We start from the raw sequence: 49,877 nt of genomic DNA, 5'->3' as shown, positions 1-49,877 counted from the left end.
GGAAAGTTAAGGTCTATAGCGCCGATGGTACTGCATGGGAGACTGTGTGGCAGAGTAGGACGTTGCGAGGTAATCTTGTAGATTACAAGAGTTAAGTTAAAGAAATTTAACTTACGGATCTTTAGCTCAGTTGGTTAGAGCAACCGGCTCATAACCGGTAGGTCTAGGGTTCGAGTCCCTGAAGGTCCACCATGGGGGTATAGCTCAGTTGGGAGAGCACCTGCCTTGCACGCAGGGGGTCAAGAGTTCGAATCTCTTTATCTCCACCATTAAGAAGTTATGAATTAATTCATAACTTCTTTTATTATACAATTATTTAATTATGTTTAGTATGAATAAGCATAGGAGATAGGAATGTTTTTATATAGAATAAAACAATTTTATTGGGCAATAGAATCTATATTCGTTAAGGAAGATATGGAAATACTAAAGATGTATCTTAGTATTTCTGAGTTGAATTTATTTATGAAACTTACTAAATCAGAGCGGCAACATTCAATAAGAGTCTGTAGAACGGCTATAAAATATATAGAGGATAATAATATAGTTGATATCGATAAAAAAAGGATGGCTAGGTGTGCATTATTGCATGACATAGGAAAATTAGAATCTAAATTAAATATATTTTATAAAGGCATTATTGTTTTTTTAAATAGTATTACTCGCGGAAAATTTTTGAAGTATAATAAAAATAAGAAAATAATAAGTTATTATAATCATCCGGAAGTTGGAGCAAGAATGATTGAGAGTATTAATAATAATGAATGCTTAGACGTAATAAATTCTATCAAGTATCATCATAATAAAAGTGATATTGACTCGAAAAATATATATTTAAAAGTATTAAGTATATCTGATGATTGCAATTAAAATAGGAGGGAAATATGAATTCTATTGAGAGAAGAGAGGATATAATTAAATTACTTCTAGAAAGTAATGAGCCTTTGAAAGGCAGCTTTATAGCAAAAAGATATTCTGTAACTAGACAGGTTATAGTAAAAGATATAGCAATTCTTAGAGCTAAAGGTAAAAATATAATAGCAACTCCAGATGGATATATAATTAATGCAAATAATAATAAAGCTAAAGCAATTATTGCAGTAATTCATACTGAAGATGAGATGATTGAGGAATTAAGTATAGTAATCAAATATGGTGGAATGATTGAAGATGTAGTAGTGGAGCATCCATTGTATGGAGAAATAAAAGGCATGCTTATGATTAAGAATTATAATGAGTTAAATAAATTTATTGAAAAATATAAGGAACAAAAAGCAAAATTACTATCTGCATTAACTAATGGAGTTCATCTTCACACAATAGCAGCTGAAACTCAAGATGATATTGATTTAATTATATTGGAATTGAAAAAGAACAACTTTATAGTTTCAGATTTGGAGGACTAGTAATGGATTATGATGTACTAATTTTAGGCGGTGGGATAATTGGATGTGCAGTCGCCTATGAACTTTCAAAATATAATATAAATATAGCGTTAATTGAAAAGGGATATGATGTTGCAAACGATATTTCATTTGCAAATACAGCTGTAGTTTATGATGGTTCAGAATCAAGTAGTAGTAAGATGGCTCTCTTGGAGAAAAGAGGTATTGATATAATAAGGAAGCATTGTAAAAAGTTCAATGTTAGATATAATAAGATTGGTTCATTAAGGCTTTTCTTAGATGAGAGTGGCGAACTATTAAATAAAGTGTACAGTGATTCTATGGATCGAGGAATAGATGGATTTCGTATAATAGATAGTGATGAACTTTATAATGTGGAACCAAGTTTAAATTTAAAAGCAAATAAAGCTATCTATTCTGAGAATACTTCAATAATATCACCATATAACCTAGCTGTTTCATATGCAGAAATAGCTGTAGATAATGGAGTGAATTTTAGATTAGAAGAAGAGGTTATAGATATTAAGACTATTTCTAAGGGATTCAGAGTAACTACGAATAAAAATAAGTTTACTTGTAAACTAGTTATTAATACAATTCCAAATGAATCCTTTAATGATATGTGTAGTAATGTAACAAGCGAAATGAAAAATAAAAAAGTTAGGTGTATAATAGTTAAGAAAAGTATAGGTGATAACTTAAAGAATATTATTATTGAAGATATAGATGAAGAAAATTCTATGATAAAGGTGCCAATATCGGAAAATGAAAATTTAATTGGAATTAAGATTAGTGATAATTTTAGCGCTAAATTAGAATTACCAGAAAGAATATTGAAAAATATAAAAAAAGAGTCAATAGTTAATATATTTACAGAAGTATATAGCGAAAATGATATGTTAATAGATGACAGTAATTTAGAGGCCGGTTATATAAAGGTTGTAGGAAATCACTATGCTAAAATATCAGTTGCACCAGCAATTGCTCAGGATATTGAAAAGAAAGTTAAAGTAAGTATGAATATAACGAAGAAAAAGGATTATATTGATAAAAAGAGAGAGACATATATATTTAGAGAGATGACTAAAGATCAAATAAATAGAATAATTTCTCTTGATAAGCGTTATGGCAATATTATTTGTAATTGTAATAATATTTCTGAGGGAGAAATTATTGATTCAATAAGAAGACCTTTAGGTGCAAGAACAGTAGAAGGAGTGAAAAGGCGTACAGGGATAGGTCTTGGAAACTGCAATGGTTCAAGTTGCAATATAAAGATAATAAAGATATTGGCAAGAGAGATGGATAAAAGTGTTTTAGATATAGTAGATGATTCTATGGATTCACAAATTTTAGTTGGAAGAATTAAGGAGTTTAATGAAATTTAGATTGGAGTAATTAGTAATGCCTAATAAAGATGTTTTTACCAGTTTAGTTAGAGTAAAAGGTAATATCAATTACAAAGTTGTATCAGTAAAAAGTAATAAAAGCGTTGAGAAGCACTTATGGAAAGAATTTTCAAAGGTTCTTAGTAGGATTTATGTTAGTACTCCTACTAATATTGGCGATAATATTTGTAAGAATATACTTAATACTGGCGTAGATATAATATGTACACGGAAGATAAAATAATAGCTAAACATTAAATCTATAAGCTAATATTTTATAATAATTTATTTTAATAAAATATTATAAAATAGTTGACATAAGTATAAGTAATTGATATAATGATACATGTCACTAGATGTGGAAAGATGGTCGAGTTGGTTTAAGGCACCGGTCTTGAAAACCGGCGTGCGTGTAAGCGTACCTAGGGTTCGAATCCCTATCTTTCCGCCATTTTTTTGTCTAAAAATATAAAATTTATTTGGAGGATTACTCAAGTGGCTGAAGAGGCGCCCCTGCTAAGGGCGTAGGTCGGGTAACTGGCGCCCGGGTTCAAATCCCGGATCCTCCGCCAAGCATCTAACATTTGTTAGGTGCTTTTTTAGTATAATTAGTTAGTCTTAGTGAAACATATAGTTTTGTTTATTTAGAATTTATATAAATTCTAAATAAACAAAACTTACTATTCTAAATTATTTGACGTTCTGTAAATCATAGCTAAAATTAAGTTTAGATAAGTGAAAAATTTAAATTTATTGCAATAAATATGTTGACATGAATAAAATTAGTTGATATAATCATATTTGTTGTGAGACATGGAAAGATGGTCGAGTTGGTTTAAGGCACCGGTCTTGAAAACCGGCGTGCGTGTAAGCGTACCTAGGGTTCGAATCCCTATCTTTCCGCCATTAAAATAGAAGGCACATGGAGGATTACTCAAGTGGCTGAAGAGGCGCCCCTGCTAAGGGCGTAGGTCGGGTAACTGGCGCCCGGGTTCAAATCCCGGATCCTCCGCCAAACATCTAACGAATTGTTAGATGTTTTTTTTGTTTTGAATTAATTTTATGGAGAAAATAAACTTGAAATATTATAATTAATATGTCTGCTTATAAAATAAATTAATTATTATAAGAAGGTGAATTATGCTAAGCGGCAGCAAAGTACATTTAAGAGTACTAAAAAAGGAAGATGTAAGTATATTATTCAAGTTACATAGTGAAGAGAAAGTTAAAAAGTATAATATAATAATTGATAGCATGGATAATAAAGTAGATTTAAGAAAAGCTTTAAGTATAGTGAATGAGGATGATAATTTAATTGGTTTTGTAACGTACAAGGAGAAAGGATATTATAGTCGGATATACTGCATTGGTATAACGATAGGTAGCGAGTATTGGGGAAGAAGTTATGGGGGAGATTCTATAAAAACTCTTCTAAGATATTTATTTAAAAAGCTTAATGCTATGAAAGTAGAATTATACGTCGCTAGTTATAATATACGAGCTATAAATTGCTATAAAAAATGTGGGTTTATAGAGGAGCATATTAAAAGATATTCTAGTTATATAGATAGAGAATATATAGATATTATAATTATGGGGATAATTAGAGAAAGATATAATTCATATTTAAAATGTGAGGATGGAAAATACGTATGAGTATAAGATTTGTTTATGGAAGATCTGGAACAGGCAAGAGTAAATTTTGCATTGACGAGATAAAAAATAATATTGATAAGAAATTAGATTTAAATAAGTTAATTCTATTAGTTCCAGAACAATATACATTTACGACCGAAAATAAAATATTACATGAAATAGGAGAACATGCTTTTTTTAGGACAGAGGTGCTGAGTTTTAAGAAAATGGCTCATAATATTTTTGAAGAATATGGTGGAAGAGTTAAAGAGATTATTAAGGAATCTGGAAGGAATATGCTAATTCATAGAGTTATAAATGAAAATATTGAGTCTTTGAATTATTTTAATAGGATGTCTAGAGAACAAGGATTTAATGAAATTATATCAGAAGTGATTTCGGAATTTAAAAAGTATAATATTAGCATTGATAGTATAAGAGCAATAGATGAGAAAATAAATGATAATGAATTATATCAAAAAATTAAAGAGTTGATGATAATTTATGAAGCATTTAACTTAAAAATGCATGAAAATTACATTGATGGAGATGATCAGTTAACATTACTAAATAAAAAGTTATTAGAAAGTAGCGCGTATGTAGATTCTGAAGTCTGGATAGATGAATTTACTAGCTTTACACCCCAACAACTAGATATTATAAAGGTATTAGCCAAGAGATGCAGAAGAGTTAATATAACTTTTTGTATTGATAATAAATCTCTAAACAACAACTCTGAAGATATAACTGATGTATTCAATATTATAAAGAGTACTGAAAATAAAATATTAAAGATAATGAAAGAGAACAATATAGCTTATGATAATCCAGTCAACTTAAATAATGCAATTCCTTATAGGTTTAAAGATAATCTGGAACTTGATCATATAGAAAAGTATTTTTTTTCTTACCCATTTAATGAATATGATAAGACCCCTGAGAGAATAACACTTTACAAAGCAAGTAATATTTATGACGAGATAGAAAGAGTATCAAAAAGTATTACAAGTTTGGTGAGAGAAAACGGTTATAGATATAGAGATATATCTGTAGTTTGTAGAAATATAGACGATTATGAAAAAATAATATCAGTAATATTTAAAGATTATAATATTCCATACTTTTTAGATAAAAAGATTCAATTACTAAGTAATCCATTGATTGTACTTATAAGTTCTGCTTTTGAAATTTTGCTTAAGAATTGGTCTTATGAAAGTGTATTTAAATATTTAAAGAGTGGTTTAACTGGCATAGATAATTCATATATAGATAGGTTAGAGAACTTTATATTAGAGTATGGGGTAAAGGGTTATAAATGGACATCAAGAGAAATAGTAAATGAGAAATGGTTTATAGGAAATAGTGAATTGACGGATGATAAAGTTTTAATAGCTGAAATTATGGAAGAGATAAGATATCCATTGATGATTTTTCATAATAAAATAAATGGAAAACATAAAGTTAAAGATATATGTTCAGCTATTTATGAGTTTTTAGTGGATGTAAAAGTTTTTGACAGAATTAATGAATGGATCAAAAATTTTGAAGAATTAGGATTAGAAGATAAGGTTAAGGAATATAGTCAGGTTGAAAGTATAGTTATAGACATTCTAGATCAAGCGGTCGATGTTATAGGCGAAGAGAGATTAGAGTATTCTGAGTTTTTTAGAATATTGAGTTCTGGCTTCGCCAATGAAGAGATAGGAATTATACCTGTAGCATTAGATCAGGTTAATATTGGAGATATAGCAAGAATAAAGGGCAGAGATGTTAAAGTTCTTTACATAGTAGGAATTAATGATGGAGTTCTACCGGCATCCAAGAAAAAGGAAGGTTTATTATCTGATAGAGATAGAACAACATTAGGTGAGGTTGGAATAAATTTATCATCAACAACTAGAAATAAAGTTTTTGAAGAACAGTATCTACTATATATGGCATTAACAATTAGTAGTGAATATTTAATGCTTTTATATCCAATGGCTGATTTTGAAGGTAAATCATTAAGACCATCTATAGTAATATCTAGAATTAAAAAGATATTTCCTAATTTAATTGAAGAAAGTGCAATTTATGATTTGAAAATTCTTGAAAATAAATTTGGCAAAATTATTGCACCAATTCCAACATTTAATGAACTTATAATTTCTATGAGAAAAGATTTTGATAATGAATATATAGAGCCTTACTGGTCTGAGGTATATGAATGGTTTAAAAACAATGATGAGTTTAGGGATAAAGTTAAAAATATATTTAAGGGGCTTAGTTACTCAAACATTGGAGATAAAGTTTCAAAAAACAAACTTAGAAAACTTTATCAGAATGACTTAGAAAAGTTAGTATTTAGTGTTTCAAAGTTAGAAAAGTATGCAGAATGCCCTTTTTCTTATTTTGTTCAATATGGACTAAAAGCTAAAAATAGAAAGGTATATGAATTTACACCACCAGACTTAGGATCATTTGTACACGAAATGCTTGATTCATTCACTAATAAAGTTAGAGAAGATGGAGTACTATGGTCTGATTTAAGCAATGAAAAATGTAAGGAGATAATATCTAACCTTATTGATAAGAAGTTAATGGATGAAAGTAATTCTATATTAAATAGCACTAAGAAATTTAAATATTTAGCGCAAAGATTTAAAAGAGTAATATCTAAATCTGTTTCAGTTATTGCAAGTCAAATAGGAAAAGGTGAATTTGAAGTATTTAAAACTGAATTTGATTTTGGAAGTTATAGCTCTGGAGAAGCTATAACATTAGATTTGAATGATAATGAAAAGGTGTATCTTCAAGGAAGAATTGATAGAATAGATAAGTTAGATTTAGATGGCGAAACTTATATAAGAATTATAGATTATAAAACTGGAGCTAAAAAATTTGATTTAAATGAAATATATTATGGATTACAAATGCAATTATTAGTCTATTTAGATGCACTTATAAAGAATTCAAAATATATACTTGATAAACAAGTAAAGCCAGGAGCAATATTATACTTTAAAATAGATGATCCTATAATAAAAAGCAAGAAAGAAATGACTGACGAAGAAGTAGAGAAGGAAGTATTAAGTGCTTTAAAGATGAAAGGATTAGTCTTAAAAGATGCGAGGGTTGTAAAAGCTATGGATAAGGATATAGAAGGATATTCATTGGTTATACCAGCATCATTTAAGGCTGATGGAAGTTTTAAGGCAACCAGTGATGTTGTAACAGAAGAGGAGTTTAGAATACTTAGAGAATATGTAAATAGGAAGATGATAGAGATATGTGAAGAAATGCTAAGTGGAGATATTAAAATTCAGCCGACTAAGAATTCTAACATTGCTCATTGTGAATACTGTGATTTTTCATCAATATGCCAATTTGATACAGAAATAAAAGACAATAAATACAAAATTATAATAAACAAATCTACAAATGATATATGGAATAATATAAAAAAAGAAATTGATAATTCTAATAAATTAATTAAGGTTGAAAATGAGGAAGTATAGTGCTATAAAAGAATCTAATATATTTTTTATTAAAATTAATTAGGTTTTCTTACAGTTAAAGCGATTTTAATTAGTACAGGAGAGATTTATATATGGGTAATACAAAATGGACTGATGAACAGTTAAGTGCAATTGAAACGAGAAATTGTAATTTACTAGTTGCAGCTGCAGCGGGCTCAGGTAAAACTGCTGTTTTAGTAGAGAGGATCATAAGAATAATTACTAATGAAGAGAATCCAGTTGATATAGATAAGTTATTGGTTGTAACTTTTACTAATGCAGCAGCTGCTGAGATGAGGGAAAGGATAGCAGATGCGATATCAAAGGAATTAGAGAATAATCCTAGGTCTAAAAATCTACAGAGGCAATTAACGCTGTTAAATAGAGCTAATATCACTACAATGCATTCGTTTTGCTTAGATGTAATTAAAAATAATTACCATAGGATTGATCTAGATCCATCATTTAGAATAGGTGATCAGACTGAAGGAATACTAATTAAATCGGAAGTTATTGAAGAACTTTTCGAAGATAAATACGAGGAAGAAGATACTGAGTTTACTAATTTGGTTGAGATATTTAGTAGCTACAAAAATGATAATAATTTAAAAAATTTAGTATTAGATTTATATAGCTTTACAATGTCAGGTCCATGGCCTGAAAAATGGCTTGCTAATAGTGCTGAGTCTTTTAATATTAAACAATTAGATGAATTGGATAGAACTAATTGGGTGAGAGTTTTAGCTCAAAGCGTAAAAATTGAGTTAGATGGGTATGTTAAAATGTTAGAAAAGGCCATTGAGGTTACGAGCAAAACTGATGGATTAGAACCTTATATGGATAACTTATTAATGGAATTAAGTTATATAAAGAAGGCTTATGAATCTACTGATAATGGACTTGAGGCAATGTTTAATTCATTATCATCAGTACAATTCAGTAGATTAAAATCTATAAAAAAAGATAAGGTTTCAGATGAGCTGTCTCAAAATACTGTAAAAAAAATTAGAGATGATGTTAAAAAAGGAATATCTGAATTATTAAATAATGCATATTCAGTAAATCCACAGCAAATGTTAAGGAATATTCAAGGGTCATATCCCTACATAAAAAAATTGATAGAATTAGTTCTAGAATTTAGTGCTAGGTTTAGTAAACGAAAACGTGAAAGAAATATATTAGATTTTAATGATTTAGAACATTTATGTTTAAAAATATTAAGTGATTATGATGATGAGAATAATATAATTCCATCAAGTATTGCAATGAATTTTAAAGAATATTTCGATGAGGTACTTGTTGATGAGTATCAAGATTCAAATAACGTTCAAGAAACAATAATAAACCTAGTATCCAGAAAAAATGATGATAATCCAAATGTATTTATGGTTGGGGATGTTAAGCAAAGTATATATAGATTTAGACAAGCAAAACCTGAATTATTCATTGAAAAATATAATACATATGATTCAAGTAATGGAGTAAATAGAAAAATTCAATTATATAAAAATTTTAGAAGCCGAAGAGAAATTATAGATGGAGTAAATTACATCTTTAAAGAAGTAATGTCTGAAGTTGTTGGAGAGTTAGAATATACAGATGAGGAAGCTTTAAATTTAGGTGCAGACTTTAAGGAAAATAAATTCAAAGATACAACTGTTGGAGGACCTATTGAAGTTAATATAATTGATAAAAGCTATAATGAAACGGTTGTAGAAGATAATGAGGAACAGGAAGAAATAAATAATGTTATTTTAGAAGGCAGAATCGTTGCTAAAAGAATTAAAGAACTAATGTCAAAAAATGAAGATGAACAAATCTTTAAAGTTTTAGATAAGGAATCTGGTGAATATAGGCCATTAAAATATAAGGATATAGTTATTCTGCTTAGAGCTACTAAAAACTGGTCAGAGTCATTATTAGATGAATTAAGTGCAGAAGGAATTCCAGTGTATGCAGATACAGGATCTGGTTATTTTGAATCAATTGAGATTAGAACAATAATTTCTCTTTTAAAGGTTGTTGATAATCCAATGCAGGACATTCCAGTAATATCAGTAATGAGATCACCAATTATGGGATTTTCAGCAGAAGAAATAAGTGATATTAGACTTGTAAATAAAGATTATTATTTTTATGAAAATATAAAATATATAAGTGAAGAAGCTTATAATTCAATTAATGAGTCTTACTCGGATGTATTGATAGCTAAATGTAAGTATTTTATTAATTCCGTTGACAAGTGGAGAAATAAATCAATTTATATGGCAATTGATGAATTTATATGGTATTTATATATGGATACTGCTTATTATGGATATGTTGGAGCTATGCCAAATGGAGTACTTAGGCAAGCAAACTTAAAAATACTTTTTCAAAGAGCAAGGCAATTTGAGAAAACGAGTTTTAAGGGATTATTTAATTTTATAAATTTTATAAATAAGCTTATAAAATCTTCAGGTGATATGGGAAGTGCTCAAGTATTAGGTGAAAATGAGGATGTAGTAAGAATTATGAGTATCCATAAAAGTAAGGGGCTAGAGTTTCCGGTGGTATTCTTATGCGGGTTAGGAAAGAATTTTAACCTTATGGATTTAAATAAAAACATATTGTACCACGATGAATTAGGACTTGGCCCAGACTTTATAGATATAGTAAAAAGGTTCAGCACAGGAACTTTAGCTAAAGAATCAATAAAGAAAAAGATGAAATTTGAAACATTGTCGGAGGAAATGAGAATACTGTATGTAGCATGTACTAGGGCAAAGGAAAAGTTGATTATGACAGGGACAGTAGGAAATCTTGAAAAATCAGCTGAAAGGTGGTTAGGATCAGCATCTTTAGAGTATAATCGTATATCACCTTCGGAAGTTTTAAAAGGAAAGTCATATTTAGATTGGATTTGTATGTCACTATGTCAACATAGAGATGGTAGCGTTTTATCAGAAATTTTTGGAATTGAAAATCTAATATTAAGGGATGATAATTCTAGATGGAAGGTTAGTTTTTGGAATAAGGGTGACTTGATTGATAAGACAAAGACAGAGGTGTTAGAACAAGGAGAAGGATATGAGTTAACAACAATAAATAATAAACCATATGATAATTCTCTATATGAAGAAGTAGATAAAATATTATCATATAAATATCCATTTAAAGCTTCGACAACAATTAAAAGTAATATTTCAGTTTCAGATTTAAAGAGAAGGCATGCAGAAGAAGATTATGATACTGAACAATTATACAGAGAAAAAGTAAAAGTTGTCCCTAAGTTTCTTCAAGAAAAGAAAGGTCTTACTCCTTCCGAAAAAGGTACTGCAGTTCATTTTGCAATGAAAAAAATAGATTTTAATAGAGTATCGTCTACGGAGGAAATTAAAGAACAATTACATGAATTATTTGAAAAGGAGCTTTTGCTTAGCGAAGAATTAAAGGTAATTAATCCTACTAAAATACTGAGTTTTTTTAGGTCGGATTTAGGGAAAAAAGTTCTTGAGTTAAATCGTAGTGGAGAAAAGATTTATAGAGAAATACCTTTTTATACAGAGATAAGCAGTTTAGAAGTAGATAAAACACTTGATAATATATATAAGGATGAAAAGGTAAGATTACAAGGAATAATTGACTGTTTCTTTGAATATAATGGGGATACTATACTTATAGATTACAAAACGGATTATATCATGGAAGGTCATGAAGATGAATTTAAAGATAAGTATAGGAAACAATTAGATTATTATAGTGATGCAATATTTAAGTTAACAGGTAAAAAGGTTAAATATAAGTACTTATATTCATTTTACTTAGAAAAGGAAATTCAAATAATATAAATATGTTTAAGTAAAATCATAATAAAAGCAAGAAGACAAAGATAAATTTATATGTGTCTTCTTGCTTTTTTTAATAGTTATTTTATTATAACTTTACTTTCCCTAGGTATGTTAGTAAAGATCCATTTGGCATCATCTATAGAGAGTCTAATACAACCATGAGAAGAAGGTTTATTCATGGTATAATCTAGAACTGTAGTTTTGTCTTTAGCAAATGGAACTGAATGAAATAAAATATCTCCAGTAATTTGAGTCCAATATTTACCACCCTCTTGATATTCTTCTGAAAAGAACCAATCCCCTCTCTCTTTAGTAGTAAATGATCCAGAAGGTGTATCCTCTCCACTTATTCCAGTAGAACAAGGGAATGTTTTAACCAATTGCCATTTGTCAGCTTTTCCCTTATAAACATAAGTCTTTTGATCTTGGATGTTTACGTTTATAAGATAAGGTGTTGTACTCTCTATATTTAATGTATTAATATTTTTCGATGTAATATTGGTTGTCAAGGCACGCGATGAAGCTTCAGCAATAGCTGAATTTTTATCTAAGTATTCTTGTTGTTTTTCTTTTATGTCTGCTATCTTTTCTTTTACATCTATGTCATCACCTAAAAGATCATTATTGTCTGAAATTTTAGACATAGCTTCGCTATAGTAATCATTGCTAATTAAATTATCGCAGTAAGCAAATAAATCCTCCTTTAGTTTACTTTTTGATTCATCTAGGTATATAAGTGAATCTGTATAGTTAAGATCTAAAGCAGAAACTTTTTTAAAGAATGAAATGGCCTCTGAATATTGTTCATTATTAAAAGAATTAATACCAGAGTTATAATTTTTAATAGAATCTTGAATTAAGTCTATTGAATCAGAAGCATTATGTAGATCATCATCATTCACTAGATTATAACGTTTTATTTCCTTAAACTGAATTAAGGCATCTTCAGAAGAAATTTTCTTATCTTGGATTTCATCTGATAAAGTATTAATTTTAGTTCTAAGATATTTGGATACATCATGACTAATCATAGATAATTTAAATGGATTAAAGTTTTGTTTAGTTATTAATAAGTTATTAGCTTCAGAAAATTTATAATTATCAAAATCTGATTTGAAGTTATTTAAAAGTTTATTATAACTGTATAACTCATAAAAGCAGCTAGAAGATAATGTTATTAACAAAGCTAGTACATATATAATTCTTTTAGGTAATTTTTTAGTTTTTAACTTTTTATAATAAAATGTATTTATGCTCAAATAAATGCCTCCTAATGAAGTAACTAATATATTTAGAGTGAATTTGAATAAGATATTGCCGATTAATTTTTTATTTAATTACAAAGTCCTCTTTTATTTATATAATATTGACAATAAAAGTAAATAATAAACCTTGAAGTTTAAACTAATTTTAATATGTGTTAATATACTTAATAGGCCTTATGAAAGTAGACAATATTTATCTGGAGGGGAAAATGACTAATAAAACTAATTTTTTTATAAAGCTTATAACTTCTATATATGACATAAAGGTTTTTTCTAAATATGCGAAAGAAGGAATATTACGATCAATCTCATATGCAATATTCCTTAGTTTCTTATTAGGAGGCTTAAAGAGTGCATTTGTTCAATATAAGAATTATAATTTAGATATAATATCTTTAGTAGATCAAACGGTAGCATATTTTTCAATAATACTTTTTAATTTACTATTAAATTCCTTAATTGTATCAATTGTTGCAGCGCTTTTTACAGTATTTTTAAGAATGGTAGTCAAATATATAGCTTTATATTCTTTAACCTTATATGCGGCTACATTGCCATTAATAATACAAATAATACTAGAAATAGCTAATCCTAATATAAGCTTTGATACTATGTTTATTGTTGGAACATTAACCTATGTAATATTGATATTAAAGTATATAAAGGATGAAATAATAAGAAACTATACTTAGTAATATAAGAATATATATGTAAATTTTTCAAATTATTATCTAAATTTGTAATATTCAATTATTAAACTTAAATGAACAATTATATAATCTTTTGGAATTAGAAATATCATATCAAATTTATTTAATATGGTTGTTAGCCGGGAAGTTATGTGATATTATATATTAAGGGTATATGGTAAAAAAAGTAAAAAAAATTACAAAAGGGGATTTAAAAATGGTTGAGGTTAATATTTTGAAAGATAATCAGATTGATAGGGAAAATATATTGAATAGAAATGACCTTATTAAGTTATCGAAAGATGAATTAGTTAGCAAACTTATTAATTTATCAGAATCTAAGAAAAATCAAGAAGATTTTATTTTGAATATTTCACATGATTTGAGATCACCATTAAATATAATTTTAAGTGTTTTACAATGTTACAAGGATGATTATAAAGATATTAAAAGGTATGGTAAATGCCAGGATCACATGGATGTTATAAAAAGAAATTCATATAAAATATTAAAACTTGTAAACAATCTAATAGATACAACAAAATTAGAAAAAAATCATTATAGTATTAAAAGAGAGAATTTAGATGTAATTAATTTAATAGAGTGGAATATATCTTCAATAGATAAATATGCTAAGCAGAAGGAGATCTCTTTAGTTTTTGATACAAATGTTGAAGAGTGCATAATGGCAGTAGACCCAGAAGCAATAGATAGAATAATAATGAATTTAATTTCTAATGCAATAAAGTTCTCGCCAAAGGGAAGTAATATATATATAAATGCGTGGAAAAGTATAAATCAATTAACTATTTCGGTAAGGGATGAAGGAATTGGGATACCAAAGGAAGAACAAAATACAATTTTTAATAGATTTGTTCAATCTTCAAGAAATAAAAAATCTGAGAATTCGGGAAGTGGGATAGGTCTTGATCTAGTTAGATACTTAACTCAAGCTCATAATGGTAGTATCGAATTGAAAAGTGAAGAGAATTCTGGTTGTGAATTTATAATTAAGCTACCAATAGAAAGATTACAGGATGATGAAAATAATAGAGATAAATGTTTAAATATTAAAAGTAAAGTGGAAGTACTTGAGGTAGAGTTTTCTGATATATATTTGTAAAAGTCATCATGAACAAGGATAGTTATCTAAAAATTAAACCTAATTTTTAGATAACTTATTCCAAATTGTATATGGGACTAAGTTGAATAATAGTATTAAATTTATAAAATTATGAGAATAATCAAATTATAAACTTGATTATTATAACCGCTTGTGATAAGATAAACTTGTTGTAAAAATTGAATATGGAGCGTTAGTTAAACGGATATAACATACCGCTACGGACGGTACATTGAGGGTTCGATTCCTTCACGCTCTGCCAAAATAAAAAGAATGGGTAACCCATTCTTTTTATTTTATAAAACTTTAGTACCAATATTTTCACCAAATATAACTTTACATTCAAAGCCTAATTTAGATTGTTCTATAATATCAGCATCTATTTCTATAGATCCTTGTTCAAAGAATAATATAGTTGTAGATCCTCCAAATTTAAAATAGCCTTTTTCGTCACCTTTATTTACTCTAACTCTAGGGGAATAAGTTTGAATTATTGAACCTACACATGTAGCACCAACCTCTATATGAAGTACATCTTTAAAGTTATCTGATTTAAATAAAGACCATTCTCTTTTATTTTCACAAAAAAGTTTAGGAACAGATTTTAAAGCTATTGGATTTACAGAATAATAGTGCCCTTTTATAGGATGATTTTCATATGGAATACCAGAATCTATAAAGTGAAATCTATGATAGTCAGTAGGGCATAAGCGTAATACAACGCATATTCCATTTTTATATTTACTAGCTACATTATCATCATTAATTAACTCTTTTAAACTATAAGTTAATCCCTTAATTTGAATTATATTATCTAAGTCAATGTCTTCATAGGCAGTTATTCTTCCATCTCCTGGAGAGATTAATATATTATTATCTGAATTTATTGGTCTAGCATCAAAATTTAATTCTCTTGTAAAGAAATCATTAAAAGATTTAAATTCATTAATTTTCTTCTTCGACATAGCCATATCAATATTAAAGCTATCTACAAATGGTGAAATTTTGGATTTGCTTAGCTTTGTATCACAATACTTCCCATATAACTTAGAAAATAATTTTTTCTTTGCAATAAGTTCAGTAATTGTTTTACCAACTGGCGATTCATAGGTCCATTCTATATATTTCTTTCCAGCGATAAGTTCTTCTTCATAAGATTTTGTAGTTCTATTATATACTTGAATCATAAATACAAATGTCAAAACTTTATTAAATAATTTAGAGATAACAGCTCTAAAGATTTATAATGTTACAGTTATGACAAGTATCCTCCATTTCTTATTTTAATTAGATATATCTAGTTAAATCTATAGAATAATCATTTAGTAAATAATATAGAAAAACTGATATATTGAATAAATTATGTGTAACATACATAGTTTATTTTTTACCTTAATATTAATTTTATCACAGATAATCAAAATTTCAAAAGTAAGATTATATGTACTGAAAGTTTCATTTTTAATATAAATAGTAATATGTAGAATTGTGGTTTAATAATGAACTAAATGATATAATATATTGATAATATTAACATAAGTAATTATTGAAAAATGAGGAGAAATGTTATGAACAAAACAAAGAACTTGATTTTTAAATCGGCAATAAAAATATTTTCTGAATCTGGATATAGAGGTGCTACTATGGATGATATAGCTGCCAATGCTGGACTTGTAAAGGGGACATTATACTATCATTTCAAGAGTAAAGAGGAAATATTTAATTTCATTGTTGAGGAGGGATTGCAAATATTACAAAATCAAGTTATTGAAGTTCAGAATATCAATATAGGTCCTATTGAAAAATTAATAAAAATATGTAGAATACAATTAACATTTTTATATGGGTATACAGATTTTTTTGAAATAGTAATGAGCCAGTTGTGGGGGACTGAGCATAGACAAAATGAATTGCGTCATAAGATACGAAAGTATATAAATGAAATTGAAATTAATATAAGAACTGCAATGGAAATTGGGGAAATTAAAAAAGGAGATGTAGAACTTATTGCATTCCAATTTTTTGGATCACTATGTTCATCTGCAATATATGAATCTATACATATAGAGAAGATAAATTTAGAAGATATTATAGAGAGTACTATTAAGTTTACATTGAATGGATTAGGAATAGATATAAATAGATATATTTAAAATATGAAGTTTATATTTTAGATTCTAGATAAATGTAATTAGTTTTAGTTTACACTTATAATTAAATATAAATAGGGAGTGTATAGAGAGACATTTTTTATGAGCAGTATATATAATCATTACCAAATTGAATAAAATAACGAGGGAACTGGGGGATACTAATGAAATTTTTAGCGAGTGATTTAGATGGAACGCTATTTAGAGATAACAAAATTTCAGAAAAGGATTTAAATGCATTGAGGCGACTAAAAGCGTTTGGAAATAAGATAATAATCTCAACAGGAAGAAGTTTAAAAGGAGTAAATAGTATTTTAAAGGAATATCCATTTGAGTATGATTACTTGGTTATGTGTAATGGTGGAGTGATAATGGATAACAGAAACAATATTATACATGAGAAATCAATACCGAATAAAATACAAAATAGAATAATAGCTGATTTTTATGATATAGGAGATTCCTTAATATATTATGATGATGGAAATGATACTTATATGATAGAAAATAAATTAGTTGATGTTTCAGCTGTAGATGCTGATTTTTTTAATCATTTTTCTAATAGGGTAACATTAGAAGAAGCATTGAGTAGCGTATCAGATTCACAAATTATGAGTGTATTTAATGTATCTCAATCTATAGAAAAATCAGAATTGGTAAGAAAAAAGTTGATAAATGAATATGATGAGTATATAGAAGCTTTTAGAAATCAAGTATTTGTAGATATAGTTGCAAAGAATTGTTCAAAGGGAAATGCAATTATGATGATTTTGGAAGATGAAAATAAAGGCGTTGATAGCTTATATACGGTCGGCGATTCAATGAATGATATTTCCATGTTTAAGATTACCAATAATAGTTATACATTTAATTCAGTAGAAGAACTAATTAAACCATATGCTGATAATCTTGTAGATCATGTTTTTGAAGTAATAGAAGATATGCTAAGATAAAAGATTAATTTAGAGATTATAACTTATTCAGCAAATTAAATGGAAAATAATTTATTAAAGAAATATAAAAGTTCAGCAATTTATAGAAATGCTGAACTTTTTATTATAAGTATATTACATATAATCTTAATTTATATGGTTAAATTATTATTTATTAGAATTAGAAAATTCTAAGTATTCATCAAATGTCATAGTTCTATCAACTATAGAACCATCATCTTTAATATCTATGATTCTATTTGCTATAGTTTGAACGAACTGATGGTCATGAGAAGCAAATAATATATTACTATTATAATCTTTCAAACCATTATTTACAGCTGTAATTGATTCAAGGTCAAGGTGATTCGTAGGTTGATCTAACATTAATACATTAGCATTAGAAAGCATCATTTTAGACAACATACATCTAACTTTTTCTCCTCCTGATAATACATTGGCTTCTTTTAATGCTTCCTCACCAGAGAATAACATTCTGCCTAGGAATCCTCTGATATAGCTTTCAGATTTTTCCTCTGAATATTGTCTAAGCCAATCTACTAAAGAAAGATTGCAATCGTCAAAGTATTTTGAGTTATCAGCTGGGAAGTAAGCATTAGTTATAGTTATTCCCCATTTATATTCACCGTTATCTGGTTCCATTTCTCCAGATAATATTTTGAATAATGTAGTTACGGCTATTTCATTACCAATAAGAGCAATTTTATCACCTTTATTTACTATGAAATTTACGTTATCTAATACTTTAACACCATCTACTGTTTTTGATAAATCTTTAACCATTAAGATATCATTACCAACTTCTCTTTCAGGTTTAAAACCTACAAATGGATATTTTCTACTTGATGGTTGAATATCATCTAAAGTAATTTTATCCAAAAGTTTTTTACGAGAAGTAGCCTGCTTAGATTTAGAAGCATTAGCACTAAATCTTGCAATAAAGTCCTGTAATTCCTTAATCTTTTCTTCCTTTTTCTTGTTTTGATCTTTTGACATTTGAAGAGCTAATTGACTTGATTCATACCAGAAGTCATAGTTACCTACATAAATTTTTATCTTTCCAAAGTCAACGTCAGCCATTTGAGTACAAACTGAATTTAAGAAGTGTCTATCATGCGATACAACTATAACAGTTCCATCAAAGTTACCTAAAAAGTCTTCTAACCAGTTTACAGCCTTTAAATCAAGACCGTTAGTAGGTTCGTCTAGAATTAGTATTCCAGGATTACCAAATAAGGCTTGAGCTAAAAGAACTTTAATTTTTTCTCCACCAGTCAATTCTGATACATTTTTAAAGTGAAGATCAGTTCCTATGCCTAATCCTTGTAAAAGTGAAGATGCTTCGGATTCTGCTTCCCAACCATTAAGTTCAGCAAATTCACCTTCTAATTCAGATGCTTTAATTCCATCTTCATCAGAAAAGTCAGGTTTAGCATAAATTTCATCTTTTTCCTTCATTATTTGGTATAGTCTTTCATTTCCCATTATTACAGTTTCTAGGACTTGAAAATTATCATACTTATAATGTTCTTGTTTTAAAACGGACATTCTTAAATTAGGAGCAATTGTAACTTCTCCAGTATTAGGTTCTATTTCACCTGATAATATTTTTAAGAATGTACTCTTTCCAGCTCCATTAGCACCAATAACTCCATAACAATTTCCTGGAGTGAATTTAAGGTTGACATCTTCAAAAAGCTTACGTCCACCAAATCTCAAACTAACATTTGATACGTTTATCAATATATTTCGACCTCATTTCTTCTTAATTGTAATAATGCACAATTAGGGAAAAAATCCTTTCTATCGTTAAAATATGTTATCATAAATTAATTTGGAATTTCATCCTTAATTGTGCATCGTATAAATAGTTTAACTACATGTTGCTTATTATATCATATAATTAATGATTTTTGCATTTTTAAGTATTTCTATAATTTTAAATTTTTGTATTATTACTTAATTAAAATTAATATTATTTATAATTTTTGGCACGCCCAAAACATTCATCTATTATTTTTTCACTCATACGTCTATAAAGATTACTCATGCTAACATATGCGCATATAAGTAGAAGTTTCTCTTCATAGTCTCCTAAAGAATTATCTTCATTACTTATTAGATTTGTAATATTATCATAAATTTTAGTTGAGGAAGATTTTAAATCATCTAAGTTTGAATCATATATATCAAGAAAGGATTGGTATATATCATGTAATGGATATTCTTCTTCTTTTTCAAAAGCATTAATTATGGGGCTCAAGATAGTTTTTATATCTGTAAGGGACAGTGCACCTTTTAAATTATAAATTAACCCCATTAAAATAAGATGACTTTTAGTATACTTCTTATTTTTAATTTTCATTAAAAGATTACCTTTGGCGTAGTTATTAATCATAGTTTTAGTAAGAACTTTGTCATCATCATTTCTTTTAGTGTAGCTTAATTTACTTTCAAATAGCTGCATTACTTGATCCATATATAAATCAATTTCAGGAAAATCATTTAAGTTAATGTTATTAGATGATTTTTGTGAATTTATATATGCATCAATATTAAAGTCATTCATATAATTTCACTCCTCACATAGTAATAGAAACTATGTCATTATTATAATTTTAATATTATCGAAAAGAAGTAGATAATTCAAGCATTTATGGGTAAAATACTATTTAATAAATAGAAAATAAACAAAAATAGGGTTGCAATATAAAAAAAAATATGAAATAATTCTAATATAGCAACACGTAGTTATTAAAACTACGTGGGAATAAATGGGAGGGTAAAAGAATGGAGAAATATTTAAGAGAACCTATTAATGGATTAACTCATTTTATTGGAGCAGTTCTATCATTATTTGCATTAATAGCAATGCTAGTAAAGGTATATACAAGGGGAAGTTCTACAATAACGTTTGTATCAGTTTTATTTTTCGGGATAAGTATGATTTTATTATATAGCGCATCAGCAACATATCATTCAGTAATAGCAAATGATAAAGTAATAAAAATTCTAAAACGATTGGATCATTCTATGATATTTATATTAATAGCAGGGTCATATGCACCATTTTGCCTAGTGGCGTTAAATGGAAAGGTAGGAATAAATCTATTTCTAGCAGTAACAATATGTGCAGTAATCGGAATTGCATTTAAATTATGTTGGGTAACTTGTCCTAGATGGCTCAGCAGTAGCATGTATATAGGAATTGGGTGGTTTGCAATATTTGCCATATATCCAATGTCTCAAGTTTTATCTTCATTTGGACTATCATGGTTAGTTCTTGGAGGAATAATGTATACAATAGGTGGAATAATATACGCATTAAAATCAGATAAAATAAAAGTATGGCTCTTTGGAAGACATGAAATATTTCATATATTTATTATGTTGGGAACCCTTTGTCATTTTATTTGTGTATTTGTATATATAATTTAAATTAGAATTTTAAGTTGCATTAATCTAGTAGATTATATAGTGGATAAAAGAAATACTTATTTTAAATAAATTTAGTATTCCTTTTATCCTTATTTTTTTATAAAAATATAATTACATTCATATGGAACTAGATTGTTTTATTATAAAACATCTTTTAAAACTTGATAAGATATATTAGGTATAGTAAGATAAATTATAAAGAATAAATAGACTTTAAGGGGATGGAAAAATGGGCTTTCGTCAAAGGTTAAAAGATGCTAGTAGAATAGTAGTAAAGGTTGGATCATCAACATTAACTTATGATAATGGAAATATTAATTTAAGTAGAATTGAAAAGCTAACGCGCGTATTATCTGATGTAGTTAATTCAGGTAAGCAGGTTACGCTTGTTACATCAGGTGCAGTTGCTGTTGGTGTTAATAAATTAAAATTGAAAGAAAAGCCCGAAAGTATAAGAGAAAAGCAAGCAGTAGCAGCAGTTGGACAATGCGAACTAATGCATATATATAGTAAATTTTTTGGAGAATATAGCCATGTGGTTGGGCAAGTGTTACTCACAAGAGATGTAGTAGAAGATGATCATATTAGGGAAAATGTATGCAATACATTTGAAACTTTATTAGATAATAAGATAATTCCTATAGTAAATGAGAATGATACAGTTTCAATAGATGAAATTGAGAATATAGTTAGATTTGGTGATAATGATAATTTATCGGCAATAGTTGCATCATTAATTAACGCAGATTTGTTAATAATTTTATCTGATATAGATGGGTTCTATGATTCAGACCCAAGGAATAATGAGAGTGCAAAATTACTAAATGAAGTTAGAGAAATAACTCCTGAGTTAGAAGAGTGCGCTGGAGGTGCAGGATCAAATCTAGGAACTGGTGGAATGATCACAAAATTATCAGCAGCTAAGACATCCACAAAAGCAGGAGTAGATATGATTTTAGCGAATGGAAGTGAACCAGATATAATAATAGATATTTTGAAGGGTGAAGAAATAGGAACTTTATTTGTATCGTAGGTAAAATAAGAAATGGGGGCTAAAAATGAGTGAGTTAATAATTAAAGGACAAAATGCTAAAAATGCTTCTTATGATCTTGGTATTGCATCAACAAAGCAAAAAGATGATGCACTTATGATTATGGCAGAAGAGTTGATAAAGGCAAAAGGAGATATAATATCAGCTAATAAGATAGATTTGGATGCGGCAGTATTGAAAGGTACTTCAAAAGCTATGCTAGATAGATTAGCACTTACAGATGAAAGAATAGAAAGTATGGCAGCAGGGATTAAAGATGTTATAAAACTTCAAGATCCAATAGGTGAGGTAATATCTATGTGGCAAAGACCTAATGGATTACAAATAGGTCAGAAGAGAGTACCGTTAGGAGTTATTGGAATAATTTATGAAGCAAGGCCTAATGTAACTTGTGATGCAGCAGGACTTTGTATAAAGACTGGAAATGCTGTTATTCTAAGAGGCGGAAGTGAAGCTATTAATTCTAATAAAGCTATAGTTAAGGCATTAACAAAAGGAATTGAAAGATCTGGTTTGCCTAAGGCTTCAGTACAGTTAGTAGAAGATACAAGTAGAGAAGTTGCAACTGAAATGATGAGATTAAATGAATTTATAGATGTTCTTATTCCAAGAGGTGGAGCAGGATTAATTCAAGCTGTTCTTAAAAATGCTACTGTTCCAGTTATAGAAACAGGAACAGGCAATTGTCATATATATGTAGATAGAGACTGCGATTTTGAAATGGCAAAAAACATTGTTATTAATGCAAAAGCATCAAGACCTTCTGTTTGTAATGCAGCTGAAAAGTTACTTATAAATGAAAAGATAGTGGAGGACTTTTTGCCGATAGTAGTTAAGGCCTTAAGAGAAAACGGCGTTGCTGTTAAAGGTGATGAAGTATCACAATCTATAATTAACGACATTGAGAAGGCTGCTGAAGAGGATTGGGGAAAAGAATATTTAGATTATATAATTGCCGTAAAAGTAGTTAAAGATGTAGATGAAGCAATTTCGCATATAAATAAATATGGAACAGGGCATTCGGAAGCAATTATTACAGAGAGCTATAAAAATTCACAAAAGTTTTTACAAAGAGTTGATGCAGCAGCTGTATATGTTAACGCATCAACAAGATTTACAGATGGTTCAGAGTTTGGTTTTGGTGCAGAAATAGGAATAAGCACTCAAAAGTTACATGCCAGAGGTCCAATGGGACTTAAAGAATTAACAACAATCAAATATATAATTTATGGAAATGGCCAAATAAGATAATACAGAGAATATAAAGAATATTATTTCATGATATTCTTTATATTCTTATATATTATAATAATTAAAGATAATAAATTAATATTTTCATGAATAAATCAACATAATTAGGTATTGCCAAGGAAATAATCTTAAAATATATAAAGTGTGTTGTAATAACATATAAATATTTATATGATAAAATAATAATATTAAATAGACTTTATAACTGTAAAAAAGTATAGTATAATCCAATGTGAAAACGTATCAAATGGATCTAAAAAGGGGGATGATAATCGTGAAAATAGCATTAATAGCACATGACAAAAAGAAGGAAGATATTATTGAATTTTCAAAGAAGTATAAGGATGTACTAGCTAAATATGAGCTAGTTGCTACAGGAACAACTGGAACGAAGATATCAGAAGCAACAGGTCTTGAAGTTAAGAGATATTTATCTGGTCCATATGGAGGAGATCAACAATTAGGTGGTCGTATTGCAGAAGGAAAGATTGATCTAGTAATATTTTTTACAGATCCATTGACAGCGCAACCTCATGAACCAGATGTATCAGCATTGCTTAGAGTTTGTAATGTACATAATGTAGCTGTTGTTACTAATATAAAAACAGCAGAACTTATAATTAAACAATTTTAAATTATGGACAAACCAGTTAAAATCATATATACAAAAACAAAATGTACTTATCAAATGATAAGTACATTTTTAGAAAAAGTAGTGTTAAATTTGAGATAGGTCAATTCAGAATTAACTGTAACTGCCTAAATTTTCTGAATATTTTATTAATTATATAATAACATAAATTATATAAATTTGCAATTAGCAATCATTTGTGTATAAATGGAGTATGAACATGATTATAATTCTAAGGTAATAGCAAGGAAATATAGCTTGTAAACTAATAGAATATCTTAAAAGGAAGGATTATAATGACTGATTTAAACAGATATACATTAATAACTGGTGGTAGTGACGGAATTGGATTTGAGTTAGCAAAGATCTATGCCAAAAATAAAGATAATTTAATTATTATAGCAAAAGACGAAATTAAGCTAAGGAATGCTAAAAGTAGGATTGAAGATCAATATGGAGTAATTGTAGAAATAATTCAATGTGACCTATCTGTGGATAAAGGTTATAAAAAGATAATAGAAGTTGTGGAAGAAAAGAATTTAATTGTGGATAATTTAATAAATAATGCAGGCATAGGTTGCTTTGGTTTTTTTCATGATTTAGAAGATGGACTTGAAGAAAAGATAATAAATATAAATATTACAGCATTGACTATGCTTACAAAGTACTTTTCTAAAAAGATGGTTGAGAGAAGACATGGAGGCATCTTAAATGTGGCATCAACAGCAGCATTTATTGGTGGTCCTAAAATGTCTATATATTATTCAAGCAAGGCATATGTTTTATCATTAACAGAAGCAATCCATGATGAGTTGAAAGATTTGGGAATCAGGGTAAGTTGCCTTTGTCCTGGGCCTGTAAGGACATCATTTCAAGAGAAGGCTGGTATAAAAAAGTCACAAAGATCTAAAAGATATTTAATGAATGCTAGTGATATAGCAAAATATGCTTACAGAGAATTTTCAATGGGCAAGACAATAATTATTCCAGGATATAAAAATAAGCTGTTGATTTTAGGAAATAAATTAATCCCTAGAGCGTTAGGAAGAAGAATTATATTAAAGAATAATAGTTAGTATTTATATTAGCTATTATTCTTTTTTTATATAAATATGCATGTATTATATCGATTTAAATATGGCATTATTATAATAAATATTTAGTTACTTAATTAGGATACATATTTTAATTCACATATAATTAAGGATTAATATACAAAAGTAATTATTTGAATTAATGGTATATTTATATCTAAAATAAAAAAAAAATGAATAAAAATTCAAATAAGTGTATTTTTATGCTTTATATAATCTTATTTTTATGATAAGATTTATATATTGAATAAATTAAAAATAAATAAGCAATAGACAATAAGTAATAAATAAAAATAATTATATTAAATATTAAACTATCCTTAAATTATCTTGACACAGGATTATCTATCAACTAGAATAGTTAGAAAGAGAAATTTTAAAAGTTAAGATACACTTTAACTTGGTCCTGTGAGGCCAAAAAGGGAAGCATAACTATGATATTTGAAAGCTGAATGAAAAATTTCATAGCTTATTTTTTGAATTCAAATATTTGTATGGTATATCACAGGATAGTGAAGAGATCAGGTTTTCTGAAATCTCTTTATTATCCTTTTGTTTTATATTAAACAAAGATTCATAAGGTGTAGTTTTAGCAAAAATATATTTGTAGGAGGCTTAAGTATGAAAGCAAAGCTTATATTAGAAAACGGCATGATTTTTGAAGGAAAAGCTTTTGGATATCTAAAAGAAAGCGTTGGGGAAGTAGTATTTACAACTGGAATGACAGGTTATCAAGAAGTACTTACTGATCCATCTTATTACGGACAAATAGTAACGATGACTTACCCTTTAATAGGGAATTATGGGATAAACCTTGAAGATATGGAGTCTGATTCAATAAAAGTAAGGGGTTTTATTGTTAGAGAAAAATGTAATATGCCAAGTAACTTTAGATGTGAATTAGAACTTGAAGATTTTTTAAAACAAGGAAAAGTTATTGGCCTGGAAGGAATAGATACAAGAGCTTTAACTAAGGTTTTAAGAAATAGTGGTACTATGAGAGGCATTATAGCACTAGAAGATGTTGACGATGAATATGTGAAAGAAAAAATAGCAGGATTTTCTACTAAGGAAGCTGTAAAGACTGTTACAACAAGTAAGTCTTATGTGGTTGAAGGAACAGGAAAACATATTGCGGTTATGGATTTCGGTATAAAGACTAATATAATAAGAAATTTCAAAAAGAGAGGCTGCAAATTAACTATATTCCCAGCAACAGCAACAGCAGAAGAAGTTTTAAATATTAACCCGGACTTAATATTTTTATCTAATGGACCTGGGGATCCAGAAGATTTAGATTTTGCCATAGAAAATATTAAAAAATTAGTTGGAAAGAAACCAATAACAGGTATTTGCTTAGGGCATCAATTATTGGGATTAGCGTTAGGTGGTAAAACTACTAAATTGAAGTTTGGACATAGGGGATGCAACCATCCTGTTAAAGATTTAGAAGCTAATATTGTGCATATAACTTCGCAAAATCACGGGTATGTAGTAGAGAAGTTACCAGATGACATGGAAGTTACTCACGTTAATATAAATGATGGAACTGTAGAAGGAATGAAACATAAGACTTTACCAATATACTCAGTTCAATTTCATCCAGAAGCATCAGCAGGTCCAAAAGACAGTGAATATATATTTGATAAGTTCTTAGAATATGCACTATAGGAGGTTTTAGTAAAATGCCATTAAATAAAGATATAAAAAAAGTTTTAGTTATAGGATCAGGTCCGATAGTCATAGGTCAAGCAGCAGAGTTCGATTACTCTGGAACTCAAGCTTGTGAAGCATTAAAATCAGAAGGTATAGAAGTTGTACTTGTAAATTCAAACCCTGCAACAATAATGACTGATAAAGAAGTTGCAGATAAAGTTTATTTAGAGCCATTAACATTAGAATTTGTTGAAAAAGTAATAGCTAAGGAAAGACCAGACAGCTTACTTGCAGGAATGGGTGGTCAAACAGGACTTAACCTTGCAGTAGAATTACATGATTCTGGTATATTAGAAAAATACAATGTAAAAGTAATCGGAACCTCTATTGCATCAATTAAAGAAGGTGAAGATAGAGAGTTATTTAGAGATATGATGAATAGGATTGGAGAACCAGTTATAAAGAGTGAAATTGTAACTGACTTAACTGCAGGTTTGGAGTTCGCTAATAAGATTGGTTATCCAGTTATAGTTAGACCAGCTTATACATTAGGAGGATCTGGCGGTGGTATCGCTGATGACGAGGAACAACTTAGAACCATATTAGAATCGGGACTTCAACTAAGCACAATTGGTCAAGTTCTACTTGAAAAGAGCGTTAAGGGGTGGAAAGAAGTAGAGTACGAAGTAATGAGAGACTCTTATGGAAACTGTATTACTGTATGTAATATGGAAAATATAGATCCTGTTGGTATACACACTGGAGATAGTATAGTTGTAGCTCCATCACAAACTCTTTCAGATAAAGAATATCAAATGCTTAGAACAGCATCAATAAATATAATAAATGCAGTTGGAATTGAAGGTGGATGTAATGTACAGTTCTCACTAAATCCAAATAGTTTTGAATATGCAGTTATAGAAATAAATCCGAGAGTTTCAAGAAGTTCAGCACTAGCATCAAAAGCAACAGGATATCCCATTGCAAAACTTGCTGCTAAAATAGCTCTTGGATATGGATTAGACGAAATAAAAAATGCTGTTACACAAAAAACATATGCGTGTTTCGAACCAACACTTGATTATGTTGTAGTAAAAATACCAAAATGGCCTTTCGATAAATTCTTTGGTGCTGACAGAGAACTTGGAACAAAAATGATGGCAACTGGAGAAATTATGGCTATTGGAGCCAATTTTGAGCAAGCGTTTTTAAAAGGAATTAGAAGCTTAGAAATAGGAAAATATTCATTAGATCATAATAAATTTAAAGAATATAGTATTTCAAAATTAAAGAGCATAGTAATGAAGCCTGATGATGAAAGAATCTTTGCATTAGCTGAGATGATAAGAAGAGATTACATGATAGATAGAATAAATAAAATTACTGGAATCGATATGTTTTTCTTAGAAAAAATAAAGTGGATAGTTGAAGAAGAACAAAGATTAAAATTAAGTAAAATAGAAGATTTAGATAAGGAATGGTTACATCATTTAAAGAAAAAAGGATTTTCTGATAAAGCTATAGCTGATATGCTAAAGGTTAGTCCAGACGATGTATATAGATTAAGAGACATATGGAGTATAAAGCCTTCATATAAAATGGTTGATACTTGTGGAGGAGAATTTGAAGCATTATCTCCATACTATTACTCAACTTATGAGCAATATGATGAAGTAGAAGTATCAAATAATAAAAAAGTTATAGTTATAGGTTCAGGTCCAATAAGAATAGGGCAAGGTATTGAATTTGACTACGCTTCAGTACATTGCATAAAAGCACTAAAGAAACTTGGAATTGAAACTATTATAGTTAATAACAACCCAGAAACAGTAAGTACTGATTTTGATGTATCAGATAAGTTATATTTTGAGCCATTAACAGAAGAAGATGTTTTAAATATAATAGAAAAAGAAAAACCAGATGGTGTAATACTTCAATTTGGTGGGCAAACAGCTATTAAGCTTGCAAACTTCTTAAAGGAACAAAATATTGTAACGCTTGGAACTACAGCAGATCAAATAGATATGGCTGAAGATAGAGAAAAGTTTGATGAATTACTAGAAAGATTAGGAATATCAAGACCAAAAGGTAAAGGAATATGGTCTTTAGAAGAAGGATTAGAAGAAGCTAAGAGATTAAAGTTCCCAGTACTTGTTAGACCTTCATATGTAATTGGTGGGCAAGGAATGGAAATAACTCATGACGAAGAAGAGTTAACATACTACTTAGAAAATGCTTTCGCTAAAGACAGTAAAAATCCAATACTTATAGATAAATATCTAATGGGCAGAGAAATAGAAGTAGATGCCATATCAGATGGAGAGAATATTTTAATACCGGGTATAATGGAACACTTAGAAAGAGCTGGAGTTCATTCAGGGGATAGTGTAACTATGTATCCAAGCCAAAATATATCTGACAAAATTAAAGCTGATGTATTAGAGTATACTAAAAAATTAGCATTAGCAATTGGGATAAAGGGTATGATAAATATTCAATTCATAGAATTTGAAGGAGAATTATATGTAATTGAAGTTAATCCAAGAGCATCAAGAACAGTACCATATATAAGCAAAGTAAGTGGAGTTCCAATAGTAGATTTAGCTACACAAGTAATGCTTGGCGCTAAATTAAAGGAATTGGGATATGGAATAGATGTATATAAAGAACCTGAACTAGTTTCAGTTAAAGTTCCAGTATTCTCAACTCAAAAATTACCTAATGTTGAAGTAAGCTTAGGACCTGAAATGAGATCAACAGGAGAAGTTTTAGGAGTTGGTAGAAATATAAAGGAAGCACTTTACAAAGGATTTGTTGGAGCGTATATGTATCCTTCAAAGGAAAAAGGAAAAATACTTGCTACAATAAATAAGCATGATAAGGCAGAATTCCTACCAATAGCAAAAGATTTAGCATCAGTAGGATACAAATTTATTGCAACATCAGGAACTTGCGCTTTATTGAAGGAAGCAGGTATAGAAGTAGAAGAAATAAGAAAGATAGATGAAGAAGAACCAAATATTTTAGATATAGTTAAAAACAGAGAAGTAGACTTAGTTGTAAATACTCCAACAAAAGGAAATGATTCGAAAAGAGATGGTTTCTTAATAAGAAGAGCAGCAGTTGAGAGAAACTTAGGAGTGATTACAGCATTAGATACATTAAGGGCAATTGCAGATGTGGAACTTGAGAAGTTTGATGAGAATAAGGATTTGGAAGTATTCAATATAGCAAAATAAAAATTAATGAGTTAAAGCAGTATTAAAAAGACTACTCAAGTTACTGCACTTATTTAAAAATTAAAACTAGGATATGGCAGATGATATCCTAGTTTTTTTCATGAAATATATTATTAAAAGGAAATATTGACAAGTGAACATATGTTCTGTATAATACAATTAATGAACATATGTTTGCTAAGGAGATGTGTATTATGAACGAATCGGGAAATTTTTTTGTTAAGTTAAACTGTAAAAGCATTGATAATATTAGAAGCTTAATTATAGATAAACAGGGTAATTACATAAAACAACAAGAAAAATACATAATGTGTGCTGGAAAGTATGATAAAAATGGTTGGACGTTAGTTTTTAGAGCTAAAAGTTTTAAAGAAGCTGAAGCATTAGCAAATTTGAATCCATTTCTAAATAGAAGAAGCATAAATTAAAGTACATAAAATCTAGATGAATTTTCATACTATATATCTAAACTTTCATTCATTAACTAGTGAAAAATTAAAGAATATATAAAAAATAAGCTACAAAAATTTTATAATTTAGTAGCTTATTTTATATTTCATATTTTATATCAGAAATGACAATTGAAAGATTTTCTATTAAATTGACTTTAGAACCAATTTTATTAGGATAATCGCTTTTAAGTATTTTTATAGTTGGTCTTAATGGAAAGTTAGGCATAGTCTCTTCAACTACTCCTACATCACCATTGCTAAGGCTTACAATTGTCCCCTGAGGGAATGGAATAACAATTTTACAGAATACGTTAAGCATATCATGATCAAAGAGTGTTCCGGCATTTGACATTAAGTATTCGAGTGCATCACTAGGACACATAGCTCTTTTATAAGGCCTGTCAGAAGTTAATGCATCATAAACATCTGCAATACTTACAATTCTAGCGAGATAGCTAATTTTATTACCAGATATACTATTAGGGTAACCTAGTCCATCAAATCTCTCATGATGTTGCAGAACTATAAGTTTGATATGAGAGCTTAAGCTAAAAAAGTTATTCAAAAATTTATATCCATATAGAGAATGATTTTTTATTACTTCAAATTCTTCAGGTGTTAATTTACCTGGCTTTTGAAGAATTTCACTTGGAATAAATGATTTTCCTATATCATGAATTAGCGCACCAATGCAGAGATAAGTTAGATTGCGCTTAGATAAATTTAAGCTGATTCCAAGTATAAGTGATATTACAGCAACATTTACACAATGAGCATAAGTATAATTATCCATGCTCTTTATATCAACTAAAGAAATCAGTATATTTTTATTAGATAAAACATTATCTAATAACTCTTCTGCTATATTAGTAATTGAATTGAAATATTGTTGTTCCTGCTTTGTATACTCACTAATACTCCTCTTTTCAAATTTATGAACAGAAGCTATTCTTTCTATATCAGAGAATGTTTCTTTAATTACAGATATAGATTTTTGCCTTAATTCTGGCTTTATAACATCTTCAATTTCAGCAGAACTATAGTCATCAATTATATATAAAGAGAATATTTTATATTCCTTAATTTTTTGCAAAATAATATCGTTTAACAGAATACCAGCTCTAAGTAGACATCTACCATCAGGGGTATATATGTCTTTGCCTAGCAATGAATTTTCTCTTACACATTCAATTGGAATTAATCGCATGATTATACCTCACCAAATTAATAATAATCATTATATCATAAATAACATGTAAATTTATACAATGATAATGCAAAAATCTTAAAATAATATCTAAAATTCGCATATATATGAAAATATTTTTATATAAAAAGACGTTTATTTTGAATGACATAGAGTTTTTTGATAAAATTATATTTAATAATGTAATTAAAAAGGTTATGTAAATAAGTTAATATTTGATAATTCATTTAATTATCAAGTTTAGTAGATGGAAAGCAGAAATTATAGACATTGGATAAATAAAGTAATAAAATATTTGTAGATAAAATATATTAAAGAATAATAAATCGGATTTATGTTTACTTTTTTATCATTGTAATTTTAAATATTAGTTAATACTTAAGATTCAACCAAAATTATTTTTAGATTTGAAATGTGGTTTCATATATCTGATTAGTTATTTGTGCATACCTAAATATTTGAAAAAATGGAGTGAGGACGTTTTGAATATAAAAACTGACCCCATAGGATTTTTTGATTCAGGGGTAGGAGGTTTAAGCGTGATGAGAGAAGCAATATCTATCATGCCTAATGAAAACTTTATATATTTCGGAGATTCAAAGAATGCACCCTATGGAACTAAGAAAGTAAGTGAGGTAAGAGATCTTACAATTGATGCTGTTGAGTTTTTACTAAGTAAAAATGTTAAAGCGGTTGTAATAGCCTGCAACACTGCAACTAGTGCAGCAATAGAAGAGATTAGAAGTAAATATAAACAGATATCCATAATAGGAATAGAGCCAGCATTAAAGCCAGCTGTTAAGTTAAATAGAAAAGGTCAAATAATAATAATGGCAACGCCTATGACATTGAGGGAAAAGAAATTTAAATTATTAATGGATAAATATAAAAATGAGGCTGATATAATATCATTACCATGTGCAGGGCTAGTAGAATTTATAGAACAGGGAATAGTAGAGGGCGAAGATCTAGAGTATTACTTAAAGGAAAAATTCAAAGATTACTTAGATAATGATATAAGCTCCATAGTTCTTGGCTGTACTCATTATCCATTTATAAAAAAGGTTTTATCAAACGTTATTGGAAAGGAAATACCTCTTATTGATGGTGGATTTGGTACTGTTCAAGAATTGAAGAGGAAGTTAATTGAAAGTGGTTTACTAAATGATTCTAAAGAAAAGGGGAATATAGAAATTTGTAATTCAATAAATGATGATAAAGTGATAGATTTTTGTTATAGTTTAATTAATTTTAAAATATAAATATGATTCAGATTTATTGAGATATATAATATAAGGATGAATTTAAATTTATGTTTTAGATAATAATACTAATTAAGATTGATATCGAGAGGAGAATATTTAAAGATGAAGAATCCAATTATTACAATGACTATGGAAAATGGTGGAGTTATAAAAGCAGAATTATATCCTGAGGCAGCACCAAATACAGTGAGAAATTTTGTAGACTTAATCAATAGAGGATTTTATGATGGTCTAATATTTCATAGAGTTATTCCAAATTTCATGATTCAAGGGGGATGCCCAGAAGGAACAGGTATTGGTGGCCCAGGATATTCAATAAAGGGAGAGTTTACAGGCAATGGTTTTAAGAATACTTTAAAACATACAAGAGGAGTATTATCAATGGCTAGAGCTATGCATCCAGATTCAGCAGGAAGCCAATTTTTCATTATGGTAGCTGATGCTCCACATTTAGATGGCCAGTATGCATCATTTGGTAAGGTTATTGAAGGAATGGAAGTAGCTGATAAGATTGTTGCACAAAAAACTGATATGTCAGATAGGCCTTATGAAGATCAAGTAATAAAAAGTGTTACAGTAGATATGCAAGGGGAAGAAATAAAAGAGCCTGAAATAATTGAAGAGTAAAAAATACCATTCTACAAGACTATAGTAAGTAAAAAGAAGAGAGGTGTCATGGATGGCTACAAATAATAAATGTATATTAGCGTATGGATTAAAAGAGGATGAAATTAAGAAAATTGAGAGTCAGAATATTAAAGTTATAGAAATTAATAAGAATATGACTTTAATGACATTAGAAGATATAATTAATGGAAACAAAAATGAAGATTCTTACGATGAAATGCAGTTGAGTGAAAAGGCACTAATTTTCAATGGATTTAAGGATGAACAATTGAAAGTTACTATTAGATATATTAGAAGCTTTATTCAAGGTGGAGTACTTGCTGTATCTACAGCACAGAATTACAAGTGGACTTTTAAATATCTATTAGAGCACTTAATTGAAGAAAGAGAATGGTATAAAGAACAACAAAAGGGGAGAAAGTAAAGTGAGTCGTGTAGGAGAAAATATAAAACAAGCTAGAGAAAAGAGCGGACTTACGGTTAAAGCTTTAGCTAAAAAACTAGGTGTAGCAGAAAAATATTTAAATGAAGTTGAAATGGGAAGAAAAGTTGCACCTGAATCACTAATAGATAAAGCGGGCAAGGTATTAAAAGCTGATTTAAATGACATAAGCATGGTTGTTACCGATGAAGTATTGATGGAAGAAAGAAAAACTTTAAAGGAAATTCCTAAAAGAAATGTAGAAAGTTCAGAAGTTTGGACTGATGCTTTCTCATCAGTACTTAGAAGTGTTCCAATATATGATTATTCACTATCTAATAAAAAGGGTTCTAAAGAGATGCCTATTCATTCAAATAAAATCGAGAATTATCCTCAAGATAAAGTATTTTATTTAGAAATTGAAGATGATGAAATGAATGGATTTAGAATGCTAAAGGGTGATGTTGCATTTGCACATGCTGTGAAGGATATAAGTAATAGCGGATTTTTCTTAATAGATTATAAGGGAAAAAGGAAAGTAAGACAAATAAAGGTATTAGGTAATTCTAAATTACTTTTAGTAAGCAATGCTGGAAGTCTTCTTACTGAAACCATGGAATTAAAAGAAGTAGATGTAATTGCTAAATTAGAAAGACTAGAGATTACATTATAAACAACTAATGTAAGAACTCTTATATTGAAGAATTAAAGCGTAGGTAGAAACAGAGAATAATTGAATTTTTCAGTTATTCTCTGTTTTTGTTACATTAAAACATTTAATTGCATAGTATATCTATGAATATATTTAATTAAGGTGTGGTAATTATGCCTGAATTGGAGACACAAATATCTTCAAAGGTAGATGCATCAATAGGATTATTAGCTAATGTTCCAAAAGTTATATTAGATGAACTAGGTTATAAGTATCAGAGTCAGGGTAACAATGTGGAGCTCACTATTTTATATAGAGATACTCAAGAACAAACAAAATCATTTGTTGAAGGCTTAGGAGGAACTTTTCAGGATTTAGGATTTAACTTTGCTGTTGTTAATATACCCAGAGATAAATTAGAACAGCTATCAATGAGTAATTCTATTCAATATATAGAATTACCAAAGAACTTATATGAGCAAGACCAAGAAAGTAATAGGGCATCCTGTATACTTCAATTGGCTCCAGATTTTGATGTTTCAGGTGAAGGGATATTAGTCGGATTTGTAGATTCAGGGATAGATTATATTCACCCTGCTTTTATGGATTCGACCGGAAAATCCACTAGAATAGAATACATTTATGATTTGAGTACAGGGGGAAATGTATATAATAAGCAAATGATAAATGAAGCAATAAAATCCAATAATCCCTTCTCAGTAGTTCCATCAATAGACAATAGTGGACATGGAACTCACGTTGCAGGAATCGCATGTGGTGGGGGAAGAATAAATCCTATGTATAGAGGTGTAGCTCCTAATTCGTCTATAGCAATGGTTAAAGCTGCTAGGGGAACTGCAATCTTAAGCTCTCAGATTATGCAGGGAATCAAATTTCTTATAGATAAAGGTAAAGAACTGAATATGCCGCTAGTTATTAGTATTAGTCTTAGCACTAATGATGGAGCACACGATGGAAGCAGCTTACTAGAGCAATACATTAGGACGATATCTAACTTGGAAAGAGTATCTATTGTTATTGCAGCAGGAAATGAAGGTGATGCAGGCCATCATGTTGGCGGACAATTAGTTAAAACACAAAGGCAAATTTTTAATATAGCAAGCGAAGAAAAATCAATAGTAATGAATTTTTATAAGACAATATTGCCTAATATATCAGTTAATATAATAAATCCAACAAGCCAAGGAACCGGAAATATTAATATACAAGAAGGTTACATTCAAGGAACAATAGGGAGTGATAGATACGATATATATGTATCTGGACCTAAACCTTTTGAATTGAATAGTGAAATCAGAATAATTCTTTCTGCTAGATCTGGCTTTCTTGTTGAAGGTGTATGGACATTAGAAATAAATGTTACGAATGAATACTTAGGAGCATATTCAATATGGCTTCCAGTTTTAGAAGGATTAAATCCTGCAACTAAATTTTTAGAACCTAATCAATATAATACGCTGGGCATACCAGCAACAGTAGATAATATAATAGCTGTAGGAAGTTATAATTATAGAACCAATAATTTATCATCATTCAGTGGAAGAGGTGCACAAGATCAGAATATAGTAAGACCTGATTTAGTAGCTCCAGGAGAGGATATTGCAGGGCCAGTACCAAATGGTGGATACGATAATAAAACAGGTACATCAATGGCTACTCCTCAAGTATCTGGAATATGTGCGTTAATGATGCAATGGGGAATAGTTAAAGGAAATGATCCATATTTGTTTGGTCAAAGGTTAAAATATTATTTATTAAGAGGAGCCAGAAGAAGACGTACAGATGTAACATATCCAAATCCCTCATGGGGATATGGTGAAGTATGTATATTCAACAGTTTAAGAGCGTTACAAAATGATTTAAATGCTATTTTGACTAGAGGAAATATAAATTCAAGAGATATACAGGTAACAAATAGCGTACCTAATAAATATAATATTTTGAGAAAAAATATAAAGAGGGAAGTTATGGAGAATACGAGCAGTGGAAATACCTCAACAAATATCGGTAGGTTAAAGATTCAATGTTTCAGGGGGGAGGATTATATTCCAATTGATGGAGCCAGAATAACTGTAAGAACACCACAAGGCGCTGAAAGTGTTAATAGTATTCAGCTAGTTACAGATTCAGTTGGATTGACACAAATAATTGAATTGACAGCGCCACCTTTAGAATATTCTTTGAATCCTAATAGCAACCAAGTGCCTTATAGTTTATATGATATAACGGTTGAAAGAGATGGATTTAACCCAATAGTAATAAGAGGATGTCAAGTATTTCCTACACAGGTTGCCTATCAGATTTGTAATTTGACAAGTAACTCAGGAAGGGGAATGATGAGACAAGAGGTTATAAATATACAACCAAATACATTGAATGGAAATTTTCCACCTAAAATACCAGAGGATCCAGAAAAGCAGTTACCCCCACCAAGTTCTGGAGTTGTATTGCCTCAACCAATAGTTCCAGAATATATTATTGTACACCAAGGTGGGCCAAATGATCCATCAGCACCAAATTATAAAGTACCTTTTAAAGATTATATTAAAAATGTTGCTTCCAGTGAAATATATTCAACTTGGAATGAATCTGCTATAAGAGCAAATGTATTCTGCATTGTATCATTTACGCTAAATAGAATTTATACTGAATGGTACAGAGGAAAAGGAAAGAATTTTGATATTACCAGTTCAACAGCTTATGATCACGCATTTAATTATGGAAGAAATATTTACGATAGTATAAGTGCTATTGTAGATGAAATATTTTCTACTTATATAAAGAGAGTTGGAGCTAAACAACCACTTTTGACACAATATTGTGATGGAAAGAGTGTTACCTGCCCTCAGTGGTTAAGCCAATGGGGAAGTCAGCAATTAGCTCAACAAGGAATGGTTCCATATGATATTTTGAAAAATTATTATGGAAATGATATCGAACTAACTACAGCTGAAAAAGTTTCTGGAAGCCCACAGTCATACCCTGGTGAACCGCTTACTATAGGATCTTCAGGTCCAGCAGTAAGAACTATCCAGAATCAATTGAATAGAATAGCTAGAAATTATCCTTTGATACCTAAGGTTGCTGAGGATGGACAGTTTAATCAAAAGACAGCAGATGCAGTAAAAACATTTCAACAAATATTTACATTACCACAAACCGGAATTGTTGATTATGCAACATGGTATAGAATATCGGACATCTATGTTGGAGTATCAAGGATAGCAGAACTTAGAGATTCTTCAAGTTTAAGAAGTACGCTTGGAATGAATGAATTTATGCCTCCGATTATACCAGGTTTAGATAATAAAAGAGGAATTCCTAAATTTTATTATTAGAATTATATTAAGATGTTTTTTAGATGTAGAAGCAGTTCCCATTTTCTCTGTCAGCTACATTATATAGCTGTGATTAGAATAGGAGCTGCTATAATTAATGAAATTATTAGAAGATATATGTATGATAAAAATTTATTTTTCTATTCCTTCTAGATTAAATTCAGGAATGAAATCAGATATGTTAGCACCTTCATCTTGTATAAATCCATTAACTACGCCAATATCTAAAGCATAATTAATTAGGCTATCGTAGTGTTTTGGATTAAGTTTCTTATTTATTTCTGGATAATCGCAAGCATTAAACATAGGAATATATTGATTCATTAAGCTTATATAAATATCAGTTTTATATCTATTATATAGAATATCTATTATCTTTTTTGAATCAAAAAGGAGTCCAGGAAGCATTAGGTGTCTTACAATAACTCCCTTTAATATATTTCCCTTTGAATCAAACTTGGGAGTGCCAACTTGTCGTAGCATTTCATCTATTATTTTTATAGTATTGGAAGCATAATCATTAACTTTAGAGTATTTTAGAGAATATCTATTATTAAAATATTTGAAGTCCGGCAAATAAACATCAATATATCCATCCAATAATCTTATAGTTTCAATAGAATCATAACTATTGGTATTATAAAGAACTGGGATAGTTAAATTATTTTTTTTAGCTATTTTTAAGCCTTCAATTATTTGAGGAACATAATGAGTAGGAGTCACTAAGTTAATGTTGTTTGCACCTTTTTTCTGAAGTTCTAGAAAAATTTCGGAAAGTCTTTCAATAGATATTTCTGCACCAACAATTGATGTGTTTTTAATACTATTTTTATTAAAATCAGAAGAAGATGAATTAACACTAATCCCCTGACTTATATTATAGTTTTGGCAAAATACGCATTTTAGATTACAGTGAGAAAAAAATACAGTACCAGAACCATTTCCTTGTGAAATAGGTGGCTCTTCCCAAAGATGAAGGGAAGCCTTAGCCACTTTTATGATATTGCTAGCTTTGCAATATCCTATTTCACCATTATTTCTATTTACTTTACAATCTCTATTACATAAAGTACATTCATTTAATAAATCTAGATAATTCATTTATATCAAATCCTTTAAGAATAATTATTAATATATTTTATAAAAAGTATATCATAATTATTTGATTTGAGTCGTGTTAGAAAAATCTTTTTTATGCTTAAAAAAGAATAGTATACATTGGAATATAAAAATCAAACTTAATAGCCCAAATATAGGATATAGTTTAGTTATAAGAGTTCCAAATCCAAATTGGGAAATTAAAAGAGCAAGACTTATTACGATAAAGATTGCTTTTTTAAATTTTATATTAAATGTTTGCTCTAGGGTTTTGCTTATGGAATATATGTCAGAAACTTCAGTAGAAAACATCTCCAACCAGATTATCACGAGTAACAATGCTTGAATTAAGTTACCAAATCTATTAGCGACAAAAAGTAAAGGAATCTCATATTTATATATATAAGGTTGGTTAATTGTTAATAATAAATTTATCATTAAACAAAGTATAGTTAGTCCAATTGCGCCGGTTACTATTCCAGCAATCATTATTTTACTTTTCTTCATTTGAGTGCTAAGTGGCACTAGGACTCCTGAGGCTGAAAGTGTATTATATCCAGCATAAAGTACTGTGGAAATAAAGATTCCAGTTTTTTGTTTTGGAAAGCTAGCGATATTATCTAACGAAACTGTATTTCTACAAAATGCAAAATATAAAACTGTAATCAAAGTAAGAGTACAAATTAAACCTGGAACAATAAAGGAATTAACTTCAATTAATCCTTCAGTATCTCTAAGTAGAAAAAATATGGCTATTACAATCATTATTAGTGAGCCAATTATCTTGGGTATTCCAAAAAACTGATGTATCAAAGCACCACTTCCAGCAAGTATTATAGATGCGCTGGAAATAAGAAAGAGAGTTGTTATAAAACCAGTAATCTTACCAAATATATTAGGGCTTATTATATTCATAACATCACTATAAGAGCTAAGATTATAATTAATACTTATTCTAGAAATTATAGAACTTATTAAGATATAGAAAATACCACAACCTATAATTCCTATGAAACTAGATATACCGTATTGAGTAAAAAATTCTGTGATTTCTTTTCCAGAAGCAAGACCAGCACCAACTATTGTTCCGATAAACACAGTGGCAACTTGAAATACTTTTATCATTTCCTTTTTCAATATTTATCCCCCTTAAAGAATGTTCCTTTTATTAAATATATAAGGTTTACTTTTAATTTATTCTTTAAATGTTACAATATTTAAAGAAGGTATATTACACACATAAAGAGGAGGAAATATGAACAGTTTTTGGGATGGAAAAAGATATCATAGTTTAAACTATTTTTTAAGAAATAAATTTGGTGAAAAAGTATTTAAAATATCTTTGGATGGAGGATTTTCTTGTCCGAATAGAGATGGAAAGATAAGCAATGGGGGCTGTCTTTTTTGTAGTGAAAGAGGTTCAGGAGATTATGCCGGTGACAGAGAATTGTCTATTTCAAAGCAATTTCATAATATAAAGGATATGATGTCACAAAAGTGGAAAAGTGGCAAGTATATAGCTTATTTTCAGGCTTATACAAATACTTATGCACCTATTGATGAATTGAAAAAAAAATATGAGGAGGCATTAAATCAGGAAGGGGTTGTAGCTATTGCAATAGCAACAAGACCTGATTGCTTAGATGATGATGTATTAGATTTATTGCAAAATATAAACAATAAAATCTACCTTTGGATAGAACTTGGACTTCAAACTAGCAATGATGAGACCGCTAAAAGAATTAATAGAGGATATAAATTAGATGTATTTGAAAATGCAATGAGAAAATTAAAAGAGAGAAATATTGATGTAGTAGTTCATGATATTTTAGGATTACCGGGCGAAACTAAAGAGGATATGTTAGAAACAATAAATTATATAGCTCATTCAGGGGCTAAAGGAATCAAACTACATTTACTACATTTAATGAAGCAAACGCCTATGGTAAAGTTATACGAGGCAGGAGATCTTAAGTTCCTATCTCAAGATGATTATATAGATCTTGTGACTCATGGAATAACACTACTTCCAAAGGATATGGTAGTTCACAGGTTAACAGGCGATGCACCAAGAGATCTTTTGATAGGACCAATGTGGAGTTTAAAAAAATGGGAAGTTTTAAATTCAATAGATAAGACGTTAGAAGATAACAACTTATGGCAAGGAAAAAATTTCAGGGAGTAACTATATATTAATTCTAATGATTAGGAATGGAGTAAGTAAAATGAAAATAGATATTATAATCTCAGCAGATGATATAGTTGAAAGCAGAGTAAGGAATAAGATTGCAGTTATAATTGATATATTTAGGGCTACATCTGTAATTATAACAGCACTAGATAATGGAGCAAGAGAAGTTATTCCTTATTTGACTATTGAGGAAACACTGGAATATGCAAAGAAACTTAGTAGAGATAATTATATTTTAGGAGGAGAGAGAAAAGCTGTTAAAATTGAAGGTTTTGATCTATCAAATTCGCCATTAGAATATACAAAAGAAAAAGTTGAAGGTAAAAAAGTGCTTATGACTACAACAAATGGAACAAGAGCTTTAACAAAGTCAATGGAGGCTAAAAGAGTTTTTATAGGTGCTATGATAAATGGAGAATCAGTGGCGAAAAAATTGATTAATATAAATGATGATGTGGTTATTATTAATGCAGGAACAAATGGAAACTTTTCAATGGATGATTTTATTTGTAGTGGATATATAATTAACCAAATGCTAGATATTAATAGAAATATAGAGTTAACAGATATAGCAAAGACGGCCTGTATGATATATAAAGAAAATATAAATATCTTAAGCTATGTACGAGAAGCATCTCACTATTCAGTAATGAAATCCTTAGGATTAAATAATGATATTGAATATTGCATAAAAAAAAGCATCATAGATATAGTTCCAGAATATAAAGATGGAAAAATAACCTGTGAATGAAAAACTGTTTAAGATTATAATTAAAAGTAAAACACATACATGATTTATTTAATCTGTATGTGTTTTACTTTTCGAATTTACTATGAGTAAAAGTTTTACGATTATATGTTTTCTCTTGATTGCTTTAGTAAATCATTTATTCGCGGAGAACAATTTCTACCTCCGCACGAACCACTGCCTGCACCAGTAGCCTTTTGGACTTCTTTTATAGTTGAAGCGCCATTTTTAATAGCTTCCTTAATTTTTGATCTAGGTATTGCCTTACAAGTGCAAGTTTTTGTTAATTTATCTAAAATTGCTTCATTCAAATTATTTTCCATAATAGTATCTCCTAAAAACATTTTTTAAGTTAATTGAAAAACTAACTTTATCTTAATTATACATTTTATAATCTAAAATAAAAGTATAGTTAATTAATATTATAACAATAATTATAAAAAAGTATCCAATATTAAATAATAATTTTTATTATCGTATTAATATCGTCATAAATAAATTAAGCGAGTGTTAAGAAAACTAGTATATAATTAGGCTGAGTTTAAAAAATTAATTATAGGAACTTTATTTTAAATATTTTGTTTGGAGTGAAAACAATGATAAAAGTGTTGCTTGTGGAAGATAATATAGAAATAAGTCAAAATATAGTTGAATACTTTAGAGATGAGTTAGAAATTAAAGCAGTGTATAATGGATCAGATGCAATGGAATGTTTAAGCATTTATAACTATGATATTGTTATATTAGATCTTATGTTGCCAGAAGTAAGCGGAATGAGTGTTTTGAGCCATATATCTAAAAATTGTTTAAATACAGGTGTGATTATACTAACAGCAAAAGAAGAACTTGGTGATAAGCTTAAAGCTTTTAATTTAGGAGCAAATGATTATCTAACTAAACCATTTTTTATGGAGGAGTTGAAAGCACGGATTAATTCAATTTTAAAGAGCATGGGTAAAGTTAAAAGGGCTAATCTTCTTGAGTTCAAAGATATGCAAATTGATATGAAAGTGAAAAAAGTATATATAGGTACAAATGAATTGGAGTTAAATGAAAAGCTATATAAGTTATTGGAGTATATGGTTATAAATAAAGGTGTATTGCTATTTAAGGAACAAATATTTGATAATGTATGCGGATATAATAGTGATGCAGCAACAGAAATAATTGAGGTTTATATAAGCAGATTAAGAAAGCAATTAGGAACTTTTGGATATGGAAAGTATCTTATAACTAAAAGAGGAATGGGATATTTGTTGGATGAAAGTATAGAGGATTAATGCATGAAGAAAGATATATTTTTATCTACAAAGAAGAAAATCATAGCAACGAGTACAATTATAGTTTTTGGGTGTTTAATAGTATTTGCAATAATAACGCAGGTATTATATTCGTCTAGAGTACTAGATGTTATAGATCATCAGCTTTTAGAGCAGAAAGAGATTTTAGCTAAGGAACAATTTAATCCAAATTACTATGAATATATTTTTAATGAAGATAGGCATAATTTAGATGGAGACTTACATAAAGATGAATTTAAAAATCCAGATGGAGGAGAAAATCCACATAGACCAGAGAATTTTGATGGAAAATTAGATTCAAAGCCTAAGCATATACCTCCAAATCTTATTGTTATTGTGTATAAAAATAATGAGTTTGAAACAATGAGTAGAAATTTATATTTCAGTAAAGATAATCTGCCAACAATTTCAAATGATGCGGAAAACGAAGTGGTTACGATAATAAATAATGGCTATAACTTTAGAGAAATTGCTATTAGTAGTGGGGAGTATAAGATACAAGTTATTGCGAATATTGATTCAGAAGTAAATTCTATAAATAGATTGAGATATTCGATAGCAGTAAGTCTTATAATACTAATTATAATTGCAATAATTCTTTCAGCTTATCTTTCAACAAAAGTAATAAGGCCAGTTAGGGAAGCTTATGAAAAGCAAGTCTATTTTGTTCAAGATGCCTCTCATGAAATGAGAACACCGTTAGCTGTAATAAAGGGTAAGTTAGAACTATTAGCCCACTCTTGGGGAGATACTATAGATGATCATTTTGAGCATATTTCAAAGATGATGAGTGAAGTAAGGGGGCTAGAGAAATTGAATAGCGATTTGTTATTATTATCTAAAGAAGATCTGGACTTGTCTATAAATATAACAAAATTTAAATTAGATGATTTAATTAATGATATAAGCGAATTTTATTTTGATTTAGCAGAAATTAAGGAGAAAATATTTAAAGTTGCTAAGCCAGAAGAAGAAATATTAGTTCAGTGGGATTATGATAAGATAAAGAGAGCAATTATAATATTGATCGAAAATGCATTTAAATATACAGGTGAAGATGGTAAAATAAATCTTGTTATTGAGGATGTAAATAAGCATATTAGGATAATGGTTGTAGATAATGGAATAGGAATTAAGAAGGACGAAGAAAAACGAATATTTGATAGATTTTATCGAAGCGATATAGTTAGAGGACAAAATATTAATGGAACGGGAATAGGCCTTAGTTTATTGAAATCTATCTCAAAGAATTTTGGTATTAAGTTAAAAGTGAATTCAGAATATGGCGTTGGATCTGAATTTATATTATTAATTCCTAAAATAATTAAATAAGATAATACTAGGAAAGGTTATTTTATTTGCTAAAGGGTCTACATAGCTATTTTATTCAAAAATGTAAAGCTATCTAAATCATTAAGAATACTAGATTTAGATAGCTATGTTTTATATTAGTATTATTATAACTGTAGTAAGGAATCAGTACAGTTATATATGAATAAAATTATAAAACCAATGTCCAGATTGAAGACCTAAAACTATTGCCAATCTAAATAAACATATAGTTGATATGCCTGCTAAGATTCCGGTGATTAATCTCCTTGTATTAGTACTTTTAAAGTACATGAGATATTGACCAAATCCATCAATTAAAAGTGGTAGCATCAGTAATAATTCTATAATTATATGAATATTTTTAGATAATATTACGTATGTGAGTCCGAGGATATATCCCATTAATATTCCCGTGCATCTTGCACATAATGGAAATTGATGACCTCTAAAAAAGAATGATCTCTCAGGTAATTGATGGCAGAAAAACATATAGTTTAAGACTTTTTTACAATTAAGCATTTAACTTAGTATGATGATAAGCTGCCTAGCATTCCGAGTACAAAAGCTAGAACGTAAAAAATTATCCAGATAATTATTCCACCAATCATCCACTTACATACTAAGCTGGCACTTTGAGGCTTTTCATCTTTCCATAAGAAGTACAATATTATTCCTACTACTGGAAAGCAACAAGACGCAATTCCGGCTAAATGAGATGGATTGTCTAAAGTACTTTTAGAAGACATATTATTACCAGTAGCAACACCACAATGTATACATACGGCAGCGTTATCATCTATTTGTTGTCCGCAATTCTTACAAAACATATATTTCCCCCTTTAAGAAGATACTATTTATAGTATTGTTAATAATACAACTTATGAGTAAATATGTAGTTATATTCATGATAATATTTAATTTTATATCTTAGTTAAGCTGTAAAATTGTTAAGATGATATCACGCTAACCTTATAAAATTAGGATTAAATTATTTTATAATATTAATTAGTAATAAAGATACAATTAGTGTTTGATCATGAATTGACATTTAAAAATCATTAATATATAATTATTACAATAAAAGACGATGATTAGGAAAAGTATCTTAGATATTATTTTTAGAGAGTAGCTGGCTGGTGTAAAGCTATAATGAATCTTAGAGAAAATCACCTAGGAGTTGGAGACTGAAAGGCGTAATGCCGAATAAGTTATCACGTAAGAGCCTGCGTTAAAGGATAGAGTATGTATGTACTTGAAATAAAACATTTAATTTTGCGTTTAGATGTTTTAACCTTAGGTGGTTTGCGAATTCAACTTCGTCCTTTAGGATGGAGTTTTTTTATGTTTAAAAAAGTATACAAAAAGGAAACAATTCTTAAAGAGAATAATATAGTTTACTTAGCTGAAAGGGGAATTTTTAATGTACAATAAGGTAGATTCATCAAAAGGTACCGTCAAAATTGAAAAAGACATAGCAAAGCTTTGGACAGAAAAAGACATAATAAAGAAGAGCTTTGAATCAAATTCAGATGGAGAATATTTTACTTTTTATGACGGTCCACCAACAGCAAATGGAAAGCCACATGTTGGGCATATTTTGACAAGAGTTATGAAGGATATAATTCCAAGATATAAAGTAATGAAAGGGTATAAGGTTCTTAGAAAAGCTGGATGGGATACTCATGGACTTCCAGTAGAATTAGAAATAGAAAAGAAACTTGGAATCTCAGGAAAAGAACAAATAGAAGACTTTGGTGTAGAAAAGTTTGTTCATGAATGTAAAGATAGCGTATTCTCATATGTTAGCTTATGGAAGGAAATGTCTGAACAAATTGGATTCTGGGTTGATATGGATGATCCATATGTAACATACCATGATAATTATATTGAGTCTGAATGGTGGGCTTTAAAGCAAATGTGGAATAAGGGCTTATTGTATAAGGGCCATAAAGTAATGCCTTATTGCCCAAGATGTGGAACAGCGCTTTCATCTCATGAAGTTGCTCAAGGATATAAGGATGTTAAAGATTTAACTGCAACTGTAAAGTTTAAAGTTAAAGGTGAAGAAAATAAGTATATATTAGCTTGGACAACAACTCCATGGACATTACCATCTAACTTAGCATTATGTATAAATAAATCTTATACATATGCAGAAGTAAAGGTAGGAGAAGAAATTTATATTTTAGCTAAAGATTTAGTAGGTAAGGTGTTAGGAGATACTGAATACGAAATAGTTAAAGAGTTTAAAGGTGAAGAATTGCTAGGTACTGAATACGAACAATTATTACCTTTTGCAAAAGTTGAAGGAAAAGCTTTCGTAGTAATTCATGGAGATTATGTAACATTATCAGACGGTACAGGAATAGTACACATTGCACCAGCTTATGGTGAAGATGATAGTCTTGTTTCAAAGAAAAATGGAATTGCATTTATAAATTTAGTAGATACAAATGGTAATTTTGTTGGAGAAGTTACTCCATGGGCAGGAAAGTTTGTTAAGAAGTGTGATGAAAGTATTGTTAAATATTTAGAAGAACGTAATCAATTATTTACAGCACAAAAGCACACTCACTCATATCCACATTGCTGGAGATGTGATACACCGCTTCTATACTATCCAAAAGATAGTTGGTTTGTTGCGATGACTAAAATGAGAGATAAATTACTTGAAAATAATAATAAAATAAATTGGTATCCTGATAACACTAGAACAGGAAGAATGGGGAAGTTCCTTGAAAATGTTATTGACTGGGGTATTTCAAGAGACAGATATTGGGGAACACCACTTCCAATATGGCAATGTGAATGTGGTCATCAAGAGTGTATTGGTAGCAGAGAAGAACTAGAAGAAAAAGCAACTACAGACTGTAAGGGGATTGAATTACATAAACCTTACGTAGATGGAATAAAGTTAAAATGTCCACATTGCGGTAAGGAAATGAAGAGAACACATGAAGTTATAGACTGCTGGTTTGACTCAGGATCAATGCCTTTTGCACAATGGCACTATCCATTTGAAAACAAGGAAACTTTTGAAAAGAACTTCCCAGCACAATTTATTTCAGAAGCAGTTGACCAAACAAGAGGTTGGTTCTATACATTACTTGCGATTTCAACATGTTTATTTGACACAAATTCATTTGAAAATTGTATAGTATTAGGTCACGTTTTAGATAAAAAGGGGCTTAAGATGTCTAAGCATAAAGGAAATGTTGTAGATCCTTTTGAAGTATTAAATAGTCAAGGGGCAGATGCTACAAGATGGCATTTCTATACTGCAAGTGCACCATGGCTTCCAACAAGATTCTCTATTGATGATGTTGCAGAAGCTCAAAGAAAGTTCTTAGGAACATTGTGGAATGTTTATTCTTTCTATGTTTTATATGCTGAAATAGATAAATTTGATCCAACTAAGTACTCTGATTTTGTTTCAGATAATATAATGGATAAATGGATTATATCTAAATTAAACACATTAATCGAAACAGTTGATGATGGATTAAATACTTATAAAATTACTCAAGCAGCATTAGCGATTGAAGATTTTACTGATGAATTATCAAACTGGTATGTAAGAAGAAACAGATCAAGATATTGGTCACAAGAGTTAACAAACGATAAGATAGGAGCTTATGTAACTTTATATAAGGTACTAACAAATTTAATTAAAGTGGCATCACCATTTGTACCTTTTATGACTGAAGAAATTTATCAAAATTTAGTTGTTAATCTTGATAAAAATGCTCAAGAAAGCATTCATTTATGTGCTTGGCCAGAAGTTGATAAGGCTGCAATAAATAAGGAATTAGAGAAAGAAATGGATTTAGCATATACACTTGTTAAGCTTGGAAGAAGTGCTAGAAATGCTGCAAATGTTAAGAATAGACAGCCACTTTCTGAATTACTTATATCAACAAAATCTCTTCCAGATTATTATGGAGATATTGTAAAGGAAGAATTAAATATTAAAAAGGTTGAGCTTGGAGCAGACCTTTCAAAATATGTTAACTTTGAAATAAAACCTAATCTACCTGTTATAGGTAAGTTATATGGAAAATTAATTCCTCAAATCAGAAAGGCAATTTCTGAAAAGAACCAAATGGAATTGGCTCAAAAGATTCAAAATGGTGGAAGTGAAACTATAATCGTTAATGATACAGAAATAGTTCTTACAAATGAAAATCTTTTAGTTACAATGCAAGGTTTAGAAGGTTATGCATTCGCAGGAGAAGGTGAACTTGGAGTTGTTTTAGATACAACTGTAACACCAGAACTTCAAGAGGAAGGGCATGTAAGAGAAGTTATTTCAAAGATTCAAAATATGAGAAAAGATAAAGGATTTGAAGTTGCTGATAGAATAAATCTTTATGTATCAAATAACGATATGTTAATTGATGTTATTAAGAAATTCGAACAAACAATAAAGAAAGAGACTTTAACTTGTGAAGTTCTTTATAATCAAGAATCTAATTATTCAGAAACAGTTATAAATAGTGAAACATTAAACATGAATGTTGAAGTTGTAAGATAAAAACTAAAATGACTAGGAATAAAAGATTTTATTAATATTCCTAGTCATTTTAATATTTGTATACATATTTAATATGGTTTTCATATATATTTCTTATATAAGATTGTAAATTAGTTAATATGTTTATAAATTTAAGATTAAAAACTATGATTTTTGACAAAACTTACAATAAAATAATAATTTATTTTAAGTTATGTTGATTTATAAGGCAATATGTTAGTATAATGAGATTATCTAGAAAAATTCAAAGGAGGAATAATAATGGCTACTTCTATTAAGGATGTTGCAAAAGAAGCAGGAGTATCAATTGCAACCGTTTCTAGAGTTTTAAATGATATCGATGTAGTAAACGAAGATACTAAGAAGAAAGTTTTAGATGCAATAAAAAAGCTT

The 49,877-nt window shown here is 28.9% G+C and carries 40 protein-coding genes, 7 tRNA genes and 1 other annotated feature (1 of these 48 running past the window's edge); of the genes, 37 read left to right on the top strand and 10 right to left on the bottom strand.

Annotated elements, in window-relative coordinates; translation table 11 throughout:
- Positions 1-115: 115 nt before the first annotated feature.
- The 13 genes from L1S46_RS14760 (at position 116) to addA (ending at position 11,756) form a co-directional block, all read left to right on the top strand.
- Positions 116-192, top strand: a tRNA-Ile gene (locus L1S46_RS14760).
- Position 193: 1 nt separating this feature from the next.
- Positions 194-269 (top strand) — tRNA-Ala (locus tag L1S46_RS14755).
- An 85-nt stretch (positions 270-354) separates the two neighbouring features.
- Positions 355-870 (top strand): HD domain-containing protein, encoded by a 516-nt coding sequence (locus L1S46_RS14750; protein WP_238900337.1) that lies wholly within the window; start codon positions 355-357, stop codon positions 868-870.
- Positions 871-884: 14 nt separating this feature from the next.
- A complete protein-coding gene (locus tag L1S46_RS14745; protein ID WP_023976926.1) occupies positions 885-1,406 on the top strand; it encodes a transcription repressor NadR in 522 nt (173 codons plus the stop codon).
- A 2-nt stretch (positions 1,407-1,408) separates the two neighbouring features.
- Entirely contained in the window at positions 1,409-2,794 is a 1,386-nt protein-coding gene (locus L1S46_RS14740) for an FAD-dependent oxidoreductase (RefSeq protein ID WP_077831830.1), read from the top strand.
- A 16-nt stretch (positions 2,795-2,810) separates the two neighbouring features.
- A complete protein-coding gene (locus L1S46_RS14735; protein ID WP_011967376.1) occupies positions 2,811-3,038 on the top strand; it encodes a DUF1667 domain-containing protein in 228 nt (75 codons plus the stop codon).
- A 116-nt stretch (positions 3,039-3,154) separates the two neighbouring features.
- A tRNA-Ser gene (locus tag L1S46_RS14730) sits at positions 3,155-3,245 on the top strand.
- Between the two features lie 30 nt (positions 3,246-3,275).
- Positions 3,276-3,366 (top strand) — tRNA-Ser (locus L1S46_RS14725).
- A gap of 243 nt (positions 3,367-3,609) precedes the next feature.
- Positions 3,610-3,700: transfer RNA gene (locus tag L1S46_RS14720), tRNA-Ser, on the top strand.
- Between the two features lie 18 nt (positions 3,701-3,718).
- Positions 3,719-3,809, top strand: a tRNA-Ser gene (locus L1S46_RS14715).
- Between the two features lie 125 nt (positions 3,810-3,934).
- Positions 3,935-4,450, top strand: a complete 516-nt coding sequence (locus tag L1S46_RS14710) for a GNAT family protein (protein ID WP_238900336.1) — start codon at positions 3,935-3,937, stop codon at positions 4,448-4,450.
- Positions 4,447-7,926: a helicase-exonuclease AddAB subunit AddB gene (gene addB / locus L1S46_RS14705; protein WP_238900335.1), complete on the top strand. Its 3,480-nt coding sequence runs from the start codon at positions 4,447-4,449 to the stop codon at positions 7,924-7,926. Before L1S46_RS14710 ends, addB begins: the two co-directional genes overlap by 4 nt.
- A 92-nt stretch (positions 7,927-8,018) precedes the next feature.
- Complete coding sequence (gene addA, locus L1S46_RS14700) at positions 8,019-11,756, top strand: helicase-exonuclease AddAB subunit AddA (RefSeq protein ID WP_238900334.1); 3,738 nt, start codon at positions 8,019-8,021, stop codon at positions 11,754-11,756.
- A gap of 77 nt (positions 11,757-11,833) precedes the next feature.
- Here the strand turns inward: addA and L1S46_RS14695 are convergent, their stop codons facing one another.
- Positions 11,834-13,015 carry a L,D-transpeptidase gene (locus L1S46_RS14695; protein ID WP_238900333.1) on the bottom strand — a complete coding sequence of 394 codons (1,182 nt, stop codon included), beginning with the start codon at positions 13,013-13,015 and terminating at the stop codon, positions 11,834-11,836.
- Positions 13,016-13,230: 215 nt separating this feature from the next.
- Between L1S46_RS14695 and L1S46_RS14690 the strand changes: the two genes are divergently transcribed.
- The 3 genes from L1S46_RS14690 to L1S46_RS14680 all read left to right on the top strand — a co-directional run bounded on the left by L1S46_RS14690 (position 13,231) and on the right by L1S46_RS14680 (position 15,095).
- Entirely contained in the window at positions 13,231-13,713 is a 483-nt protein-coding gene (locus L1S46_RS14690; RefSeq protein WP_017209559.1) for a DUF1189 family protein, read from the top strand.
- 214 nt (positions 13,714-13,927) lie between these two features.
- On the top strand, positions 13,928-14,833 hold the full coding sequence (locus tag L1S46_RS14685; protein WP_020372901.1) for a HAMP domain-containing sensor histidine kinase: 906 nt from the start codon (positions 13,928-13,930) through the stop codon (positions 14,831-14,833).
- Between the two features lie 187 nt (positions 14,834-15,020).
- Positions 15,021-15,095, top strand: a tRNA-Arg gene (locus L1S46_RS14680).
- A gap of 34 nt (positions 15,096-15,129) precedes the next feature.
- On the opposite strand, the gene L1S46_RS14675 is transcribed toward L1S46_RS14680, so the two are convergent.
- Entirely contained in the window at positions 15,130-16,020 is an 891-nt protein-coding gene (locus tag L1S46_RS14675) for a phosphatidylserine decarboxylase (protein ID WP_011967383.1), read from the bottom strand.
- Between the two features lie 381 nt (positions 16,021-16,401).
- On the opposite strand from L1S46_RS14675, the gene L1S46_RS14670 reads away from it, so the two are divergent.
- Both L1S46_RS14670 and L1S46_RS14665 read left to right on the top strand, forming a co-directional pair.
- Positions 16,402-16,986, top strand: coding sequence for a TetR/AcrR family transcriptional regulator (locus L1S46_RS14670; protein WP_238900332.1), 585 nt, complete (start codon positions 16,402-16,404; stop codon positions 16,984-16,986).
- A gap of 161 nt (positions 16,987-17,147) precedes the next feature.
- Entirely contained in the window at positions 17,148-17,936 is a 789-nt protein-coding gene (locus L1S46_RS14665) for a Cof-type HAD-IIB family hydrolase (protein ID WP_238900331.1), read from the top strand.
- Positions 17,937-18,083: 147 nt separating this feature from the next.
- On the opposite strand, the gene L1S46_RS14660 is transcribed toward L1S46_RS14665, so the two are convergent.
- Entirely contained in the window at positions 18,084-19,679 is a 1,596-nt protein-coding gene (locus L1S46_RS14660; protein WP_238900330.1) for an ATP-binding cassette domain-containing protein, read from the bottom strand.
- A 232-nt stretch (positions 19,680-19,911) separates the two neighbouring features.
- A complete protein-coding gene (locus L1S46_RS14655) occupies positions 19,912-20,505 on the bottom strand; it encodes a DUF1836 domain-containing protein (protein ID WP_238900329.1) in 594 nt (197 codons plus the stop codon).
- A gap of 221 nt (positions 20,506-20,726) precedes the next feature.
- Here L1S46_RS14655 and L1S46_RS14650 point away from each other — a divergent pair, with 221 nt between their 5' ends.
- The 8 genes from L1S46_RS14650 to L1S46_RS14615 all read left to right on the top strand — a co-directional run bounded on the left by L1S46_RS14650 (position 20,727) and on the right by L1S46_RS14615 (position 30,725).
- Positions 20,727-21,374, top strand: coding sequence for a hemolysin III family protein (locus L1S46_RS14650; RefSeq protein WP_017209552.1), 648 nt, complete (start codon positions 20,727-20,729; stop codon positions 21,372-21,374).
- A 229-nt stretch (positions 21,375-21,603) separates the two neighbouring features.
- Positions 21,604-22,407 (top strand): glutamate 5-kinase, encoded by an 804-nt coding sequence (proB, locus tag L1S46_RS14645; RefSeq protein WP_065416596.1) that lies wholly within the window; start codon positions 21,604-21,606, stop codon positions 22,405-22,407.
- Between the two features lie 25 nt (positions 22,408-22,432).
- Positions 22,433-23,677 carry a glutamate-5-semialdehyde dehydrogenase gene (locus tag L1S46_RS14640; protein WP_238900328.1) on the top strand — a complete coding sequence of 415 codons (1,245 nt, stop codon included), beginning with the start codon at positions 22,433-22,435 and terminating at the stop codon, positions 23,675-23,677.
- 274 nt (positions 23,678-23,951) lie between these two features.
- Positions 23,952-24,311: a methylglyoxal synthase gene (gene mgsA, locus L1S46_RS14635; protein WP_011967391.1), complete on the top strand. Its 360-nt coding sequence runs from the start codon at positions 23,952-23,954 to the stop codon at positions 24,309-24,311.
- A 293-nt stretch (positions 24,312-24,604) separates the two neighbouring features.
- Positions 24,605-25,384 (top strand): SDR family oxidoreductase, encoded by a 780-nt coding sequence (locus tag L1S46_RS14630; RefSeq protein ID WP_238900327.1) that lies wholly within the window; start codon positions 24,605-24,607, stop codon positions 25,382-25,384.
- Between the two features lie 639 nt (positions 25,385-26,023).
- A complete protein-coding gene (gene carA / locus L1S46_RS14625; RefSeq protein WP_238900326.1) occupies positions 26,024-27,073 on the top strand; it encodes a glutamine-hydrolyzing carbamoyl-phosphate synthase small subunit in 1,050 nt (349 codons plus the stop codon).
- 14 nt (positions 27,074-27,087) lie between these two features.
- On the top strand, positions 27,088-30,297 hold the full coding sequence (gene carB / locus L1S46_RS14620) for a carbamoyl-phosphate synthase large subunit (RefSeq protein WP_238900325.1): 3,210 nt from the start codon (positions 27,088-27,090) through the stop codon (positions 30,295-30,297).
- A 194-nt stretch (positions 30,298-30,491) separates the two neighbouring features.
- Entirely contained in the window at positions 30,492-30,725 is a 234-nt protein-coding gene (locus tag L1S46_RS14615; RefSeq protein WP_017209546.1) for a hypothetical protein, read from the top strand.
- Positions 30,726-30,846: 121 nt separating this feature from the next.
- Here L1S46_RS14615 and L1S46_RS14610 read toward each other — a convergent pair whose 3' ends face one another.
- Complete coding sequence (locus L1S46_RS14610) at positions 30,847-31,956, bottom strand: HD-GYP domain-containing protein (RefSeq protein WP_077854044.1); 1,110 nt, start codon at positions 31,954-31,956, stop codon at positions 30,847-30,849.
- Positions 31,957-32,438: 482 nt separating this feature from the next.
- Here L1S46_RS14610 and murI point away from each other — a divergent pair, with 482 nt between their 5' ends.
- The 5 genes from murI to L1S46_RS14585 all read left to right on the top strand — a co-directional run bounded on the left by murI (position 32,439) and on the right by L1S46_RS14585 (position 38,280).
- A complete protein-coding gene (gene murI / locus L1S46_RS14605) occupies positions 32,439-33,218 on the top strand; it encodes a glutamate racemase (RefSeq protein WP_238900324.1) in 780 nt (259 codons plus the stop codon).
- 105 nt (positions 33,219-33,323) lie between these two features.
- On the top strand, positions 33,324-33,848 hold the full coding sequence (locus tag L1S46_RS14600) for a peptidylprolyl isomerase (protein ID WP_039773411.1): 525 nt from the start codon (positions 33,324-33,326) through the stop codon (positions 33,846-33,848).
- A 52-nt stretch (positions 33,849-33,900) separates the two neighbouring features.
- A complete protein-coding gene (locus tag L1S46_RS14595) occupies positions 33,901-34,272 on the top strand; it encodes a DUF3783 domain-containing protein (RefSeq protein ID WP_011967399.1) in 372 nt (123 codons plus the stop codon).
- Position 34,273: 1 nt separating this feature from the next.
- Positions 34,274-34,942 carry a helix-turn-helix transcriptional regulator gene (locus L1S46_RS14590; RefSeq protein WP_011967400.1) on the top strand — a complete coding sequence of 223 codons (669 nt, stop codon included), beginning with the start codon at positions 34,274-34,276 and terminating at the stop codon, positions 34,940-34,942.
- 152 nt (positions 34,943-35,094) lie between these two features.
- The gene (locus tag L1S46_RS14585) at positions 35,095-38,280 is read left to right on the top strand and encodes a S8 family serine peptidase (RefSeq protein ID WP_238900323.1); all 3,186 of its coding nucleotides are present in this window, start codon (positions 35,095-35,097) and stop codon (positions 38,278-38,280) included.
- Positions 38,281-38,412: 132 nt separating this feature from the next.
- Here the strand turns inward: L1S46_RS14585 and L1S46_RS14580 are convergent, their stop codons facing one another.
- Positions 38,413-39,381 carry a radical SAM protein gene (locus tag L1S46_RS14580; RefSeq protein WP_238900322.1) on the bottom strand — a complete coding sequence of 323 codons (969 nt, stop codon included), beginning with the start codon at positions 39,379-39,381 and terminating at the stop codon, positions 38,413-38,415.
- Positions 39,382-39,438: 57 nt separating this feature from the next.
- Entirely contained in the window at positions 39,439-40,515 is a 1,077-nt protein-coding gene (locus tag L1S46_RS14575; RefSeq protein ID WP_238900321.1) for a transporter, read from the bottom strand.
- Between the two features lie 118 nt (positions 40,516-40,633).
- Between L1S46_RS14575 and L1S46_RS14570 the strand changes: the two genes are divergently transcribed.
- Positions 40,634-41,563, top strand: coding sequence for a TIGR01212 family radical SAM protein (locus L1S46_RS14570; RefSeq protein ID WP_077829258.1), 930 nt, complete (start codon positions 40,634-40,636; stop codon positions 41,561-41,563).
- A gap of 40 nt (positions 41,564-41,603) precedes the next feature.
- On the top strand, positions 41,604-42,320 hold the full coding sequence (locus tag L1S46_RS14565) for a 2-phosphosulfolactate phosphatase family protein (RefSeq protein WP_238900320.1): 717 nt from the start codon (positions 41,604-41,606) through the stop codon (positions 42,318-42,320).
- Positions 42,321-42,421: 101 nt separating this feature from the next.
- Here L1S46_RS14565 and L1S46_RS14560 read toward each other — a convergent pair whose 3' ends face one another.
- Entirely contained in the window at positions 42,422-42,640 is a 219-nt protein-coding gene (locus L1S46_RS14560) for a (2Fe-2S)-binding protein (protein WP_011967406.1), read from the bottom strand.
- 273 nt (positions 42,641-42,913) lie between these two features.
- Between L1S46_RS14560 and L1S46_RS14555 the strand changes: the two genes are divergently transcribed.
- On the top strand, positions 42,914-43,597 hold the full coding sequence (locus L1S46_RS14555; protein WP_017209535.1) for a response regulator transcription factor: 684 nt from the start codon (positions 42,914-42,916) through the stop codon (positions 43,595-43,597).
- 3 nt (positions 43,598-43,600) lie between these two features.
- Complete coding sequence (locus L1S46_RS14550) at positions 43,601-44,950, top strand: HAMP domain-containing sensor histidine kinase (RefSeq protein WP_238900319.1); 1,350 nt, start codon at positions 43,601-43,603, stop codon at positions 44,948-44,950.
- A 153-nt stretch (positions 44,951-45,103) separates the two neighbouring features.
- On the opposite strand, the gene L1S46_RS14545 is transcribed toward L1S46_RS14550, so the two are convergent.
- Both L1S46_RS14545 and L1S46_RS14540 read right to left on the bottom strand, forming a co-directional pair.
- Positions 45,104-45,469 carry a DUF2085 domain-containing protein gene (locus L1S46_RS14545; RefSeq protein ID WP_238900318.1) on the bottom strand — a complete coding sequence of 122 codons (366 nt, stop codon included), beginning with the start codon at positions 45,467-45,469 and terminating at the stop codon, positions 45,104-45,106.
- A 5-nt stretch (positions 45,470-45,474) separates the two neighbouring features.
- The gene (locus L1S46_RS14540; protein WP_065416607.1) at positions 45,475-45,777 is read right to left on the bottom strand and encodes a zinc ribbon domain-containing protein; all 303 of its coding nucleotides are present in this window, start codon (positions 45,775-45,777) and stop codon (positions 45,475-45,477) included.
- Between the two features lie 251 nt (positions 45,778-46,028).
- Positions 46,029-46,277: a binding site (T-box leader), on the top strand.
- 93 nt (positions 46,278-46,370) lie between these two features.
- Here L1S46_RS14540 and ileS point away from each other — a divergent pair.
- Together ileS and L1S46_RS14530 are read left to right on the top strand one after the other, a co-directional pair.
- A complete protein-coding gene (ileS, locus tag L1S46_RS14535; protein ID WP_238900317.1) occupies positions 46,371-49,484 on the top strand; it encodes an isoleucine--tRNA ligase in 3,114 nt (1,037 codons plus the stop codon).
- 261 nt (positions 49,485-49,745) lie between these two features.
- Positions 49,746-49,877, top strand: partial view of a LacI family DNA-binding transcriptional regulator gene (locus L1S46_RS14530; RefSeq protein WP_011967412.1) — the start only. The gene runs 867 nt beyond the window's last position; 132 of the gene's 999 nt are visible here — the first part of the coding sequence; its start codon is at positions 49,746-49,748; the stop codon falls past the right edge of the window.

Origin of the sequence: Clostridium sp. YIM B02500 (assembly GCF_022324665.1) — a bacterium.
Taxonomy (GTDB): domain Bacteria; phylum Bacillota; class Clostridia; order Clostridiales; family Clostridiaceae; genus Clostridium; species Clostridium beijerinckii.
The sequence above is the reverse complement of the archived record's forward strand: the minus strand, read 5'-3'. Positions and strand labels throughout refer to the sequence as shown.

What these genes read in the sequence shown, in the direction of transcription:
- L1S46_RS14750 (WP_238900337.1), top strand. Translation starts at nt 355, where the DNA reads ATGTTTTTATATAGAATAAAACAATTTTATTGGGCAATAGAATCTATA.
- L1S46_RS14745 (WP_023976926.1), top strand. Translation starts at nt 885, where the DNA reads ATGAATTCTATTGAGAGAAGAGAGGATATAATTAAATTACTTCTAGAA.
- L1S46_RS14740 (WP_077831830.1), top strand. Translation starts at nt 1,409, where the DNA reads ATGGATTATGATGTACTAATTTTAGGCGGTGGGATAATTGGATGTGCA.
- L1S46_RS14735 (WP_011967376.1), top strand. Translation starts at nt 2,811, where the DNA reads ATGCCTAATAAAGATGTTTTTACCAGTTTAGTTAGAGTAAAAGGTAAT.
- L1S46_RS14710 (WP_238900336.1), top strand. Translation starts at nt 3,935, where the DNA reads ATGCTAAGCGGCAGCAAAGTACATTTAAGAGTACTAAAAAAGGAAGAT.
- addB (WP_238900335.1), top strand. Translation starts at nt 4,447, where the DNA reads ATGAGTATAAGATTTGTTTATGGAAGATCTGGAACAGGCAAGAGTAAA.
- addA (WP_238900334.1), top strand. Translation starts at nt 8,019, where the DNA reads ATGGGTAATACAAAATGGACTGATGAACAGTTAAGTGCAATTGAAACG.
- L1S46_RS14690 (WP_017209559.1), top strand. Translation starts at nt 13,231, where the DNA reads ATGACTAATAAAACTAATTTTTTTATAAAGCTTATAACTTCTATATAT.
- L1S46_RS14685 (WP_020372901.1), top strand. Translation starts at nt 13,928, where the DNA reads ATGGTTGAGGTTAATATTTTGAAAGATAATCAGATTGATAGGGAAAAT.
- L1S46_RS14675 (WP_011967383.1), bottom strand. Translation starts at nt 16,020, where the DNA reads ATGATTCAAGTATATAATAGAACTACAAAATCTTATGAAGAAGAACTT.
- L1S46_RS14670 (WP_238900332.1), top strand. Translation starts at nt 16,402, where the DNA reads ATGAACAAAACAAAGAACTTGATTTTTAAATCGGCAATAAAAATATTT.
- L1S46_RS14665 (WP_238900331.1), top strand. Translation starts at nt 17,148, where the DNA reads ATGAAATTTTTAGCGAGTGATTTAGATGGAACGCTATTTAGAGATAAC.
- L1S46_RS14655 (WP_238900329.1), bottom strand. Translation starts at nt 20,505, where the DNA reads ATGAATGACTTTAATATTGATGCATATATAAATTCACAAAAATCATCT.
- L1S46_RS14650 (WP_017209552.1), top strand. Translation starts at nt 20,727, where the DNA reads ATGGAGAAATATTTAAGAGAACCTATTAATGGATTAACTCATTTTATT.
- proB (WP_065416596.1), top strand. Translation starts at nt 21,604, where the DNA reads ATGGGCTTTCGTCAAAGGTTAAAAGATGCTAGTAGAATAGTAGTAAAG.
- L1S46_RS14640 (WP_238900328.1), top strand. Translation starts at nt 22,433, where the DNA reads ATGAGTGAGTTAATAATTAAAGGACAAAATGCTAAAAATGCTTCTTAT.
- L1S46_RS14630 (WP_238900327.1), top strand. Translation starts at nt 24,605, where the DNA reads ATGACTGATTTAAACAGATATACATTAATAACTGGTGGTAGTGACGGA.
- carA (WP_238900326.1), top strand. Translation starts at nt 26,024, where the DNA reads ATGAAAGCAAAGCTTATATTAGAAAACGGCATGATTTTTGAAGGAAAA.
- carB (WP_238900325.1), top strand. Translation starts at nt 27,088, where the DNA reads ATGCCATTAAATAAAGATATAAAAAAAGTTTTAGTTATAGGATCAGGT.
- L1S46_RS14615 (WP_017209546.1), top strand. Translation starts at nt 30,492, where the DNA reads ATGAACGAATCGGGAAATTTTTTTGTTAAGTTAAACTGTAAAAGCATT.
- L1S46_RS14610 (WP_077854044.1), bottom strand. Translation starts at nt 31,956, where the DNA reads ATGCGATTAATTCCAATTGAATGTGTAAGAGAAAATTCATTGCTAGGC.
- L1S46_RS14600 (WP_039773411.1), top strand. Translation starts at nt 33,324, where the DNA reads ATGAAGAATCCAATTATTACAATGACTATGGAAAATGGTGGAGTTATA.
- L1S46_RS14595 (WP_011967399.1), top strand. Translation starts at nt 33,901, where the DNA reads ATGGCTACAAATAATAAATGTATATTAGCGTATGGATTAAAAGAGGAT.
- L1S46_RS14585 (WP_238900323.1), top strand. Translation starts at nt 35,095, where the DNA reads ATGCCTGAATTGGAGACACAAATATCTTCAAAGGTAGATGCATCAATA.
- L1S46_RS14580 (WP_238900322.1), bottom strand. Translation starts at nt 39,381, where the DNA reads ATGAATTATCTAGATTTATTAAATGAATGTACTTTATGTAATAGAGAT.
- L1S46_RS14570 (WP_077829258.1), top strand. Translation starts at nt 40,634, where the DNA reads ATGAACAGTTTTTGGGATGGAAAAAGATATCATAGTTTAAACTATTTT.
- L1S46_RS14565 (WP_238900320.1), top strand. Translation starts at nt 41,604, where the DNA reads ATGAAAATAGATATTATAATCTCAGCAGATGATATAGTTGAAAGCAGA.
- L1S46_RS14560 (WP_011967406.1), bottom strand. Translation starts at nt 42,640, where the DNA reads ATGGAAAATAATTTGAATGAAGCAATTTTAGATAAATTAACAAAAACT.
- L1S46_RS14555 (WP_017209535.1), top strand. Translation starts at nt 42,914, where the DNA reads ATGATAAAAGTGTTGCTTGTGGAAGATAATATAGAAATAAGTCAAAAT.
- L1S46_RS14550 (WP_238900319.1), top strand. Translation starts at nt 43,601, where the DNA reads ATGAAGAAAGATATATTTTTATCTACAAAGAAGAAAATCATAGCAACG.
- L1S46_RS14545 (WP_238900318.1), bottom strand. Translation starts at nt 45,469, where the DNA reads ATGCTTAATTGTAAAAAAGTCTTAAACTATATGTTTTTCTGCCATCAA.
- L1S46_RS14540 (WP_065416607.1), bottom strand. Translation starts at nt 45,777, where the DNA reads ATGTTTTGTAAGAATTGCGGACAACAAATAGATGATAACGCTGCCGTA.
- ileS (WP_238900317.1), top strand. Translation starts at nt 46,371, where the DNA reads ATGTACAATAAGGTAGATTCATCAAAAGGTACCGTCAAAATTGAAAAA.